Raw genomic sequence first — 50,670 nt, 5'->3', positions numbered from 1 at the left:
TCGGATGAACCAACAAATTGGGATTGTTAAGCAAGCGAGCTAATTTTAAAAAATAATACCGCAATTTTCGGCGGGTATTACCTGGGGCAAATTGCATTATGAAATTGACTCCGCTGTACAACAATTCTCTACCCTATTCCCCACATCTACTGTAAACTGGAAATCCACCCTCTCACTCGAACCGAATCCCTATCTTCATCTTCCGAGCAATGGGTAAGCTCCACTCCCGCCTGACTCGAAACAAAAAAATAAGCCCACCCAACTCTCATAAAGTGTCTGGATTGGCTTATCTGCTTTAATTTTTAGGTTGTTCACGATTAACACGAACGGGTCTCTCGACCCAATTCTCACGATTCATGCGTTGAACCTGATTAATCGGATTCTTAAGATCGATTATTTCAACTGGTTTACCTTCCGCTTGCATGGTGGCCGCGAGCTTTTCCTTATAACCCGTTCCTGGCGCGGGTCCGCCACCCCCGTTGCGCTTACCCTTGTTCCAAACTTTACCTTTACTCATTTCACCACTCCATTTTTGTTTTAAGTGTAAAGGCATAAGAAGAAAAACGCAAATTTTTACTTCCAATCCATTCGACTATCTTTCAAAGCGGAGTACCAACTCCTAGTCCATTCACTTCAAAGGCCCCATGCTTCGTATATTTACCTTAACGGAAATATGAATGTCAGCCTTTGATAGCGCTTCTCCCCAATGATCCTCTACTTTCTTGTATTTTCTATATTCATAAGCCCGTGCGTTGAGACCAAGCCCGAGAGGATCAATTTGCTGCTCCTGTATCTTCTTGATGAGGTTGTCGAATTTCTTTTTCACTTGTTCAGAAATCAATCCCTCTAACTCTTTGCCATTCTTTCGCACATCAAAAGGGAACAAAAGTTCAGTAAGATCAACTGGCATTGTAATATGGATATCGAACCTAAACTTATTCTGTTGGTATGAAGTCTTAACCTTCCTTTTCATGCTTTGAACCATAATACTTACATGGTCTGTTTGGATGGGACCACTCTTTTCACGCCCAGGAATCGTAAGTGTTAAGCTAACAGACTTCTTTGCGTTTTTATTCAATAATTGAAGTAAAATGGTTTCCTCTTTGTCCAGAGAAGCTTTATATTTCCCTTTATGATCCAGCAGCGTTGCGCCAGTTAGCATGATCCGTTTGGCTTTGTCCAACTGAATTTCTGAGATATAGGGTGTCACCCCTTTTTCAAACATTTGCCAATGCAGATTCTGCAGCGTTGTTTGTACCGTCTCCGATCTAGCACTCTTCGTATCAATCATCCCCCGAAGCATTAAGGGTAAAATGGGTTGATCTTTCGGATTTAAGTACATAATGTCGGAAATAGGTCCATTAACAGCGATGATCCTTGGTGTTAATGGATTTTTCATATCGCGAAAGAAGACATCAAGCATCTGGAACCAATCTTCGTGCTCGAGGATGCGCTTTCCGATAAGCATGACCTGAACCTTTCTACCTGTAATTACACCTGGTGCTCGTTCATCCTGTTTTCCCCTTGCCTGTCGAACCGTTTGCGACTTTACTTTGAGTATTAGATTTTCATTCTTAATACCTCTGCCGTACACGGGATTATGCAAATAAAAAAGTAAGTTGTCTTCATTATCTAAATCCACCCCTAAGGCGAGATTATTTGTAGAATTTTCCAAATCCACCCGATCTTTGCATCCAGGGACGAAAGAAACAAGCAAGAAGATGAATATAACATTCAGCATCCGCTTGTTCATAAGTGCTTCCTCCACCTAAATCGATCATGTACACTTACATATAAAAGTAAACAAACAGGGGCTATGTACTCAACACCAAAACCGATCTGACCAAGTAAAGTATTCATCATTTCACTCTGAAAAACAGTAGGCATAAAGAAAAACGTGCCTACGGCAATGAACACCCATAGCAGCCGTAAATGATTACGGTGGTCTTGCTTTCCCATTAGCCAAGTTGTACAAAAAACACTCATGTACATCGTAGGTATCCAAGACAATGAAAAGATAAGAAGATAAAACGCGATAAATATGACTTCGATCCTTGATATAAATGTAAACTCGATCGTTTTCAATACGTTGATCGTAGGTTCGTTGTATTCCATAATTTCATCTGAGCTGAAGTAGCCGAAACAGATAATGGTAATGAATAGATACATAAGCATTGTCAGTGTATACGAGATAACAAGACCGATGGAAGCCATCCGCTTATTTTTGAGAAACGGATACAAGATAAACGTGGTTGAGAATCCGATATGATAATAAAAAGTGCTCGGTACCGCCGCGAATACAGGCTCCCATCCTTCCTTAAGTACAGGAAACAGCCGCAGCCAATGGGCATCCTTAAGCGGAAGTAAATACACAATAGGAATCCATAAAGATAGAAGCATAACCAATTCCACATATCTGCCCAAAATGCGAAGTCCGTTTCGCACAATGACATAAGTAGGAATGAGCAGCAGAAGCATAATGATATAAGCTGGAGTCTGCTGCAAAAGATATTGTTTAATAATCAATACGGTATATACAAGCCCCGTGTATCCGTAGTAACAGAGATAAAGGGCAAATAGGATGGCCACAACTTTGCCTGTCCCTTTACCCAAATACACCGTCACTAAATCTAGCAAAGTCCCGTCAGGATACCTTTTCATCACTTGTACGACGATTAAACTCGCTGCCATGGAAATAACCCAAACGACAATAAGAGAAATCCAGCCAGACGTACCTGCCTTTTCGGCTAATACGCGGGGCAGCGACAAAAAACCGATGCTCAATACCATACCAAAGTTGAGAAAGATATACTGCATGAAAGTGATTTCATTAAAGCCATATTTTTTCACATGCTGTCCCCCTCCGAGTAAGGCGTTTACTTCACTGTCCCCATAGCTCCTATGATTGTCTTCGCGGATACATGAATGTCAGCTTTGGCTAACGTTTCACCCCAATTGTCTTCCACTTGCTTGAAATGGCTATATTTATGCGCCCGAGCGTAAAGCCCAAGCCCAATCGGATCAATTTTATCCGCTTGTATTTTCTGTATGAGGCCTTCCAACTGCTTTTGTACTTGAACAGTAATCTGATTCTCCAATTCTTTTCCTTGACTTCGCACATCGTAAGGAAACAACAGCTCTGTAAGACCAACGCGCATGGTAATATGGATATCGAATTGAAACTTGTCATTTTGATAGGAAGTTTTGACTTTCGTTTTTATTTTTTCAGCATTTAGACTTAATTTATCTGTGTGGAACGGCCCGATCTTCACTTGTCCGGGAATGGGAAGTGTCAAACTAACCGCCCGCTTTGTCCTATTTTGCAAAATTTGCAGTAGAATACTTTCCTGAATGTTCAGAGAATCAGCAAAGTTTCCTTTATTATCCAGTAGCGTTATGCCCGTCATCGCAATTTGTTTATTCAGCAAGCGAACTTCGGAAATGTAGGGAGTTTGACCCTTTTCGCGCATTTGATTGTGCAGCTCCTGCAAAGTCGTCTTTACCGTTTCCGATCGGCTATACTTCGTTTCGACCATATCCCTAAGTAATAAAGGCAGCATGGGTTGGTTTTTCGGATTTAAGTGAATAATTTCAGAAATAGGTCCATCGAAGGCAATAACCCTGGAAGTTAACGGGTTTTTGGGATCGCGAAACCAAATATCCGTTAATTGAAACCAGTTTTTTTGCTGTAGTATTCGTTTGGAGACCAGTATGACTTGAATACTTCTGCCCTGGAAAACGCCCGGCGCATAACTGTCCTGTTTCTCTCTCGACTGACGATTCGTTTGTGGGGTCACCCCAATTTCACGCGTTTTCTTCTCAGCACTTTGACTGAATACTGGTGATGTACTGTAAAGCAACAATTTGTTTTCTTGATCGAGATCAAATCCTATTAATAGGGCGAATGTGGCATCTTCCATATCCAACCGATCACTGCAACCAGCAACAAGAACCGCAAGCACGAAGATGAGTAATATCTGAAACATCCGCTTGTTCATAAGTTCTTCCTCCACTTAAAACGATTATGCATCCATAAATAAACGAGCAAACAGCTAGGAAATACATACTCGATTCCAAAACCAATCTTTCTAAGAAACTCATTCATACGATCACTTTGATTAAAAGTTGGCATGAAAAAAAACGTGCCCACAACAAGAAACAACCAGAGTATTCGAAAATGATTTCGGTGATCCTGCTTTCCGAGTAGCCAGCTAGTACTATAAACTCCTAAGTACATAGCAGGTATCCATGCTAATGAAAAAATGAGTAAAAAAAACGCGATAAACAGTATTTCCATCCGTTCTATGAACTTAAACTCAATGGATTCCAAAATATTGACCATGGGTTCATTATATTTCTGAATTTCATCCGGGCTGTAATAGACAAAGCAGATTAACGTAATGAACAAATACGCGAACATTGTCAATGTATCGGAGATCATAATGATACTGGAAGCCTTCTGTTTGTTCTTCAAATAAGGATACAAAATAAACGTTGTAGCAAATCCAATATAAGAAAAAAACGTTGTAGGTACAGCCGATATTACAGGCTTCCATCCTTCTTTTAATAAGGGAAGCAAATTCAGCCAGTGAGCATCCTTGAGCGGAAGAAGATAAACAAAAGGTATCCAACAAGAGATTATAAAAACGAGCTCCGCATATCTAGCCAAGATACGAAGTCCATTGCGCGTTATTACATAGGTTGGGATGAGCAGCAAAAGCATGACTATAGATGCCGACGTTTGCGGCAGCAGCCATGCCTTCGTAATCAATACAGCCTGGGCAATCCCTGTGTAAGCGTAATAAAAAAGATAGAGGGCAAATAAACTAGCTGCCACCCTAGCTGTCCATTTCCCCAAATATCGTGTAAGCAGATCAAATAATGTGCCATCAGGGTGCTTTTTCATCACCTGAATAACAATTAAGCTTGCTGCAACCGTGATGACCCAGCCTATGATGAGCGCGATCCAGCCATCTGTGCCTGCCTTTTCCGCCAATATTCGCGGCATCGCCAGAAAGAAAACACTCATTTGAATGCCGGAATTAAGGCATATATACTGCATAGTGGTGATTTCATTAAATAGATATCTCTTCATTTCTCATCACCCTTTGGACGATTTTCGCCTTGCCTCCGCAATTGGGTCGCTCTTACGCCTAGTGGTCGCTTGCCCATTTTCCACAATGGTAAACGAATGAACGTATCTTTCCAATCGGAATAACGAACCGGCGCGAAAGGGGTGCCGTACGGCGTTCCAAGTGATTCGAGTGCAATTAAATGTCCAATCATCGTCATCAAACCAATAACGATGCCCACAATGCCGAACATAGCTGCCGCTATCATCATGACGAAACGGATAAGCCGAACGGCTGCCACCATATCATAATTTGGCAAGATAAAGGAGGCAATAGCCGTAAAAGCAACGACGATCACCATGATATTGCTGATGAGTCCTGCTTGCACAATGGCTTGCCCAATGACGATCCCCCCAACAATTCCAACCGTTTGCCCCACCGGAGCGGGTAATCGCACACCTGCCTCCCGCATCATTTCTAAAGTCACCTCCATGAGGATCGCTTCTACAAATGGTGGAAACGGCACCCTTCCTCTGAACTCACCAATCGTGAGCAGTAATTTTACCGGGATGATCTCGAAATTATAGGAGATGACGGCAATGTAGAAGGCCGGTAAGAAAATGGCAACGAAGAAGGCGAAAATCCGCAATAGTCGTATAAAAGTAGCAATCGACCAGCGTGTACTGTAATCATCGACGTTCTGAAAAAACGAAATAAAAGACACCGGTGCGATCAACACACTCGGCGAACGATCGACGACAACAGCAAATCTTCCTTGCAATATTTGTGAAGCCACAGCATCTGGTCTTTCCGTCGTTATAAATTGCGGGAATGGGGAATACGGATTGTCCTCGATCATTTCTGCCAACTCACCTGTGTTAATGATGACATCGACATCAAGCTGTTGAATCCTCTCTTCCAGTTCAGTCAACATCTCTGGATTCGCAACATCTTCTAAATATAAGATCGAAACTAAACTGTTCCCTCTTTGTCCAACGGTCATTTCTCTAATTTTCAATTCACGGTTTTGAATATAGCGACGGATTAAAGCAATATTTTGGCTTCCTGTTTCAACAAAGCCTTGATGTGCTCCTTTTAAAGAAGCCTCAATTTGTGGATCTTCAATTGCTCTCTGCGGCCACCCTTGCGTTCCTAACGCATAGACTTCCGTTCGTCCGCCAACAAAGAGAATACTGCTGCCATGCAAAATGGCAGATTCAATTTGGTGCCAAGATTTCAACGGATCGATTTGACCTACATTTATCGTAAAGCCAAATTCCGAATCGCCGCTTCCTGTTTCAAATTGAAGCGGCCGAAGGACATTATTATTGATTGCATTTTTATCTATGAGTCCAACCAAATAGACTAGCGCAGCTTGGTCACCAGACTCTTTGATCATAAAATGCCGCACAACCAGATCGGGAGTTTGACTGAACTGACTATGTAAATAGGTTATATTTTGCGCCAACGAAGCACTTATCGAGTCGCCAGGCGGCTGATTAATTTGCTCTGGAACCGAACGATACTTCTTCCTTCCGAACCAGTTTGAAAATAGCAACGAACTTCACCACCCTCATCCCTATTCTTTCTTTTAATATCCAAAATTATGTATTGATGACAAAGGATGTACGCTAATGAAAAAGAATGAAGAATACGAGCCAATAGAAAAAAGCAGCCACCGTTAATCGGTGTGCTGCTCTGATTTACAAGATTGAGCCTATTTCCATACGTCCACACTTTACGCTAACATTTACCCTTGCAGCTCAAACGCATTGGCTAATAAACGATAAGAATGAATGCGCGCATCCGCATCATGAATCGGAGAGACGACCATAAACTCGTCAGCTTTATACGCCTCATTCAGCTTGAGAATTTCCGCTTTTACTTTCTGAGGAGTACCCACAATACGCTTGTGTTGGCGACCGCGTATTAGGGCCAAATCAGCTTCTGTATACGGATAATTCATAGCCGTTTCGACGGAAGGGAATGAGGGCAGCAGCGCGCCGCGGCCAAGGGAGAGAAAGAATAAATCCGTACTCGTCGCAAGTACGTTCGCCTCTTCTTCCGTATCTGCGCAGACAACTAAAACCGCTGCAAGCGAATGAGGTTTATCATTCAAAATAGACGGTTTGAATTCCTCGCGGTAAATCTGCAGCGCTTGTTCACAATCGGCATTGCCAAAAAACTGGGCAAAACCAAATGCAGCCCCTTGTTTAGCAGCAATACTGGCACTGTCATAAGAAGAACCAAGCAGCCAAATTTCTGGTGCTGTCGGAATAATTGGAGACGCGTGCAGCGCGGCAAAGCGATGGCTCGCAGGCAGCGAATCATATAAATACCCTGTCAAATCAGCAACTTGCTGCGGGTATTGATCTACGCTCGTGTATTTCCCCTCTTGCAGCGCTCGCGTTGAGATTGGCATGCCGCCTGGCGCACGTCCAAGACCAACGTCAATCCTTCCAGGATGCAGCGCCTCCAACAAACGGAAATTTTCTGCTACTTTGTATGCACTGTAATGCGGCATCATGATACCGCCTGACCCTAAGCGGATCCGATTCGTTTTTGCAGCTAAATGAGCGATAAGTACTTCTGGGCTTGAGTGAGCAAGCGCCTCAGAAGCATGATGCTCCGACACCCAGTAACGCGTATACCCAAGTTTATCTGCCTCTTGCGCCAGCTCAGTCGTTTCAACCAGCGTTTGCGCGGCGTTGCGACCTTCTCCTATTTGTGATTGGTCCAAAATCCCCAATTTTAACATGCTCGATCACCTCCTTTTAACTGTAACATATTTATGCACAGAATAGCAAAGAACAGCCGGAATGACTCCCGACTGTCTTTACGCATCTACTTATTGGGCAAGTTGAACTTGATCGAATAAAGTCTTCTTCAGAAAGACTAATGTATCCGTTTCACCTAGCGGCCTTTCGTGAAAGGCTTGATAACCTTTACGTTCATACATCGGAAGCAGCCAAGGATGATTCTTCGACGTTGCAAGGACAACACCGGATGACAACAAGGTGTCTCTGACGATGACCTCTTCCACATAAGTCAGAAGCCGATTGCCGACACCTTGATATTTGAATTCAGGTAACACAGCAAACCAATACAAAAAAGGCAGATCGGTCAGTTCTGGCAAATTTTTCAAAGAAATGGTTGCTGCAATAGAGCCGTCAATTTCCAATACATAGCTTGTATTTTCTAAAAGGTTCTCACGAATCATGTCGATGTCCGCATTCGCGGCTCTAAATGTAATTCCTAATTCACGAATTGACTCATAGGCGCCATCAATGACTTTGAATTGTTCTTCTGCATCTTCAATTGTCGCCAATCGATAAATCTCACTCATATAGGTCACCTTCCTAGTTGATATGCGCAGCAAGGTCTGCGTTAGCCGAGAACCTGGATAAAGCAAAAGATGAGATCTCTTGCTCGGTTGTGCCTTCCCTTGAAAGATCTGATAAGATCTCTCCAACTACACTTGCGAACTTAAAGCCATGGCCTGAGAAACCGCCCGCCAATAGGACATGAGCATGTTCCGGATGACGATCGATAATAAAATGTTCATCAGGAGTTAATTCATATTTACAAACGGCTCCCCGAAGCACTTGACCCGCAGCTTGTGGCAGAAAGGCTTCCAAGGCTTGCCGCAGATCCTTCTCATCCTCGGCATATTGACCGAACGGTTCGAAGGGCTGCCCTGGCTTCCAAGGCTGACCGGCATCATGCCGACCAATCTTGACACCGGAACCGTCGATGCTAGGGAAGCCATAGAACCCGCCATTTTCCGCACCCAATGTAAACCCTGGAAACCTAGCCGAATCATAGAGAGATTCATCTGATTTGAACCAAGCGACAGCTTTACGAACGGAGCGAATCGGCAGCTGAATAATCGCATTTAACTTACTAAACCATGCGCCGGCAGATAGAATTAACTGATCTGCGTGATAAGCCCCATCTAGTGTTTGTACAGTAACGCCGTTCTTTCCTATTTTGATGCCTGCTACTTGTGTGTTGACCAGTAGTCTTGCACCTGTGGCCAACGCCTGTTGGCGATAGGCGCGTACGCAAGCTTCACTGTACAGAAACCCCGCTTCCTGTTCATACAAACCTATGTAAGATTCTGGCGGATTTAAGCCCGGCCAACGTTTACGAATTTCATCCGCGGAGAGCTGATCAACTTTTAGCCCAAAAGCAGCAGAAGACTTTAATTTGCTCCCCATATGAAGGGACTTGGCATCTCCCATGTTCAGAACTCCGCTGCGCACAAGCAGCCGTTGTCCGCTGGCTTCCTCAAGCTCCTTCCACAGCCTGTCGGCTCTAATTGCCATTGCCGTGTAGGTGGAACTGCCTGCGTATGCATGACGGATAAGGCGAGTCTCCCCATGATGACTGCCTGCCGCATGGGGCGGATCAAATTTATCAATTAATAATACTTTCACCTTATTTTGGGCCAAATGGTATCCAGCGCTCATGCCCATCGAGCCTGCGCCTATAACAATGACATCATATGAGGTTGGCATAAGTCACACTTCCTTTTTCATACAATCGCTGCGCGTAGTCGTTAACCGAATCATAGGACTCCTCCTCGATTATAGACCGTAACTTTTTTCTCCAAAAATGAAGTGAGTCTTTCTGCTAACAAGGTCAACCCCCAGTAAATAAAGGCTGCGGCAATATATGCCTCGAGAAATTTTAAGCTTACTGAAGCAACAACGCTTGCTTTGCCAAGGAGCTCCATCTGAGACACGGTGAAGGCCAAGGATGACGTATGCAGGAATCCAACGAAAATATTGCACAAATTGGGTAAAATAACGCCAATCGCTTGAGGCGCTACGATTCGCCAAATCGCTTGAGGCGTTGTCATGCCAATGGCATGGGCGGCCTCGATTTGACCTCGATCAACCGATAAGATGCCGGATCGAATGATCTCCGACATATAAGCACCGGCTGTTATAGAAAATGCCGTCAACACGATAAGCAGAGAAGGAATCGATGACGATTTGAAACCCCATCCATAATACGCAGACAACCGATCAATGACGAGCGGCAGCCCAAAGTAGATAACAAAAATATGAAGCAGAATCGGCGTCCCGCGTAGAAAGGATACGTAGAAATCTAGGAGACGATGTACATATTTCACTTTGTAGATACGAGCGAAAGCCGTTAATAAACCGATGCCGAAGCCGATAACAAGCGGGATGAAGGTCAGCACCAAGGTTAACGGTAATGCCTTTAATATTTGGAAAAAGGCCGTATAAATAAAAACAATATCGATTTTCATGTCCTCACTCACCCCGCTAATGGACGCTCATGCCTTTGCAGCCTGAACTCCGTCACTTTAAAAACTTTTTCCAAAATAAGTACAGTTACGTAATAAATGATCGTTAAACTGATATAAACTTCCAACGTATGCGCCGTAGCCGCAATTAATGTTTGCCCACGCCCCATCATATCCATGACCCCAATCGAGAAAGCCAGCGACGTATCTTTGAGAAAACCAATCACCGAATTTGCAAAGTTAGGGAAGGCAATAAGTAAAGCTTGGGGCGCAACGATGCGAGAAAAGGATTGTTTACCGGTCATGCCTACCGCATAAGCAGCTTCGGTCTGGCCACGATCGACGGCATTGACAGCCGCCCGGATGTTTTCAGATTTGAAAGCAGCAATACTAAGGCCATAGGTAATAATCACAAAATAGATCGGATCCCATCGAGATATATTGATATCGATAATCTCGAGCAGCATGGGCAAGCCATAGAAAACAAGGAATAATTGGATCAAAATCGGCGTTCCACGAATAAATGATACGTACACGATGGATAGTTGGCTAAGCACCGGAATACGATATAAGCGAGTTAGGGCAATCAGTGTACCCAGCACAAGACCTAATGCAAGTGATGCCACAAGAATGAGAAGGGTTAAAGGCAAGTAGTAGAGCAGCTTCGGCAGAAACTCCGCAACAAGCGTAATATCGAATGATTTCCCCATCTAGCTACCCACGGTATAGTCGGCTCCCAGCCACTGCGTACTTAATTTACCGAGTGTTCCATCTGCTTTGATGGCTTTCACGGCTTCGTCAATCTTCTTTTTCAGCTCTTCTTGATCCTTGCGTAAAATGAAGTAAACTTTGGAGTTGGACAGCGGCTCTCCGACTGTTTTTAGCTGCGCATCTACCGATTTATTAACGAAATCAATCGCAAACTGCGTACTAATCGAGGCATCCGCACGACCTTGCTTAATGAGTGATTTTGCATCCTCGCCTGCACCTGTATAAACGATATTAATACCGGTGTTGTGTTCTTTATTATATTTTTCAGCCAGTACAGCCGCGTTGCTTGTTGCGGTTACCAATAACTTCTTACCTTTAAGATCATCAATGGATTTAACGGTATTGTTGTCTTTGTGAACGATAATTTTGTTCGGGAAAATATTATAGGCTTCATCATTGAATAGGAATTTCTGCTTTCTTTCCTCATTCACTTCCATTTGGTGAGCAATGAAGTCGATTTTATTCGTCTCTAAGCTCAGCAAAAGGTTCTTGAACTCCATCGTTTTGAGCTCAAATTCATACTCGGGAAGCCGCTTATCGATTTCTTTGACAAGCTCTACATCATAACCCGTAAGGTTGCCCTTATCGTCAATAAAGCAAATGTTCGGGAATTGTGTACCTGTTCCCACCACAATTTTTTTAACCGCTTTTGGCGCTGCTGTTGCTTGAGCTGCAGGTGCTGTTGTACCAGCGGCTGTGGCTGCGGCCCCGGTGGATGGTGTCGTGCTGGCCGTTTTAGTTTGAGCTCCACATCCTGCTGCGAATGCAGCCGTAAGAATAAGGGATGAAAGTACCGTTAATTTTTTCATGATTAAATGCCTCCTGAGTGCTATCTATTAGACTTATTTATATATGACTATTCCTACGTTTTAACTATGTTTTTATCCGAAAAGAATACGGGGTATTTATTCCCGTTGAAGTGAAGACATGCCATGACGAATATTCTTTATATATTACAGAGGGTATTACAGAGGATAATGACAGGCCGTCCAATGACCTTCCCGCAATTGGAGCAGCTCCGGCTGCTCCTCCCTGCACCTTGCCTTTGCTGCGGGACACCTGGTGTGGAATCGGCAGCCGGATGGCGGATTCGCAGGGGATGGAATTTCTCCTTCGATCGCAAACCATTCTCTTTTCCTCGTGGGATCAGGTGAAGGTATGGAGGATAGCAGTCCCTTCGTGTAGTGATGGGATGGATGAAGGAACAGCTCTTCACTTGGCGCAATTTCAACCAGCTTTCCTAAATACATCACACCAATACGATCCGATAAATGGCGCACAATATTTAAGCCATGGGCGATAAATAAGTACGTTAACCCCAATTTTCTCTGCAAATCCTGCATTAAATTAACAATTTGTGCCTGTACGGATACGTCAAGCGCAGATACCGCTTCATCGGCAAGAATGAATTTGGGATGAAGTGCTATGGCTCTGGCGATACCAATTCTCTGCCTCTGACCACCCGAGAACTCATGAGGGAATCGATCATACATGGAGCGATTCAAACCAACTAGTTCTAATAGTTCTTCCACCTTAGCGCGCTTTTCTGCATTGCTTAATGATTCATGTACATCGAAAGGTTCGCCGATAATATCGCCAACTTTCCAACGCGGATTCACTGAACCGTACGGATCTTGGAAAATGATTTGCATATCACGACGTGCTCCCTGCAGTCCTTTGGCCGAAAGCTCGGATAAATCCTTCCCTTCGAATAGAACCTTTCCTTCCGTCGCTCTCTCCAGCTGCAGCAGCACTCTGCCTAAAGTAGACTTACCACTGCCGGATTCGCCGACTAAACCGAAGGTCTCACCTTTCTTAATCGAGAATGACACGTCGTCAACAGCGCGAATATAGGCCTTTGAACGGTTAAACGCCCCCTTCCCTATTGGGTAAAATTTACTTAGCCCTTTTACCTCGAAAAGCTTCTCTGTAGCTGTCTCCTGTTCTCCTAACTCAGGAATGGTCAGATCATGCTTACCAGATTTAATAGCCGTATCCGTTGGTGCTACATGCTGCTGCCAATCTTCGAGTTTGACTAAATCCTCTGAATACCAACAAGCGGCTAGCCGTCCATTCACAGATTGAAGAGGCGGACTATCATTCTTACAACGATCCGTCGCAAAAGGACACCGAGGATGAAACCGACATCCTGTAGGGAGATCCGATAAATGAGGTATCGTTCCTTCAATGGAGAATAATCGGGAAGTACGATCACTATCCATCGTAGTAATCGAACGAAGCAACCCTCGTGTATAAGGATGATGGGGTTTCGTGAACAACTGCTGAACGGTTGCCTGTTCCACGATCTGCCCTGCATACATCACGATAATGCGATCAGCCATCTCAGCCGCAATCCCCATATCATGTGTAATCAGGAGAATCGACATGTTAAACTCATCTTTAAGCTCCTGCAGCAGGTGAAGAATTTGCGCTTGAATCGTCACATCAAGCGCCGTTGTGGGTTCATCCGCAATCAGCAGCTGTGGATTACAAGAAAGAGCCATGGCAATCATTGCCCGCTGCAGCATTCCCCCAGACAGCTCGCCGGGGTATTGGTTCATCCGGATTTCAGGCTCAGGAATGCCGACACGCTTCAATAAATGAACGGCACGCTCCCAGGCTTGTTCTCGATTGCCCTGTTTATGCTGAATGATAACCTCCGTGATTTGACTGCCAATTGTAAACACCGGATCAAAAGCAGCCATTGGCTCTTGAAACACCATCGCCATCTTCTTCCCACGTAATGCCCGAAGCTCTTTCTGTGACAAAGTGGCCAAATCATCACCATCCAGCACGATTTGACCGCCGGAAATTACACCATTCTCATAATCAATTAAGCGCATGACGGATTTGGAAGTCACCGATTTGCCACTGCCGGATTCTCCCACTAAACAGACAGTTTCTCCTGTACCAATGTTCAGAGTAACGTCTTGAATTGCTGTGAACGATCCTTTATTCGTTGTAAATTGCACACTTAAATTCTCAATCTCAAGCAGTTGTTTCAATTTGCGCCGCCCCCTTGCTATGCCCTTTTCTGCTTTGGATCCATGGAGTCGCGCAGTCTATCTCCAATTAAATTAACCGATAATACAAATAAGGTGATCGCTAGTCCTGGAAACGTACATATCCACCATGCCACCGTCAGATAGCCTCTTCCCTGTGATAAGAGTGTCCCCCAATCAGGAATCTCTTTGAGCACCCCCAGTCCAAGGAAGCTTAGCCCTGCTCCAACCAAGATCGATGATCCCAGACCAATCGTAGACATAACCAAGAGAGGCGACCAAGCATTCGTCAAGACATGGCGGAAAAATATTCGCACATTAGATGCACCTATCGATCGCGAAGCTGTAATGAAGGAGCGATTCTTGATGCTCAGAATCTGACCGCGCATGACCCTCGCATATTGTGGAATGGACGCTGCTGCAACTGCAAAGATAAGATTGAATAAATGAGGACCAAGAGCGGCAGCTATGGCTAACGCTAATAGGATTCCGGGAATAGTCATCAGAACATCAATGATCCGCATGAAGATCGTATCGATAACACCACCGATATATCCAGCTACCGCACCAATGAGTCCGCCTATTAAACCTCCTGCTAGTACAGAAGCAAATCCAATGAATAAGGAGTCACGACTCCCATACACGACAACACTAAAGACATCTCGGCCAAAATAGTCCGTACCAAACAAATGAGCTTTACTTGGCGCGCTCAGAATTTGATCGGTGAGCATCGCCGTAGGGGCATAAGGAGCAATCCATTGCGGAAAAAGTGCAGAACCTATCATAAACAAAGTCACGATAGCCGCTAAATAAACGAGTATTTCCGTGGCGCTAATTTTACTAGATGCTTTCGGAGATTGTAGATGCCATTTACGTCTCTGCCAAATAGCCCTTGTGGAAACCACTTCTTTCATACCCAATCTCCTCTCCAATATGGTTTCATTTAGACCTTATTGTGTTCGACGCACCCGTGGATCGATGAATACATAAGAAATATCCACAAGCAAATTCACAACGACGTAGATGATGGCTGAGAAAAAGACAACGCCCTGAACAACCGGCAAATCTTTGGACATGATGGCATCCGCGAGAATTCTCCCAATCCCCTGTCTAGAAAATACGGTTTCGATCACAACGGTCCCTGCCATCAGGTCTCCAATATGAATACCGATAATGGTAATAGCAGGTATTAAGGCATTGCGAAGCGCATGCCGATACATCACTAATCGTTCCGATAGTCCTTTCGCACGCAAGGTCACGATGAAATGCTCATTGATGACTTCCAACATCGAGTTCCGTACCATGCGAACGATAAATCCGGCACCAACAAAGCCAAGTGCGAGCGAAGGAAGGACAAGAGTAATCAACCCTTGGGACCCCATTGCCGGGAACCAGCCTAAGGATACGGAAAAGATGAGAATCAACAGGATCCCCGACCAGAAGGTTGGCATTGATATACCGAACAGCCCTACGATACGGGCTAGAACGTCGATCCATCGGTTGCGGTGTATGGCGGAAAGTACGCCGAGTCCTACACCAATAATCGTGGAGATGAGTGTACTAGCTAAAGTTAGTGCCATTGTAGCTGGGAGATGTTTAATAATTTTGGGCAGCACAGGTTCACTGTTCAGTAAAGACTTACCAAAATCTCCGTGAATCATAGCTAGAAAATAGCGGCCAAATTGAACATAAAAGGGCTCATTCAATCCCAGTTGATGCCTTAAGTTGGCAATAGCCTCCGGGGTCATGGATGAAGGATCGATCATCGAGAGTACGGGATCTCCCGGAAGTACATACAATATACAGAAAACAAGGATTAAGGAACCAAGAATGACCAGCAAGGAAATCACAAGCCGCTCCGTTATTATCCTGCTCATATCGATTAGCTCCCTATGTCATTATTTTTGAATAAACGTGTCATTGAAGAGCGGATAACCTAGAGAATCGAATTTCAATCCTTTAACGGTTTTCGATGCTGCTACTGTATATGGGAATACATAGATTGGAATGATGACCGCGTTATCGATAATCGATTTCTGAACTTGTTTATACAGTTCCACACGTTTTTTATCGTCTGGTTCGATAGCACCTTGTTCAAGCCACTTATCTACTTGCGGATCGGCCAGTCCTGGAAGACTTGGACGGGCCTTCGGATCACTCGTATGGTAGAAGGCATAAAGCGCATTAGGATCCGAGTTTACCTGGCTGTTCCCATAGATATCATATTCCCCTTTGGTATATACAACATTGGCTACATCTTTCGTAATCTCAACTTCGACAACGATGCCGACTTGTTTCAGCTGTTGTTGAATAATAACCGCAATATCATTGCGTTTCTCACGGTTCGGCGAACCATCTACATAATGTAAAGTCAGTTTTTTGCCGTCTTTCACACGTATGCCGTCCGCGCCTTTCACCCAACCTAGTTCATCCAGTAATTTGTTCGCTTTAGCGACATCAGGTTTGATTCCGTTTTCCAGCGATGCATCATAACCGACAACGCCAGGTGAAAGTGGTGACCAAGCACGAGGATAAGTCCCTAAATATAGCGTTTTGACAATCGCATCTACGTCAATAGCCGCTTGCAGAGCTTGCCTTGCTTTCACATCGCTCCAAGGTGCTTTCCGCTGATTAATAAACAGGGTATAAGGTAAACCCGTAGTATTCACTTGGTGAACTTGAATGCTTGCATCTGATTTCAAGGAAACGACATTTTGTGGAGGAATGGTTTCGCCTGCGAGTACTTGTTTGCTTTGAACACTGCCAATACGAGTGGCCTCCTCTGGAACAATACGGAATGTGATTTGATCCAAATAGGACTTTCCTTTATTCTCCACAATCTCGGGAGCTGAGTTGTAATCAGGACTGCGCTTGACTTGAATGGAGGCATTCTCTTCCCATTTCACAAAAGAAAAGGGACCGGATCCTACCGGATTTTTACCAAACTGATCCCCATACTTTTTAGCTGCTGTTGGTGATACAATCCCAAGTAATGCTTGGCTCAGGTTGCCTAGGAAAGCTCTGGATGGTGTTTCCAGATTTATTTTTATCGTAAATTCATCAATGACTTCAGAGGATTTATAAGGCTTAATGAGGGCTACAGAGTTAGCCGCTTTCGTTGTTGGATCGAGAATACGATCATAGCTATATTTGACAGCTTCCGCATTAAATGGGGTACCGTCTTGGAATTTCACATCTTTACGCAATTTGAAAATGTAGCTCAGACCATCTGGCGCGACGGTCCACTCCGTGGCTAGCCAAGGTTTGATCGAGCCATCGGGCAGTTGGACAACTAAACTATCGTAGATGGTACGAAGTACCCTAACGGCAACGGCAAGTCCGCTGCGATGCGGATCTAGTGAGTCAGGCGATGTCGCGAGCGCATAGGTGAGTTCTCCGCCTACAACGGCCGTTTGCTTAGCTTCTTGCTTGGCATTCGGTGATTGTGCTGCATCCCCGCTGCTGCTTTTTGCGGAACCGCATCCCGTCAAAGCTAGGACGAATGCTAATGATAATGTACTTAACTTGACCCATTCTTTTGATCTACGCAAGATAAACACTCCCCCATGTATGTTTCAACGAATTAGTTGGCAACCTTTTCTTTCGTGTAGCGATTAGCAGGAATAGGAATTCCCAAATTCCCGCGCAGCGTGTCCGCTTCATACGCTGTGCGGTAAATACCGCGCTCTTGCAAAATTGGAACAACGAGGTCAACGAAATCATCCAATGCTCTAGGCACCGTCGTGCGAATGACAAACCCATCAGCCGCTTCTTCGTTGAACCACTGTTCTACTAAATCAGCAACCGCCTCTGGTGTTCCTATAAAATTGCCTCTAGGCGTGGCAGCTCTTATGGCCGCTTGACGAAGCGTCAGATTGAGCTCTTTCGCTTCCTTTTTTATTTTATCCGTCGTGCCTCGGAAGCTATTTGCCCCGAAATCACCCAAATCTGGAAATGGTTCATCGAGTGGGTATTGCGAAAAATCATGATGCTCGAAATAGCGGCCCAGGTAGTCAAGCGCGCTTTGGATGGTTACGAGATTAGCTACTTCTTGATACTTAAGCTCAGCTTCTTCCTGTGTACGTCCAATAATCGGATTAATTCCAGGGAAAATAAGCACTTCCTCCGGTTCACGGGCATAAGCGGCTGCTCTTTGTTTAATGTCTTGATAAAACAGTTTCGCTTCCTCGATATGTTCATGCCCTGTATAGATGGCTTCGGCCGTTCTAGCCGCCAAATCTCTGCCGGATTCTGAAGCTCCGGCTTGGAAAACAACAGGATGCCCCTGTCTGGAACGGCCAATATTCAGTGGTCCTTGAACCGAGAAAAATTCACCTTTATGATTCAGAGTGTGCAGTTTGCCTGGATCAAAGAAAACACCAGACTCCTTATCTCTTACGAAAGCATCGTCTTCCCATGAATCCCATAGGCCTTTCACAACCTGGACATACTCTTCCGCAATCCGGTAGCGCAGCTCATGGGCCGGATGTTCGCCCTTGCCGAAATTTTTGGCTGAGCCTTCAAGTGGAGACGTCACAACATTCCAGCCTGCGCGACCTCCGCTAATATGATCCAGCGAGGAAAACTGACGGGCGACGGTGAACGGCTCACTGTACGAAGTCGATAGTGTGGCGACGAGTCCAATTTGTGAAGTCACAGCTGCTAATGCGGAAAGAATGGTAAGCGGTTCGAAGCGATTCAGGAAGTGAGGATTTGATTTCTCATTGATATACAAACCATCCGCGATGAATACAAGATCGAACTTTCCAGACTCAGCTTTCAATGCTTGCTGCTTGTAGTAATCGAGACTGACACTTGCGTCCGTCGAAACATCCGGGTGTCTCCATACAGACATGCTGTTGCCGACACCGCTGATATTAACGCCAAGTTTCAATTTTCTTTGTTTTGCCATTCCATATCCCCCCTTTAGTTAACTAACAATGTGCATAAGTTAAGTCGGAATTATCGCGTATTATTGCGTTACTTTTTCTTTCGCATAGCGATTTAATGGAAAAGGAAGTCCAAGATTTCCGCGAAGTGTATCGGCTTCATACTCCGTACGATATATCCCGCGTTCCTGTAAAATCGGTATGACTAAATCCACAAAATCGTTCAAACCATTCGGAACACCTGATCCCACAATGAATCCATCTGCCGCTCCGCTCTCGAACCATTCCTGAATGCGATCTGCTATTTGAATTGGTGTACCTATGAACAGTGGACGCGGTGTGGCCGATTGGAGCGCGACCTGACGAAGGGTCAGACCCTGTTCCTTCGCATTCTGTTTAATGCGATCTGTTGAGCTTTGGAAGCTGTTTTTGCCCAAATCACCTAGTTCAGGGAATGGGGCATCCAAGTCGTACTGCGTAAAATCATGATGCTCGAAAAAACGTCCCAAATAAGCGAGTGCTTCCTGAATGGTCACTAAATTCGCAACTTCCTGATACTTGCGTTCTGCCTCTTCTTCCGTTACGCCGATAATTGGTCCTATGCCGGGCATTACAACAATCTCATCAGGATTTCTTCCAAAACCTGCTGCTCGGCCTTTCACATCGTCATAAAAGCGCCTAGCATCTTCCACGGTTGGATGTCCGGTAAAGATCGCATCTGCTTCTTTGGCAGCCAAGTTTTTGCCATCCTCAGATGAGCCTGCTTGGAAGATAACGGGTCTGCCTTGCTTGGATCTCCCAATATTAAGCGGTCCTTGTACAGAGAAAAATTCGCCCTTGTGGTCCAATCGGTGCAGCTTCTCAGGATCGAAGAACACACCGGTTTGTTTATTCCTTACAAAAGCATCATCTTCCCATGAATCCCATAACCCTTTGGCAACCTGCAAATATTCAGAAGCAATTCGATACCGTTTGGGATGATCAGGATGATCCTCCAGCTTCTTATTGTAGTTAAGAGCGGAGCCCTCCAGCGGGGACGTGACCACATTCCACCCTGCCCGGCCATCGCTGATATGATCCAGTGAGGAGAACTGCCTCGACACTGTGAATGGTTCACTGTAGGACGTAGATAGCGTACCGACTAGACCAATTTTCGAGGTTACTGCTGCCAAGGCTGATAAAATCGTTATCGGTTCGAAGCGATTCAAGAAATGGGGAATCGACTTATCATTGATGAACAATCCGTCAGCGATAAACAACAAATCGAATTTACCAGCTTCCGCTTTTTGTGCTTGCTGTTTGTAATATTTGAAATTCACACTCGCATCTACGATCGCATCCGGATGTTTCCAAGATGACATATTGCCGCCGACTCCATGAATGATAGCTCCGAGCTTTAATTGTTTTTGTTTGGGCATGTTTTTTCCTCCTAAAAGTTTGGCTTTCATAGTTTAATCCTTACAGCACATGCATTCCCCTTTATAACTTATAAACAATAATTCCAATTGGTTTTGTCGGTATTAAGTTCCTTCTTACTGTATCACCGGCTTATTAGGCGGTCAATTTACTATTAAGATGTTCTATTATCAGATAGAATTGTTCTATGGAGGACTTATTTTCAATTTCATCTCTTTCAAAGCTTCTAGGCACACATGCGTGAAATCGTTGGCCGCTTCCTTGAGTGAAATGAGATTAGTCCGAAGCGACAATCCGCCTAGAGCAGGAATATGGATAGGTACAAGTAATCCATCCTTCACTTCTTGACGTACGCAGAGCTCGGGTAAAAAAGAAACCCCCATCCCACTCACGACAAGCTTCTTCGCCGTTTCAAGATTATCGATCTGGTATTCGATTTGGGGCGGACGGTCAAGTGTGGCGAATAAGCGATGTATCTTTATCCAATCGAGAGAGCCACACTCGAAAAACACAAGGGATTCCATGCTTACATCCTCAATCGTAATTTGTTCTTTCTTCACAAAAGGATGACGCTGATGTACAAAGAGTCGAATCGGATCTTCATAAAACCCCGCACAATCAACATGCGGATGCGTCACGTTTCGCACAAAGCCGATGTCTATTTCCTTATTCAACAGCTTCTCCAGAATCGTTTCGGTGGGAGCTGTCGTTAATTTAATCTGCAGGCTTCGGTACTCCTTTTTGATGATGGGAAGAATATCTGGTATGACATAATTGGAGACAGAAACCGTGCACCCTATTCTTAATTCATTAGGAGTCGTGTTTAAATTCTGCAGCTGTTGTTTTCCCTTCTTGTAAGTTTGGAGAATTTGCTGAGCATACGGTAGGAACTGCTTCCCTTTCTCCGTCAGCGTAAAATTCCTCCCTTCTCGATCGAACAGCAATGTATTCAGTTCTCGTTCTAACGATTGAATACGAGCCGTCACCGATGGCTGGGATAAGAACAATGCATCAGCTGCCTTGTTGAAACTATTGAAATGTATGACATAGACGAATGCTTCAATATTTTCAATATTCATAACAATAAACTTCCTCTCTAACTTGAAAGCGACTAGGAACTATGCGAATAGGCCTTTTGTATACTGTGATCCGCGCTTTGTAAGTACACAGATACTTTTTCAAATGCTTCCTGTGCATCAACACCATCTAACTGCAAAACAATAACCGACTGATTGCCTAGTGTTAGGCTTAGGGAAACAATGCCCAGTAAACCCTTTGCATTCAGCATTTTTCCACTTACACCTACATAAATATTGCACGAATACCGATTAGCTATGGTCACAAAATCCAACACAAGATCAATCGTCCAGGGTTTGTTCCTCGCAAAAGTCCATTCAATTTTCATACCTATTCCTCCTAGAAAGTGTTATAAAATAATTTGAATCGTAAGCTATAGATAGCATTTGCTGATTATGAATGAAAAAAGGAGACGCAGTCACCCCTTAGGATGAAGCATCTCCAGTTGTCTGGTTGATTCTTATTATTCCGATAAAATTACTTGTATTTAGATTATAGTGAATCCAACCAGATTCTGTCAACGTTTAAAATTGAAATATCTAACCTACATGCAAATGGCATTTCCGGCTAAGCGGGACCCCACTCTGAGAACAATTTGCACCGTATAGGCAACAGAAAAGAAGTAATTAACCATATTTACATGCAATTAGTCAGGAATAGACAATTTCTATCAATTTACACCTCTACCAAAAATGCTCGTTTGATGATAGTTTAAGATATACATCCAAGCGAGGGAGAGATCAGAATGAGAACCATTTATGAGAATTACCGAGGCTTTAAAATCAGCAAACAAGAAAGCACCTATAATGCGATTTCTTCAGACCAAATTATTTTTAGCCGTTGGCAGCTAAGCCAAGTTCTAGATACGGTCGATAATTATGTGGAAATAACGGATAACAACTCGAGTTCGGATGCGGAATCCGGTATGCCGCAAAACTAATCGTATACATGTTGAATTAACGAAAAGTTCATTAACCTAATCTCTCCGATTTACATGGAGTGGACCCATAGAGGAACGTGGATGCGCTAATTACTGAAAAAACGCCGGTTTCGCGAGTTGGAGGAACTACGATCCTTTATTCCGTCATTTTGGCCCTAAAGAGCATTGATTTCACCCAAATAGCGCATTGACGTTCTGTTCAATCAAATTGTTAACCAACTTTCCCACAAATAGCGGATTAAAGTTCCGTTCGTTCAAATTATTAGCCAATTTTCCCACAATAGTGGATTGACGTTCCGTTCGTTCAAATTACAGGCCAATTTCCCACAAATAACGGATTGAAGTTCTGTGCGTTCAAATTACAGGCCACTTTTCCTGCAAATAACGGATTGAAGTTCCGTTTCCCTTCAATACGGATTTTCGTTCCCCGACGTTGGTTATGTGCACTGTTTCCTTCATCTATGGACCTAATTGTTGTAATTTGTACATTTCATTAACGAATTCGCGTTTTCCCCAGTTAGTGTTGCAGAACATACAACATTTCCTTCCCAAAACAGCTTCATCGCATAAAATAAGTCAAAATTGTTGCACTACATACAACTGCAACAGCTTATAGAGAAGAAGCGAAACGAAATTGTTGTACGTAGTACAACATAACTTGCCTTAAAAAGCCCGCCAATGGCGGGCTTTAACAACTTTAACAGCTTTAACAACTTTATAAAAGGTCATCTTCATCAGCTCTGCGACCTTCTGGAACATGGAAGCATTATGACCAATAGACATCGCGCAGTGATGCGTCGGCGCCTCGGCGAACCAGCGCGTCATGTACGCATCTGGATGATCGCGGAACTTCACCGGCGTCTGCGTGTTGCCGATTCTCATGATCGGCCCGTTCGTGGACTCGCCTTCGCTGGAGATCAGCTTCAGCTGACCACCTCCGGTCTGCGTCACGTTAAGCGTCGTGATCGCTCCCGCTTTCACCTTCGCCTCGACGGATACGCCCTTGCCTTGCTTCCCGTGATAAAGCCCCATGCCGCGCAGAATCGGCTTTCCTTCGGAAATCGCAATATGGAACGGTCCGTCATGGCCCAGCAAGATCGTCTCGTCGATATAATCCACGACAACGATTTCCGAGAAGCTGCCGCCGACGCCAAGGATGTCGCTGATTTTCATCGCGACGGCCGTCTTGAGGTCCCCTTCGCCGGAGCACGAGATACCGCGTGCGGTAAGATAAACCTTGATCTCTGCTCTCAGCATAAAGCTGAAAAATCGTATTAAATGATAGCGGCTGAATACCTGAATGGCTGTATAATTCTCGCTCCGTCGTTTGCTGCAGCAATTCGCTCATCGCCACTGCATTCCGCGCTTCCCTATAATGATACGGATTGCCAAGCAGCTTGCCTTTTCCGTCAACAAAACCGTAGTCCACTCCCCACGTATCAACCGCAATGGAAGCAGGACTGCCAGGAGCATGCTGCTTATAAGCGTGGATTCCTGCTTTCAACTCATGAAAAAGCCGCAAAAAATCCCAGTACAAACTGCCGCCAAGCTCAACAGGATCATTCGAGAAACGATGAATGTCCTCTACGGAAAGGGTAGAACCACTCCATCGCCCCAAAATCGTTTTGCCGCTGCTAGCTCCGAAATCTACGGCTAGCATATTCAAATGGTTAGTCCCCACCAGAGTCACCTCAATTCGTGCAATTGCTACTATTTATATAAGGGCCCGAAGCTGCTGCAAGCTCTGAAATCAGCGCCTTCTGGATCTGATGTGCCGAAATTACTCCAAACGCGCGGACGGAAAATGTGTTCCTTCGCAACGTTATGCATAGACACAGGAATTCTCAGAATAGCAGCAAGTGTGATCAAGTCAGCACCGATATGACCATAGCTGATCGATCCATGATTAGAGCCCCAGTTATTCATAACCGAATAAACATCAGTAAATGAGCCTTCACCTGTCAAAATAGGAGCAAACCAAGTCGTCGGCCACGTTGAATCTGTGCGATCATCCAGCTGTTGATGCACATTTTCAGGCAGATCAACGGAGTAGCCTTCTGCTAACTGAAGCACGGGACCTAAGCCTCTTACTAAGTTGATGCGAGACATCGTAACCGGCATACCGCCTTTTGTAAGGAAATCAGTGGAATAGCCGCCTCCGCGGAAATATTCAACGGATGCAGGACGCCAAGAGGTTGCCTCCAGACACTTAGTCACTTCTTCATCCGTGATTTCCCAGTAAGGCTTCATAACAGGTTTGCCATTTCGGCTTTGTTCGCCTGTACCATCCAGTGCTGCTGGTCCGGAGTTAATCAAGTGAAGAATTCCGTCTTTGGCTGCACCGCTTAAAGTGTGCCCCGTTACGCGTTTCACCGCATCTGGGCTCCAGTACGTTCTTACATCGGCAAAAATTTGCGCTGTATTCGTCAACAGATTACCGAATAACATCGCAACACCATTCAGGCTATCGTTCTCAGTTGCAACCAGATAAGGTGCGCGTTTGCCATTCCAGTCAAAGGAAGTATTTAGAATAGCTTCCATGAAATCTCCGTTCGGGAAGTGATCCGTCCAATGACGCTGTCCTTGGAAACCAGAGAGGATCGCATTGTGGCCAAGCGCTTCTTCCCCGAACTCGATGTCAGCTAGACGCGGGTTGCCTACCATTAAGTCCCTGACAATTAAGGACATTTTCACGACGGTTTCCCAATCTTGATCTTTCTTTGCACGGCTCGTTTGAATCTCAGGAGGATTCTTATCCGGACCTTCAGTACAGTTCTCTTTTACCCAGTTCAGCGCCAATTGGTACTCTTCAGGATCGAGAATCTCTTCATCAATACGACGCACTAATTCGGACATATCGACATATTCGTTGCGCATGCCCAGGTAATTCTGGAACAACTCCTCATTTACGATTGATCCAGCAATCCCCATGGATACAGAACCGATAGAGAGATAAGATTTCCCTTTCATGTAAGCAGCAGCAAGTCCTGCCTTAGCAAAACGAATCAGCTTCTCATGAACGTCTTGCGGAATGTCTGTTGTACCTGCATCTTGTACATCTTTACCGTATATACCAAAGGCAGGAATGCCTTTCTGTGCATGACCCGATAAAACGGCGGCCAAGTATACCGCGCCCGGACGCTCTGTACCGTTAAAGCCCCAAATGGCTTTCGGTGTGGAAGGGTCCATATCCATCGTTTCCGTTCCGTAACACCAACAAGGAGTAACAGTGATGGATACGCCTACACCGGATTTTATGAATTTATCTGCTGCAGCAGCAGCCTCCGCTACGCCTCCGATGCAAGTATCAGCAATCACACACTCTACAGGCTCGCCGTTTGGATATTTAAGAGTTTCAATGAGTAAAGCTGCTACAGCTTTGGCCATATTCATCGTTTGATCTTCAAGAGATTCGCGAACACCTTTTCTTCTGCCGTCAATCGTTGGTCGTATCCCAATCTTCGGGAATTCCTGGTTCCATCTGTAATCACTGTTTGCCATTTTATTTCATCCTCCTCGTAGTGTGTGGGATTAATATACGAATTGAGCCTTCAAACAGGAGTAACTTAGAGTTATCGATAATCCAAACTACTCACTAATGACACCTTTTTTCAAAATAATATTAGCGTATAAAGCTTTCTCACTCGTTGCAACGATCGCATAGGCTTTCTTCGCTCGCTCATAAAAAGCGAATCGCTCCACATGCTCAATTTGTGGCTGCATATGGGTACGAATGATATCTTCATACGTTTTCCAAATTGGTGTTTCCACCTTATCACCTGGAACTTTGGCCATTAGCGCTACAGGTTGTTCACTGTAAGTATCCAGTGGGAATAACGATAAAACCGCTTCCAACAATTGCGGTACACCATGACCATCGCTGCGCAGCAGGCGATTCGTATGACTGGCAGCAGGGAAATTGCCATCCGCTAGAATAATTTCATCCCCATGCCCCATTTCCATCAGCACCTTCAAAAGCTCCGGCGACAGGATAGAAGGAATACCTTTAAGCATATTCAAGACCTCCTCAAAAAATGAGTGTTATCGATAACTCAAAATTATCAATTTTAAGCCTTGCTGTCAATCCTTAATTTCTATACAATAGACGGATAGCATGAGATGAAAAGGTGACTCAACGTGATTACAATTTATGATATCGCTGAAAAAGCCGGAGTATCGGCAATGACCGTTTCACGGGTTATTAATAATACAGGTCGTATCAGCGAAGCAACGCGCAAACGGGTAAGGAAAGTAATGGAAGATCTCCACTATATTCCGAACTCGATGGCACGCAGTCTGGTACTTCAGAAGACGAAAATTCTTTCCCTGCTCATTACAGATATTACAAATCCGTTCTATACTACGCTTGCACGCGGTGCAGAGGATGCAGCCTTGCGTGCGGGATATCGATTGCTTTTTGGAAATAGCGATGAGGATTATGCGAAAGAGAAAGACTACGTTGATATGATTCTATCAACCCGTGTGGATGGCGTTCTATTCGCCCCGACGGGCGATCATTCTGTCGAGAATCTTGGGCAACTGCAGAAGCATAATATCCCCTTCGTTGTTTTGGACCGTGAAATTCCGGGAATTGATGCAGATGTGGTACTCGGGGACAGCAAGGAAGGCGCGAGGAAGCTTGTTGAGCATCTAATTGGTCTGGGGCATCGCCGTATCGCGATGATTAACGGTTCACAGGATGTCTCTACGGCCCGCTTGCGTTATACAGGGTATTGCGAGGCGCATCTGCTTAGCGGGTTATCCGTAGATGACTCGCTCGTCACTCATCTGAACTATCGTGATTTCCACGATGAATCCGCATTAGATGCACTCCTTAATCTTGCAGATCCACCTACAGCTATCTTCGCGGCTAACAACATGCTCGCCGTCGGCGTCATTCAATCATTGAGACATCGCGGCTTGCAGGTGCCAGATGATCTATCGGTCGTCTGTTTTGACGATTTCGGCCCAGCAGGTGCGATTAGCCCTTTTCTAACCTTGGCTTCGCAGCCTGCCTATCAATTCGGCTTATTAGGCATGCAGCTGTTGATTGAACGCATTGAAGGTGAAGCCGTTCATGAGAATCGGAAGATCATTCTGCCTTCTGAGATGATTATCCGAGCTTCTACGCAGGCGTTGAAGTGATGGTTGAAATGACAATTTACAGGAGAGCCTATGGATTATCAGGCCTCGGCTTCGCAAGATCCTCCGAGTTCGAAGAACTGTGGATCTTTGCCGCTAATAGCGAGAGCCTACAGATTAGCAATCTCTAGCTAGCCCTTCGTAAAGTTCCTAGCCATAAGGTTTGAGTGAAATGTTGTAGTTTCTACAACAATCCGTTACACAAATAAGCTGAATGTAATGATTGTTGCATAATGTGCAAGATTATCACCTTAATAAGCTGGATTAGGTCTAAATTCAGGAAAAATGTTGTACATCGTACAACATTCAGTAGCTTTTGAGCTAAAACGAAGGAATTATGTTGTAGGGTGTACAACAATCCACTTGTTGTAGCTGCTGTAGAGTTTTTCCATCCCCCATCAAGTCAATTCAATTAGAAAAGTTGTTTAAGCACCCTATGAACCTTTAGGAGATTATAATGAATCCAAACGTAGAGCAAGCCTTACAAACCACGCTAAAAAACTGGAATGCCATGTCGGCATCACGAGGTGATGATCAGGAAGCTGTCGCCGATCAATTCCAATCTTCTTTTTATTTATTTATCGATGCAGTCCGTGAATGGGTGTATGAGTTAGAACCGCGGCCTCAAACCATTGATGAGTTATTAGACATGGACATGATACAGGAAATCTTCGATGTACTTCCAGCACCGCTTCATTTGAACTTCGAGACGGAACTTGAGCTTATCGTGGATAATGTGGTTAGAATCGACGATGATAAATATGATTAAGTGCTCGCGCAATTACGAATTATCGCTGCTCTAACCGTCTAATCTTTAGCTGGCTCATCACGCCTAAGCAGCAAAAAAAGCCCAATGTTGAATTGGGCTTTTTTCATCGTTTATGAGCTTCATGTCGCGCTATTTGCACTTATGCGTATTCCATGTCATGCAGTCTTCCATCACGCGCATTCTGTACTTAAAACATGCTCCAGATCGTGCAATCCGCAATTAAACCGTTTTATCCACAAACGTAACCTGGTTCTGCTCAGCAAATTTCTTTAATCTAGCCGCCATGGCCGCTACGTCGAATCGATTCAGAGATTTGTTGTACACCCAACGTGGTGACTTCCCATTCAGGTCAATGACCACCTGACCTGGGGAGTATACGATTTCTTTAATTTTATCGGCATTAAGTACAAGCTCTCTCGCAAAACCCCTCTTCGAGATACTCGTCTTACTAACCTTTAAATAAGGACGGCGAATAAAATAAACGAACAGTCCAACCGCCATGTAACTGAGCGTCGTATACCAGTACATCTTGTCCCCTTCTGTTTTGGTCAAAGTAACCAATAAAAGAATAGAAATTAGAACAAAAAATAAAGCTAACATAATGCTTCTACCCTTGAATACTTCCGATCGATCCGGATCTGAAGAAATCGGAGCTATCCCCTGTTTGGAGCGATTCTTGTTTACTGCTTTCGTATTTTTGCTTACCATTCTTTCCCACTTACGAGACATTCATTTCACTCCTTGGTTTATTCGTACTTACACAAATACATCCTTCTTCATTTCAATAATCGATTCAAAACGCCTTCATACCATCTCCATGGCAAAAGACTTCTCGCCCACAGCCCCGACCTTACACTACGTCCCATTGGATAACGGAGTTTTGGCCGCGGGTTGTCTACAATTCGCGCAATTTGGTCGGCTACTTCCTGCGGATCGGGTGCAGTCACAGAGGTTTTCCTTGAGTATTCAAGCATTTTACTAAGCCGTTTCCAATAAGGAGAAGCTTCCGTGGTATGGATCGCTTCGAAACCTTTACGCCAAATCTCTGTCTTATAGGCACCTGGCTCTACAAGCACGACGCGCACACCCAAGGGCATCATCTCCAAACGAAGCGATTCACTAAAGCCCTCAATGGCAAACTTCGAAGTGCTATATGGGGCATAGCCAGGAAATGCCGATAGCCCGCTCACACTGCTTACATTAACAATACAACCAGATTGCTGTGCGCGCATGTGCGGCAGGACGGCCCTCGTTGTTGCAATGACACCGAATACATTCGTTTCCAGCTGAGATCTCCACGCTTCCATCGGTACATCTTCCACATACCCCCCGACAGCAAAGCCAGCATTGTTAAGGAGAACATCGATTCTGCCATACTTGTCCATAATATCAGAAACGACTTGCTCAATCGAGTCATGAATCGTTACGTCCAGAGCCATGGTTTCGATGGCATTTGTTACACCAGCTTGTTCGGCATGCGCGAGCAATGCTCCGCTTTTACCAAGGTCGCGCATAGTTGCGATAACGTGATACCCTTTTTGGGCCAGTGCTATTGACGTTAATAAGCCAAATCCACTAGATGCGCCAGTCACTAATGCTGTCGGCGTTGTGAAACTCATCCTGGCTGCCCCCTATTATCCAACTCACATTCCTTCATAATCCCATACAAAAGGCATAATGTCGATATGTAAAAGAGGATAATTGATTCGAGCAGATGCTAACCTCCTAGTGATTGCCCATTTATGACTGAATTTATCCAAACACATGTAAAAAAACCTGAGGCTTCACCTCAAGTCGATCTTGCCAATTAGTCTTTACACGCAGAGGCGGAATGAATCGTTGGTTTTCTTCCAACCATCCGAAAACCTCGTGAGGAGGAACTTCGATGCTCCATCTTACTAATTATTGCTACTTTGCTAGGCGCGCGCGGAACGTAGATGCTCTATCTTACTAAAATGCGGCTAATTTGCTAGAGTAGCGGAACGACGATGCGTTAATTTCGCTTTGATGAGAGACATATTTGAGCCCAAAATGGCAAATTAACGCCTCTACGTTCACCTCAACGTTCAAAAAGTCAACTTTATCGAGAAATAACGCATCGTAGTTCCTCTTCCTTCTTTCTAAGCCGACAGACGTTGTCTTGTTGAGAGGCTTTCTCCCCTCCCGCCACCAGGTTTTCTCAAGCAATGTTGTAATTTGTACAACAATAGGCTAGTAATTCTCCGTTCTCCACGCGAATGTTGTAGAAAATACAACAATATCACCCAAAAGTAGCTCTCCAGAAAGAAATAAGGCTAATTTGTTGCACAAAATACAACATCTACAGTTTCTTGAGAAGAAACCATCGAAATTGTTGATCACAGTACAACTTTCAGATTTCGCTTCCCGTTAAAACAGGGCAGTGCTTCACCTTCGCCTCACCTCCCCCCAACCCAAAAACACAAAAAAACCTGTATCCAGATGCTCTCTTCCAAAGAGAACAATCACAGATACAGGTTGTCTGAGCATCCTTTATACTTTTGCCTTCTCGAGCAGCTTATCAGCTGGCTCTACATGCTCGGGAACCTCTTTGCCCTCGGAGACAAGTTCCCGCGCAGAGTTTTTGAACTCATGCAGCGTGCGTCCCACCGCGCGACCAAGCTCTGGAAGCTTGGATGGACCAAACAAGACTAACACAACAACTAAGATTAACATGAGACCAGGAAAGCCGATATTTTGCAGCATAGGATCATCAACTCCGTTTCTTTAGTTTTGATTATGATGCTTCGGATATACCGCTACAGCTTCGATCTCTATAAGCCAATCAGAGCTAACGAGTCCTGCCACACCAACCGTGGAGCGAGCTGGTTTAACCGGATTCGCTTCATTTCCAAAAAATTGTGCGTAGGCATCAAACCAACCTTGATAGTCGAATTTGCCTTCTTTGGCCGCATCTGCTGTAAGATATACACGAAGATAAGCGACGTCAGCAAGGGTTAATCCCTTCTCTTTCAATTGCTTCTCAATTTCCTTCAAAATTCCGATGCCTTGCGTTTTGGTATCGCCATAGCGCTCATAAACCGTCTTACCCTCTTTATTAAGAACAGGCGGCACTGTTCCGCTTGTGAATAAGTAGGAAGAGCCTGCAGGTATGGACACTCCGGCAGAGATCGAGGACGCTGGGTTTCCATAGAATTCAACTTCATTAATTGGCTCTGATGGGTATTTACTAGATTTTTCCGTTCCGGCTGCATAGGCGCTGACACATATGAGGCATGAACCTAATGTGACGGCTGCAATGGTTTTCACTTTCTTCGTTATCATCATCGTTCATCGCTCCTCAAAAGTCTACTCTTTCATTACACGCTCATGAATTTCGGTAACCACTTTCCTCGCAGATTCAATCGCCCCTGCTTGCCAAGCGGTAATATAGCTGATATGTTCCCCAGCCAAATAAATGCGACCATCAGGCTTACACAGGGTAGGGTAATACGTTTTGCGATCGTCCGCCGTATAGGAAGCCCATCCGCCAAGATTATATTTAATCTTCTTCCAATCGATGGAGAATGAGGCCTCAAACTCTTTATAATATTGCGGATGAATCTTCGCTCCTTGGCTTAATGCGTGATCCTCCCTTTGGGCAGGTGTCATTTTACCAATCTTGTCAGCGTTACCCCCGAAGGCATAATAGCCTAAGAGGAGTCCCTTTTTGGCAAAATAATCAGTCGGCGGGTAATAAATACTGGAAATGTCCATGTTCGTCAGCGAGCTTCCGCCATAAATGTACTCATCTTCCTCCCAGAACCGACGTTTGAATTGGAGGCCAATTTTACCGGCAGATGCATAGCTAATTTTAGAAATTGCGGTAGACATTTCGGCAGAGAAATCAGCCTTGATATCCTTAAGGACAGGTAATGGAATCGTACATATGCAGTAGTCTCCGGCAGCTTCCTTGCTGGCGCCACTATTCAAGTCCTTATACAGGATACGAACACCATCGGAGGATTGCTTAATTTCCTGAACCTCTGCATGGAATTCGATTCGGTCGCCCACACGCTTCTCAAACGCTTTAGCAATTTGGTCCATCCCGCCTACCGGATGAAACATCATCATTTGTTGATCATAACTGTATTCGCTGCTAAAAAATTGCCCAAAACCGGAATTTATGATCGCTTTTAAACTAAATGGATCTCTGCGTACGCCAGCGTCGAATTTACCGCCTGGTTCCTCGTTATACCCTGCTCTCTCCGAACCTTTATAGAACAGATCTGCGTTCAAATCCCCTTCGGTCTTCAAATAAGTAACAAGCTTAGCTTTTTCTTCTGTTGTAAGAGGGAGATCCAGTGCTTTCTGATTCACCGCTTTAGCCAGCATTTCGGCGACATAGCCCCTAACATCGGCCTTCGCTTGGCGCTTCGGAATTTTCACACCCGACAACTCGCCCACATTTTCGTTATAATAGTAGCCGCTCTCGTTCACATTGTTGAACGGCTCGATCGCGACACCAAATTTACGAGCATAATCCAACGTCACATGAAACTGGGGAATCCGCATCGGTCCCGCGTTGAAATACATCCCATTATCAAAGCGCGCAACCTGCTTGCTGCCTCCTAATTCCGTAACCGTCGTACCTCTGCGAACCGTCCAGGCTCTACCACCGGAACGAGCTCTCGCTTCTAAAATTGTGCACTGATATCCCGCCATTCCCAGCTCGTAGGCCGCCGTCATACCAGCTATCCCTGCGCCTAGAATGATCACCTTTTTCCCGTTACGGTTCGTTGAAGTGAGATCCCTACTTGAAGGTGGCGTGTAATCTGCCGCTTTCATCGTTTCTGGGGATAAGAGCCCCAGAGTCCCCATAACACTAAAGAGTGCGGCTGACCCTCCTATTTTGCCGACTGTGGTCAAAAATTGTCTACGTGTAATTTGATCTTCTTTGATCGGTGTCTTCTCCATGCTCCCATCTCCTCGTTCAAGTTTGGATAAACCGCACCTTAAACGTACCAGTAGGATATGTATTCGTCACTATTATGTGTAAGATTACATTACATAAATATTACTTATACCGGGATAAAAATAGGTTATTTGATCAGATATGGGCATGATGATAGAGTTATCTTGTAAACAATGTCATGTAAACGTTAATTTATCTAACATTATTAGGAGGTTGGATGATGTCGATGACGAAAAAGAAAGTAATTCAAATTGGTGTGGTAAGCGAATTAACCGGGTTATCGGAAAGGCAGATCCGTTATTACGAAGATCGCAAGCTTATTTTCCCAGAAAGAAGTAAAGGAGGCGTTCGTAAATATTCATTTGAGGATATTCAGATCATCATGGAGATTCACACAAAGCTGATGGACGGCTTCCACACCGTTGAACTTAAGCGTATACTAGCGGGATCTTAGGACAATTACAACCATACATAGCTTTGGAGGTGCCTTCCATGCCAATAAAAGAAATGATGTCTCTCGTTGAACATCTGTCCGAATTGCGAACACGCATTATTCGAGTTCTAATCGTTATTGCCCTTACGATGATTGCCGGCTTTCTTGCTGCCCAGAAGCTCCTCCTCTATTTGAAGCAAACACCCCCGGCATCCGAAATGACATGGCATGTATTTTCACCCATGGATAGTATTCGCCTCTATATGATGATTGCGTTCGTGATATCAATTACGGTTTCTTTGCCTTTTATCCTATATCAGATCTGGGGATTCGTTAAACAAGGTCTGACGAAGGAGGAGCAGTCAGCTTCACTTCGTTATATCCCTTATACTGTCCTGTGTTTCATCATCGGTTTAACTTTTGCTTATTTCGTTGTTTTCCCCATGTGTATGACATTCACTACCCAAATTTCCGATAACCTCGGATTAACTCCGACGTACGGCGTCGCCCAATATTTTAGCTTCATGCTGAACATTGTGCTGCCATTGTCGATTGCCTTCGAACTTCCCATCGTCGTCATGTTTCTTACTAGACTAAAGCTGCTGAATCCAAAGCTCCTGAACAAAATTCGCAGATATGCCTACATAGTGCTAGTCATCGTAGCTAGCCTTATTTCGCCGCCAGATCTCATCTCACATCTCATGGTGGCCATCCCCTTATTCGCCTTATATGAAATCAGCGTCGTACTATCACGTTTCGTCTTTAATGGACAAATGAAAGAACTAAGCAAACTAAGCGTTGAGTACGGAGCTTCATAAAATAGGGCTTCCCTATCATTGTCTATAGTCCGCATTTGGGATATATTTACGACATAAATAGCTTCCCAAAAAAAGGAGAACTATGCGGATTGAACAACTTCTCTATATCATTGAAATCAATCAAACTGGTTCGATTTCCCTAGCTGCCGAAAAGCTTCACGTCTCCCAACCGAATATCAGCCAGGCCATTGTGAGTCTGGAAGAAGAGCTTGGGGTTAAGCTTTTTAAGCGTTCGCGCTTTGGAGCCGTTCCTACGGAAGATGGGAAATTAATTATAAGTAAAGCGGAAGAGATTATTAACAAAGTAGAGGAACTCCGAGAGACGGCAGATTTTCAGTCCAATCAGCTCTCCGGGTTCCTCTCTATCGCTTCCGTACCTAGCCTATGCTTGAGTGTTTTACCCTCAACCTTGGCGATTTTCAAAGCAAAACATGCTGGCGTTGAGCTTGAAATGTTGGAACTTGATTATCCGCAAATTAAACAAGAAGTCCAAAGCGGTAAAGTAGACATTGGTCTAATCGCCGTATCCCGGAATTATGAAGAAACGAATAAAAAATTGATCACAGAGACGTTGATGGACAGCAGAGTGATGGCATGTGTGGGGAAAAACTCCCCACTGGCTCATCGAAAAAGCATCTCCTTAGAAGAACTTGTACATCAACCGATCCTCCTGAATTCGGAGTATCTTATTAGTAAATTAAAAAAGTATGGAGAGCCGAATATTTTATTTAAGCTAGGGAATTCAGAGGCTGCCAAACGAGTGATTGCGGAAGGTATTGCCATTGGATTTTATACGGAAATCGGTCTGAAATACGACCCCTATGTCCAAACAGGCAGCATAGTTGCATTAGAAATCACCGGAGAGGATATGGATATTTCCTTCTGCTCCTTACGTCTAAAGAATCGCCATCAGTCCCTGCCCTGCAAAGAGTTTACGAAAGAACTGAAAACAATTATTGCAACAATTTGATATCGCGACTATCGCTTGCAGCTGCGTTAGAAGCATGTTTATTTATTCGGCGTTTGCCGACAATCATCACATAAACAATGGATACTGCAACAAGCACTATGTTACCTACAATTAATGGAGCCGACAATCGGCTGAGCAGTAAATAGACTTGAAAGGCAAGTAAACCAACGGCTATGATGACAATAGTGTAAAGCAGGCTTGGCTTCATAGTAAAAGGCGCTTTGCGATAAAGCTCAGGGTACTTGTGTGGAAGCTGAATGGCAGAAAGTACGGGGAAAATACTGGAAAGAAGTAAGATGCCAACCCCTAATTGGGAAATCGTAGTCAAAGATACTCCTGTCACAATGGGGATGACCCCAAGCAGATAGTAAAACGTGAGCAGCCAATGCGGTGTGCCATACCTTCGATTAACCGCGCCGAACGATGCTGGTAGCCAACGATCGCGACATGCCACCAGCAACCCCCTCGTCACCCAGGAAAACGTCACATTGAGTGTAGAAGCCAGTGCAAACATGGCCCCGCCTATGATAAAAAATAGGAACAATGGATTGGGCAATATCGTTCTCGCCACATCTGAAAGCGACTCTCCTGCAACTTCGGAAATCGGCAGAACTCCGGTTGCCACGATGCCAATGCCTATATAAAGCATGGCAACTATACCACTACTGATAAAAATGGTAAGCGGAATATCCCTTTGCGGCCGCTTCATTTCGCCTCCGAGCTCAACTACAGCATAAGCGCCTCCAGACGCAAAGGATGTGATTCCAACCGCTGTAAGAAAGCTCCCTATTCCCTGAGGAAAAATCTCAGCTGGATGAAACACCGAATAATCGACCTTCGAAATTCCCCATACGATGAAAACAAGAAGTGACAGCAGCTTAATCGCTACGAGCACTTTACCTAATGATGACATGAACTTGATCCCAAATAAATTAATCAGATAGAAAAAAGTCAGCACAATGAAAGCAACAAGCATGATCGGCGTACCAGGCATGATTCCCTGTAAATATTGTGCAAATGATATGGCATACACAGCGATGGTCAAATGACCGAATGTAAATAGGATTAAATAGACAAATCCAGCATTCGGAGAAAGTAAACGACTCGTGTATGTATACATGCCTCCAGTCGTAGGAAGTACTGATCCTAATACGGCAAGAGGAATCGTGATGATGAGCATAAAAACAGAGGAAAGCACGAAAGCAAGCGGTACACCAGACCCCGTTAAAGCAATGGCAATGCCAGTTATTGACATGATACCCGCTCCAATAATTTGTCCGAGGGCGATACCAATCGAATCTCGTAAGCCCAACACCTTCTTCAATTTCCCATCTTCATTCACCATATTCAGCAGCCCCTCCCTCTAAACTCCACTCATAAATATATACACTCATCTTCTGCATAAGCCAAGCATTCCCTGCTTCTTCATGAAAATAGAGGTAATAATTATTTATTCTAAACAGTCATAATCGATTTTTATCCCGCATAGAATATATAGTTGCTTATTACTGAAAGCCGAATGAAAGTTTACTGAAATCCAATTTACACATTTGAAGGGATGCTGATTTCGTATTATTACATTAGAACAAATTCAATTTATCGAGACTCGCTGTATCAATCCGCAAGATGCCATCATCGTTCGTTTACTCACAGAGGGTATTGCCTCTCACGAAATTGTTTATTTGAAAAAGAACTCATTAGATGCCAAAAATCAAATACTTACAGTCACTGACTCCATGGGAGCAAAGAGGCAAGTACAAATTACGCGAAAATGTGCTGAACTGTATCATAGTGCTCTGGGACAAACGAAATACATAGTCAACTACGGAGACCTACCCAATAAACAACTGATAACCGATCTACGAGATAGCGATTATCTCATCAAGGTGAGCATGCGTGATTTTATTGCAAATCGCAGCATGATCACAGAGATGGATTCCGTTATTTTGCGAACGATATATATGAGACTTCGGCGATTAGCTGAATTTTTCTCAACACCGGAACTCACGTATTTAACGACAGGAAAACTTGAATTCAAACAATTAGCACATGCATAATGGATGGATGCGGAGGCTCTTAGAGACTCTTATTATGGAAACTAACGTTGAAATGAATAGAGGCTGTCCCTCCGGTAATCATCCTACCGTTGGTGACAGCCTCTTTTTATGTATTACTCCAACAACTCGTCAAAGATCCCCCTGAACTGATCCGCTACTGAGGAAGAACCTTCTTCCAGCTCTTCTAGATTGAAAAAGTAGCGATGATGAGACTCATCCGTATCCAACATATCCGATAGAAATCCTTTGAAACCACGCGTTTTACGATCGAATTCTAGGATAATCTCTACACCGTCCTCATTCGGATAGAAGATGAGTTCAAGTTCATCCACCGAACTGCGGTATTCGCCATTTTGATAGGGGACAAATTCAAACTTTTGAATAAACGGTAAATGATAATCTCGTTGTAAATAATACTCATTCTCCGCTTGATGCAAATGAAATCCGAGTTCTTCCAGAGCTTCAAAAACAACCGCTGTATGTGGATGTGCCTGAACCTCAATATCATCACGATCCGAAGGATCAACCGCATTATCAATGTCTAAACCTGTGCGCACCCAGATCGGGCTGACACCGATTGAGATTGGCGTTTCATGCGGCAATACGAATTGAAAAGGAATCTCAATCGTTTCATCCGCTGCAATCACAAGACTTTCACCAAGCAGCATGTTGGCAATAACGATGGTTTCATTCTCCATACGAGTTTCAGTTCGCCCATCGCGATTAGCATCTGTCTCCACAGGCTTCTTATATTCCGTCATGATTTGAAAGTAGATTTTATCCACCTTCTGTTCCACTTTTCCGCCTTTGGCAATAACGACGCCTTCAACCAGCTCCCCCGGAATAAAATCCTCCGTATGAAACTGCGTGTCGATATCGATATTCCCAATCCCAACGCGTGCTAACATTTTCTTGAAAAATGCCATTTCTGATTCCCCCAGTTGCTTAATTGTTAGTGTCTTCCTCAAACAAAGCTCGAAAATAGCGCTCTCTGTGATTTAAAAAGTCTCTCGTCAGAGTAAAATGATCTGTATCTTCATACGCGATTGGTTCAATCGTCGTTTCAGAAAATTGTAGAATCTTCGCGTTTGGGTACGCCATCAAAATCGGAGAATGAGTAGCGATGATAAACTGCGCTTGGCCCAACTGCTCCAATTCCCATATCATTCGCAAGAATGCTAATTGGTTTTGCGGGGATAAGGCCGACTCTGGCTCGTCTAAGAGATATAATCCCTTACCGCCTAATCTATTTTTCAAAAAAGTTAAAAAGGCTTGTCCGTGCGACTGCTGATTCAACGATTTCCCTCCATAGGGTGCATACGCTGATTGCCCTACGTAGGGGTCTTTCGCGAGTTCATCAATATAACCGGCAAACGTATCAAATGTCTCGGCACGGAAAAAGAACCCCTCCTTAACCCTAGGAAGCCAAGACAGCCGCATAATACTCGCTAAAGATACATCGTCTTTTTCCTTCGAAATCGTTAGATCCTTGCCGCCTACAACGCTGAATCCGCATGATATGCCAATTGCCTCAAGTAAAGTAGACTTCCCTGACCCATTATTGCCAATAAAAAATGTGACGTTAGATTCAAAATTGTATTCATTGAAGGATTGAATGGTTGGTATTTGGTATGGAAATTGTTCTCTATCCTCTGGTTTCAACTGGGACCAATCCAGGGAAATTCGTTTTAAGAATGGCATTTGAGCTTTCCTTTCTTTACACGATCAGAAACGAGATTCTCGGCATGTTAATTCCTGTTGATATCACCTATTAATCTTTCAACATCTACAGACTCCAGCTCCGGTGCCTCCAGAGATGCCTATGCCAAGAGGTTTTTTCATGTTTGTTGTCCTTCACGATTTTTCTTGATTGAAAGTATACACCCCAACATTCCTGAAAGGGCTATCCCAAAAAAAAAGCTATTTACATTAAAAAAAATGGTGTTTGTATACTGATTGAACCATCTCCACCTATAAATAATTGAATTCGAACTGTTAGGTCCTCCATTCAGTGTATCAAGATGCCATTTGACTTCATTGATCTCTCCTAAAACACAAAAAACTAGGAGTAAGCTTATAAAAAAGATGATCAAGCCTTTTTTTATCCTAGTTACACGCTTAATGTTATAAAAAAACATCGAAGTCATAACTAGCAACACTGCATATATGGGAATTGCAACAAGCATGATGATGATCGCAGGATTACCATTCCCTGAAATTGCGCCACTTGGCCTTGCTCTAAATGTCATTAGGCCTATCAAATAAAAACATGAAGCACTAATGAACAAAAAAGTGAGTAACCAAAAATAAAAGACACGATCGGATTTCCCGCTGCCACAAGCTCCAAGAATTCGAATTTTGATTAAATCCACTCCCTTGAGCCTTTACATAATATGGGTTATCTCCATTAACTTTACACGATAATTGATCCTTTCTCTACGAGTTTATGCAATTTTAATGTTTGCATACAAACAAAAGCCACCCCGCGTAGATCAATCTACATCGGGATAGCTTATCTCTTAGACTAAAGATCGAATCAAAATATCTCTGACTGTTTCCCTCGTCATCATTTTGTATTGCCCCACTTTGTCCTTCATGAATGATTTATGGACTAGTTCCTCTACCCTAGAATCATCGATTCCATAATCCCCTAACCGACTTGGCGCACCAAGGGAATTCCAGAAACTTCGCAGTGCTTCAATCCCTTCAAGCGCGATTTCATGATCCGTTTTGTCCGATGGATCGATACGGAAGACTGCAATCGCCAGTTTCTTCATGCGCGAAGGATCTTCCTCAGCACAATGCTTCATCCAGTTCGGGAATACAATCCCAAGCCCACCGCCATGCGGAATATCATAAACAGCGGATAGGCCATGTTCGATCTGATGCGATGCCCAATCTCCACCATCTGTGCCGCTGGACAGCAGCCCGTTAAAAGCAGTCGTCCCCGCATACATGACCGTTGCTCTATGCTCATAGCTGGTAAGATCGGCAAGCAGCTTCGGCGCAGCTTCTATGACTGTCAAGAGGACTGACTCCATGAAACGATCAATCATAGTTGTATTTTCCGTCCGGTGGAAGTACTGCTCCAGCACATGAGACATCATATCCACGATGCCATAAACGGTTTGATCCAGAGGTACAGAATAAGTATACGTCGGATCTAAAATAGAGAAAGCCGGATAAGCGAAAGGACTGCTCCAACCCCGCTTTTCATTTTTCTCCCAATGTGTGATGACGGAAATATTATTCATCTCAGAACCTGTTGCCGCAAGTGTTAAAACCGTTCCGAAAGGAAGCGCTTTGTGAGGCGCAGCTTTCCGAGTAATGATGTCCCAAACATCCCCATCATAATAAACGCCCACGGAAATCGCTTTGACACAATCAATCACGCTCCCCCCGCCAACGGCCAGAATGAGCTCAATTTGCTTATCGCGGCAAATATCAATGCCCTTACGAACAGTGGTAAGCCGTGGATTAGGCTCCACTCCGGACATTTCAAACACTTCTGCTTGCATATGTATAAGCTGTTCCACTACAGCATCGTATACGCCATTTTTCTTAATGCTTCCACCGCCGTACACAAGCAATACTCGCTTGCCCGTCGTACCAAGTTCCTGCTGCAGCTGTTCAATTTGACCTTGGCCAAACCATAATTTTGTTGGATTAAACTGTAGAAATGATTGCATGACTGTTTCTCCTTCGGTGACTGATATCTACAGCAGTATATCACATGTAAGTTTCAATATCGAAATCGTTCTACTTTACATAGAATAGATTGAGGTGACAATCCTATGCCCAATTACCGAATTATTGTTGATCTTTCTGACTTTCAATTATATCTGTTGGATGCAAATCGCGTTGTACGTGGATTCCCAGTTGGTATTGGTAAAATGGTAACCAATACACCCACGGGTGAATTTTTCATTATCAATAAGCAGCCACGTCCCGGCGGCCCTTTCGGCGTCTTCTGGATGGGTTTAAGCAAACCTCATTATGGTATCCACGGCACGAATGATCCTTCTTCCGTAGGAAAGAGAACATCTCACGGCTGTATCCGCATGTACAACGAAGATGTGCTTGAATTAGCCGCACTTGTGCCCATTCACACCAGAGTTACCATTCGACCTTAACCCAAAAAACCGTATACCGCACACGGAATCATGTGATGTATACGGTTCTCGGGGCTTAAATTCGATGCACTGGTAACGAGAATGAGATGCTGCATCCTTTTCCAAGGCGGCTTTCCGCCCAAATCTGGCCACCGTGATACTGTACAATCTCCTTAGCAATCGCAAGTCCTAGACCACTGCCGCCAGACGTGCTGCGTGATTTAGAGACTTTGTAGAACCGCTCAAAAATATGCGGAAGATCCTCTTCGCTAATCCCCACACCAGTATCGGTAACCCGAATCACTAACTCGCTCGGCTCATCCTTGATTGCCACGTGAACATCAATGAATCCGCCTCTAGTGGAAAATTTAATTGCATTGTACAAAATATTTGCATACACCTGTTCAATACGATCTGTATCTACCGTTAAAAGCAGTTCTTCGCCTTCCGAATGTACCATGTCCAACGTATAGGTAATTCCAGCATTCGCTGCATCCAGCTCATACTTTGCAAAAAGCTGACGCACCATCGTACCGCATGAGGTTGGAGCTAGCTGAAAATGGAACTGCTTCGTCTCAAGGCGACTTAACTGATACAGATCCGTAATGAGCCGCTGAATGCCGACAATCCGCATATGAACGACCGAAAGGTACTTTCTCTGTTCCTCAGGCTCTTGAATAACCCCATCCAGAATAGCCTCTACATAACCCTGAATGGACGTGAGCGGCGTGCCCAAATCATGGGAAATATTGGACAGCAAGTCTCGGCGCGACGTCTCCATCAAGATCAATTCGTTCGTCCGTTCTTTGACCTTGGACTCTAAATCATTATAGAGTCTTGCATTCTCGATAGATATTGCAGCCTGAGCAGACAATAGCTTGATAATATCAAGACGGTCAGATGTAAAGGCATTGCGAATCAAATTATTTTCAAGATAGAAGACGCCGACTAGATTGCCCTGATGCAGGATCGGCTCGCAGAATATCGATTTACTCTCCGTTGCCCGAATATACGGATCATGTGTAAAGAATCCCTTATTTTCGGCATCATCGAGAACTACGCCTTCCTTGGTTCTTGCAACGAATTGAATCACAGCCGTTGGGAGATCTTCTCTTGTTTCTAGTAGAACAGAGCTTACGGTACAAGAATCCTTACCGTCGATGGCTAGCATCTCAGCCTCCACGAATAAGCTGTCACGTTCCTTCAAGACAAGGATGCTTCTCTCCGCGCCAGACGAATAAGTTACAATTTCCATTAACCGTTTGATCAATTGCTCCAAGTTAACTTCACTCGACAACGACCTAGACGTATTCATAATCGTCATAAAATCAAGCGCCTGAAGGGAATAGTCACTTATTTTGGTTGTGCCCCAATCCTTCGACTCCTTAAGTGATGTTAAATAGCCCGGATAACGCAGCATTAACTCCTCGGCCTTTGCCTTGGCACCCCAGCTTAGATAACCGTAATACGCATCGACGAAAAAGGTTTTGGCAATCTTTTCACGTCCCGCTTCCTTGTACATCTTCCCCGCCAGCTCACAGGCTATCGCCTCATGCTGGATGAATCCCTGCTCTCTTGCTTGCCGGATTGACGTTTCGTATTCTTGCTCCGCTTTCTGGAAATGGCCCGTTATACGGTTCCACTCTGCATGCATTAATAGACTAATATGCATAAAGTTTTCCGGACAATGGGCAGCCCATTTATCCATCTTGCGAAGCATCTTTCTCATCTGTTTGGCGAGCATCTTCTGCTCTAAGATCGCAGCCTCTTTATATTTTGCAGCTATAGATAAAGCAAAGTAGAAATAGTTCTCAGGAATATGAAACAGACCGAAAGAAACAGACTGCATAGGTTCCGCATCTTTACCAAACTTTAAAGCTTCGTCATATTGACCAAACAAATAATTCAGCATCATTTTCTTTACCGTATACTCATGAATAATAACTTGGTTCGGGTGGACCTCCAGTTTACGGACAAATTGATTTTCCTCTTCCTCATCCTTGCCGATAATCAGGGGATTCTCAGACTTCCCTTCCAAATTATGAATGACCATACGGAGCATTTCTAACATGAGCAGGGTGTCATGATGATTGGTCTGTTCCAATATCCGATAGTTTTTAGCTAGATCTTCTTGCACTTCCGAAAGGACAACACCTTGAAAATCCTTTACCAAAACCTGATATGTTAGGGCATAACCTGCGAAAACCAAGTCACCGTCCTCGATCCCGCTTCGGAACGATTCCTTCAAATGCTCTAAACACACCTGCAAAGGCTTTACCCAAGGCGTCACGAACAACCCAAATGAGAAATGGCTTTTGCTGCGGAATTGATGAGATTGAAATCTGGCATTCATGCGGTCGCCAAGCTGCCCATATTGGTAGCCCAGCTGAAAATCCCCGAAGCCCGAGCCCAGAATCAAGCCATAGGATCCATATACATAGGCCATCATGGGGGTATTGCCATACTTCAAGGCATGCTTCGTCATGATGAACATGAACAAAACGAACAAATTCGTATTCACGAAATAGGCGGAGATGGCAATACTCATCATTAAGTTCATTAATTTGGTTGTATATTCATCTTCCATAATCGGTAAATCGTACAGCTGAAGTGTATTCTTCCGCCCAATCATTGCTTTCAGCTTCATATATTCGAAAAAAATGTTCACGCCCGTAGGTTCTTTATATACACGGATGCCTTGTTCGGCTAATGCTTTCAATCCGACTTCCACACTTTTATGCTGCTTACCGACGTTCGTGTATAGAATCACTTGTAAGTTATAAACTTCCAACTTAAGTTCGTTCGTACGGGCATCTACAAGCAGCTCTTCATAGGATATCTCGGCTTCATCCGCCTGACCATTCAGATAAAGTACTTCTGACTTCTCCAGTCGAATGGAAAAGCTAAGGTCATTTAACTCCACACTCTCTACCAACTTCAGCAAAGCTAGTGCTTTATTGTAGTACTGCAGTGCCGAACGATAAGCATTCGAGGATTTAGCCTTGCGGCCTGCACTGAGATTAAATTCTAGAAGCTGGATAAGTTCCTTCCGCTCCGTTAATAAGTTAGAGCCGATATTCATATGGTTGACGATATCGAATAACCGGGGCTCGGCCTGCTCTTCAGTTAAATGCTCCAGCAGCTGATGCGCGATGTTCAAATGCATTTCTGGCAGCATGGATTCTTCAATGGATCCATAGACAGCTTCTTGAATGGAATCATGCACAAACATAAAACGTATGTCCCGTGCAGTTGAGTTCCCTTGGATCTCGATAAAAAACTTATAATCTGTTCCAACTGGTATCATCAATCCGTTTTGGATAGCAATTTCCAACTCATGCAGTATATCTGTAAAGGACATCTTAGCAATAATACCAAGTGCTTCCAGGTCAAAGGAGACACCCAAACAAGCAGCAAGCCGCAATAAGTATTGCGTTCTAGGTGGCATACGCTGCAGCTTTTCAGCTAGGAGGAACATAAGATTATCGGTAATTCTAAGCTTCTGAATTTCACCAATATCCCATATCCAACGATTAATTTCATAATTAAAGGTGAGTAAATTTTGCTCGTGTAAAGCAGTTAAAAATTGTTTGACGAAAAAAGGATTCCCTCCGGTTTTTTGCAGAACGAGCTGTGCCAGCTCAACTACCTGCTGCTGCTCGGTTTTCAACGACTCCGCAATCAACTGCTTTACATCCGCAATTTCCAGTGGCTGCAAAATAATTCGTTCCGTAACAAGGCGCTCTGGGAGCTTGTCCAGCAATTGCACACGGGTTGATGATAACCAATTAGTGTCGTACTCGCTTCGATAGGAACCTATGAAAAGGAAATACTTCATTTGTGAATCGTTCAAAAGCAGATCAAGAAACTGTAAGGAGGCCGCATCAGCCCACTGCAAATCATCTAGAAACAACACGATGGGCCGGTCTTTCACACAGAAGATTAGCAGAAATTGCTGCAATAAGAAATGCAATCGATTCTGTGCTTCTTGCGGAGGAAGCTGCTTCGCAACGGGCTGCTTACCGATTAGGAGCTCAAGGTCCGGAACGAGATCCGTCAGTACTTTCCCACTTGTTCCCAGTACCTTCAGCAATCGTCCGCGATACTCTTCGATTTGATGATCTTTCTCCGTTAGAAGCTGACGGACTAACTGACGCAGTGCCTTAGACAACGCATGATACGAGACATGCTGTTTGTTCGGCTCGAATCTGCCGGATAAGAACCAGCCATTGTCCTTCATGATCGTCTTCATCGTCTCGGCGATGAGAAACGATTTGCCATAACCAGATTCCCCGGTTACCCAAACGGCCTCCAGCGATCCATGCACCGCACGTCCGTAAACATGCAGCAGATTTTCGATTTCCTGAGCTCGTCCGTACAACCCTTGAGGTATCTGGAACATGTCCGTCATGTCATAGAGCCCAACCGCAAATTCCGTCATTTCTTCTCCGGAATTGCTCAGCATCAAGATGTGCTCGAGATCCTGAATAATGCCGTAGGCGCTCTGATATCGATCTTCCGCATTTTTAGCAAGAAGCTTCATGACAATATCGGATAGCGGCTTCGGTATGCCCATCCGCAAGCTTTCGGGAGGAGTCGGCGTCACGGCAAAATGGCAATGAATCAGCTCCACCGGATCTTCCGTTTGAAACGGAAGACGTCCGGTGAGCATTTCATAGAACGTGACCCCTAAGGAGTAGTAGTCCGTTCGGTAATCGATAATACGATTCATACGACCAGTCTGCTCAGGTGACATATAGCTTAGTGTTCCTTCTAGCATCAACGGATCTAGCATTTCTTGACGCTCTCTCGTAAAAGAGGAAATGCTGAAATCAGCCAGCTTCATGATCTGCTTATCGGGATTAATAATAATATTGCTAGGCTTAATATCCTTATGTATAACGTAACGCTGATGAATATCCCCGACTATTTTAACCAATTGAATAGCTGCTTTGAGAAAGGCTTGTATGGACTGACGAAACATAGGGAAATACGCCGATAAGGTCTCACCGTCAAAGTCTTCCAAGATGAGAGCTAGGCTGTTTTGATGCTTTGGCAGCGCCAATGGCTTAACAATACCGGTAAAGTCCAGCATTCTGCCAATCTCGTACTCACGTTTCAATCTAGCGATATCTGCTGAAACAGGAAAGTCAGAACGTAAGGTTTTGATAATTACTTTTTCCATAGACGGCTTATGAACAGCACGATAGAGTACAGTCCGTTCACCTTGATAGATTTGTCTGATCAACTCGTATTCCGGCAAAATTAGCATAAAATCCTCCTAGTAAAACTAGCTGCTAGGTATTCCTAAAAAAGCTTTCCATCCCAAGGAAGCCCCTTCTCAAACCGTCGCTTGTCATGATGATGATAAGGTTTCAATAAATCGATATGCATAAACTCAAATGTGTACATTTCCCATATTTCACAAGGCTCTTCCGTCGAACCATCTTGTTTCAGTATGGCATTAACTGCGCGTCGTGCCGCTTCATTAGCGCCTTCCATCGTCGCAAGGTTTGTATTCGTACGTACGTAATCAGCAGCAAGGAACAGATTCGGAATTGCGGTATACGCTTCTGGACGGTCATCCCAAGTACCCACACGATTAATAAGTAGGGGTTCCATATTCGTGCATGCATGTTCGGGATTCTCAAATTGAATATCCGTATCCAAGAACCAAGAATGCAGAACATCGTCTTCTAGGATAACGGCACCATCCACGTTCAAGCTTAATTTCATCTGTGCCCATACTTCGGCTTTAATCTCTTCAGCCGTGCAAAGTGTTGCCGATTTACCGAATAATACGCCAGGTGTGTCCCAATCCGAAATATCGACGGATAAAACACCCTTCACTGTACCATCACCATACTGGCTAAGGTCGACATCCGGCCAAAATTGCTTCTGGGATACTGAGGTCAGCGACCAAGGTGCATCTAAGTATATAACATGTCCATGAGTGATTGGCAGTTCTTCCTTCAAATAATACTGAATGCCATTCATCCATGCGACGGAATCAACAAGCTTTTGCACACCAACAAGTGTTGGGTCGGCTTGTACCATAGCGTCCGTAATGAATTTACCCATCACTTCAACCGGGAATGCAGCTATGAAATAATCAGCTTCTACATCGAAGGTCTTACCGTTCTCCGTCACCTTCGCACTGCGAATAACGCCATCCACGCAGTCGATGCTTTCAACTTTTGCCGCTAAATGGTAATCAACTCCCTGATCTCGTAAAAAAGTTAGCCAAGGGTTCACCCATTTGTCATTCGTTGGACCGTTCAAGAGACGAACGAAGCTCGTGCCTGGTGTGGTGATATCTAGTGTCATTTGAACAGCTACAGGGCCGACAGTTTGTGTGTTTGCAATTTTGGATTGACAAGCAACGAGGGTTTTGGTGAATCCAGCGAATATTTTTTGAAATGCAGGGGATTGTTGATCTGCCTCAATGAAATTCCACCAATCGATGAGGTTATATTCCTCGCGAATGCGTTCATCACAGCTCGTCATGACTTGCCATAGCTTACGTCCGTATTGCTCCAGATCATCCATACTTAGACCTAAGCCATTATCGAATAAATCTCTGATGACCACCATAAAATTGTCTAAACTAAATTCAATCTTGGCCAGCAGCGGCAATAGCGGTGCTGTGTAGGTGGCAATATCTAACCGCGTCACTTCTGTTAAGTTATCATATACGGTTCCATTCTCATAGGGAATTCGTTTCAATGTATCAATGACATGTCTGTAAAAGCGAGGAAATAACCGAAAACCATGCTCGCCTGGAAGATCTTTTCTCCCGTCAGTTCCACTGCCTACAAAAGGCATACTTCTCGCTTTCCCGCCTGGAATACTTTTAAACTCGTAGACAGACACCTCATAGCCTCTGACGATCAATTCATGCGCGGCACTCATCCCGGCAACACCGCCGCCCAAAATAACGACTTTTTTCAACACAGTTCCCCCTCATATTGGATCAAATTGTAAAAAAATCTGTAAAACTATCATATCATCTAGGTCATTTGAATCATAGACTTTTAGTTCTGCGAAGTTAGAAAAAAAGCCCAAATCAGCTGAGTCTTGTCAGCTAGAAAAGGCTTCATAGAAAATTCGGGTTCTTTATGCAGCAACTTCTATACCTTTCAACTCATTTTTCTCAAGCTTATTCCAAAACTGAGAAAAAAAGTGTACAGTAAAATAAATGAAATAACTGCTATCTGCCTCTGGATCCAGACTCAACTTTGTTATTCCCTCGACTTCTTCAATAAGCTTTACAACAACCATTCACCCAGACCTTGCTGATTCCACCTCGATTGCGTTAATACCTAAATTCCTATATCCCGCCGAATCATATATAATAAAGGCAACTCCCAATGATGCCATCAAGAGAGAGGATGGATATTCCATGCATAAAAAAATGGGTACGCGCTATGTGCCAGATTCACAGATCGTCGCTTTACCTCATGGTACTTTGCAATATGGTGATGATTTATTTCTAACTCGAAAAGTTCTCCTTTATCAAATAGAGCTTCAACCTGGGCAGGTCGGTGAAGATTACATTCGAACCCTTCATCATAAAGCAGCTTTCATACATGACGGGTTTCAACATATCCTGGATACAGCTGTAGAGGAAGATTCGGTTACGATCATTCTGCAAGCCAAGCCAGGCTCACTATTCTCCAACCATGTTAACAAGAAAGAAATGTCTTTCCATACTATCATTGCAATGATTGCTGATCTAGGGGTTTCCTTGCTTGACGCAATGGAAGAACGTATTACAGGATTTACAGTAGGCGCTGAAAACCTATGGTTAGATGATCACGGCAAACTTTCCGTCATTAATTATTGGGACAAAGGCGATCCTCAGGCACAAGGGGCCATCGGTCTTTGTCGGTTAATGATTCAGCTATTTACTGGCGCGGAGACGATTAGCGGTGCTTTTGAAGTGATGCATACGCATCTGGAGCGTACGCCGATCCCATCTGCGACATATGAGCAAAAATTGGCTTTAATTAAGCTGATTAAGCTCGTCTGCCAAGGTCACGCATCACTTTCTTCGTTGATTTTTGGATTGCGGAGTTTACCATCTTCAGGTCAAAAGCAGGACGCTGGGCCTATCCACACGCAAAATCATTATCAAAACCCGAGTAAAATTCAAAAGCACGTAGTGGATGAGGATGAAGTTGATGAGGTGGACGAGGTTGCACCCGCTGCTGATAAGCGATCACAATCATTGAGCGCTCTAAGTAAGGCAGGGATAGGAGCAATTGCAATTTTGGCCGTCGTCTTGGTCACAGTTTGGGCGCTTTGGCCATCTCCCAAAACAGAGTCTGTTGTCGTGGTACCTATCCCCACCGCCACACCTACGACGACGACAAATACACCTGTCCCATCTACAACGAAGCCCCTCGGAGATTCGAACAAACAAGCCGAGGAAGTAGCCATACCTAACCTGGTAGGTCTATCTCAAGCTGATGCCGAAGCGCAAGCCTTGGCTGCCGGTCTGCATTACAATTTTTTGATTGAAGCAAACGATCAGCCAAAGGGAACCGTCATTAAACAAGACCCGAAGTCAGGCACGAAAGGTTTGCAGGGCGACAATGTTACGTTTTGGGTTAGTAAGGGAAGCCAGTAATGCTTAGGAAGCGTTGACAGCTAGAACAGTGACTCCTATGAGCGTAACTCCTAAAGAGCGTAATACCTACTAGCAGTGAACCTAAAAAACAGAACACCTAATAAGCAGAATCACATAGAGGAAAGTTGTACTTTGTACAACTTTTGTCGAGCAAACCAACCATTTCCCATCGATTGTTGCAAAACATACAACAATTTCGCTTGAAAATGCCCTAAAAGGAATAATAACGTCCAAATTGTTGTACGGAAGAGTCAATTTCATAATGCAATTTGCCCCAGGTAATACTCGCCGAAAATACGGTATTATTTTTTAAAATTAGCTCGCTTGCTTAACAATCCCAATTTGTTGGTTCATCCGAT

45 protein-coding genes and 1 pseudogene are annotated in these 50,670 nt (G+C 44.2%); 9 read left to right on the top strand and 37 right to left on the bottom strand.

The window, feature by feature from the left end; genetic code table 11:
• Positions 1 to 295 precede the first annotated feature (295 nt).
• From AC58U0_RS34515 to AC58U0_RS34420, 20 genes are all read right to left on the bottom strand, one after another.
• Positions 296 to 517, bottom strand: a complete 222-nt coding sequence (locus AC58U0_RS34515) for a hypothetical protein (RefSeq protein WP_497383229.1) — start codon at positions 515 to 517, stop codon at positions 296 to 298.
• Positions 518 to 628: 111 nt separating this feature from the next.
• Entirely contained in the window at positions 629 to 1,753 is a 1,125-nt protein-coding gene (locus AC58U0_RS34510; RefSeq protein ID WP_497383228.1) for a Ger(x)C family spore germination protein, read from the bottom strand.
• Entirely contained in the window at positions 1,750 to 2,850 is a 1,101-nt protein-coding gene (locus AC58U0_RS34505) for a GerAB/ArcD/ProY family transporter (protein ID WP_497383227.1), read from the bottom strand. The genes AC58U0_RS34510 and AC58U0_RS34505 overlap by 4 nt, the downstream gene beginning before the upstream one ends.
• A gap of 26 nt (positions 2,851 to 2,876) precedes the next feature.
• On the bottom strand, positions 2,877 to 3,998 hold the full coding sequence (locus AC58U0_RS34500; protein ID WP_497383226.1) for a Ger(x)C family spore germination protein: 1,122 nt from the start codon (positions 3,996 to 3,998) through the stop codon (positions 2,877 to 2,879).
• The gene (locus AC58U0_RS34495; RefSeq protein ID WP_497383225.1) at positions 3,995 to 5,095 is read right to left on the bottom strand and encodes a GerAB/ArcD/ProY family transporter; all 1,101 of its coding nucleotides are present in this window, start codon (positions 5,093 to 5,095) and stop codon (positions 3,995 to 3,997) included. Before AC58U0_RS34495 ends, AC58U0_RS34500 begins: the two co-directional genes overlap by 4 nt.
• The gene (locus AC58U0_RS34490; protein ID WP_497383224.1) at positions 5,092 to 6,630 is read right to left on the bottom strand and encodes a spore germination protein; all 1,539 of its coding nucleotides are present in this window, start codon (positions 6,628 to 6,630) and stop codon (positions 5,092 to 5,094) included. The genes AC58U0_RS34495 and AC58U0_RS34490 overlap by 4 nt, the downstream gene beginning before the upstream one ends.
• A gap of 192 nt (positions 6,631 to 6,822) precedes the next feature.
• On the bottom strand, positions 6,823 to 7,830 hold the full coding sequence (locus AC58U0_RS34485; RefSeq protein WP_497383222.1) for an LLM class flavin-dependent oxidoreductase: 1,008 nt from the start codon (positions 7,828 to 7,830) through the stop codon (positions 6,823 to 6,825).
• 90 nt (positions 7,831 to 7,920) lie between these two features.
• Positions 7,921 to 8,418, bottom strand: a complete 498-nt coding sequence (locus tag AC58U0_RS34480; protein WP_497383221.1) for a GNAT family N-acetyltransferase — start codon at positions 8,416 to 8,418, stop codon at positions 7,921 to 7,923.
• A 13-nt stretch (positions 8,419 to 8,431) separates the two neighbouring features.
• Positions 8,432 to 9,592, bottom strand: a complete 1,161-nt coding sequence (gene solA, locus AC58U0_RS34475; protein ID WP_497383220.1) for an N-methyl-L-tryptophan oxidase — start codon at positions 9,590 to 9,592, stop codon at positions 8,432 to 8,434.
• A 50-nt stretch (positions 9,593 to 9,642) separates the two neighbouring features.
• Positions 9,643 to 10,353, bottom strand: coding sequence for an amino acid ABC transporter permease (locus tag AC58U0_RS34470; protein WP_497383219.1), 711 nt, complete (start codon positions 10,351 to 10,353; stop codon positions 9,643 to 9,645).
• Between the two features lie 8 nt (positions 10,354 to 10,361).
• Positions 10,362 to 11,060: an amino acid ABC transporter permease gene (locus tag AC58U0_RS34465; RefSeq protein WP_497383218.1), complete on the bottom strand. Its 699-nt coding sequence runs from the start codon at positions 11,058 to 11,060 to the stop codon at positions 10,362 to 10,364.
• The gene (locus AC58U0_RS34460; protein ID WP_497383217.1) at positions 11,061 to 11,930 is read right to left on the bottom strand and encodes a transporter substrate-binding domain-containing protein; all 870 of its coding nucleotides are present in this window, start codon (positions 11,928 to 11,930) and stop codon (positions 11,061 to 11,063) included.
• A gap of 156 nt (positions 11,931 to 12,086) precedes the next feature.
• Positions 12,087 to 14,126, bottom strand: a complete 2,040-nt coding sequence (locus tag AC58U0_RS34455; protein WP_497383216.1) for an ABC transporter ATP-binding protein — start codon at positions 14,124 to 14,126, stop codon at positions 12,087 to 12,089.
• Between the two features lie 17 nt (positions 14,127 to 14,143).
• Complete coding sequence (locus AC58U0_RS34450; RefSeq protein ID WP_497383214.1) at positions 14,144 to 15,037, bottom strand: ABC transporter permease; 894 nt, start codon at positions 15,035 to 15,037, stop codon at positions 14,144 to 14,146.
• 36 nt (positions 15,038 to 15,073) lie between these two features.
• On the bottom strand, positions 15,074 to 16,000 hold the full coding sequence (locus AC58U0_RS34445) for an ABC transporter permease (protein WP_497383213.1): 927 nt from the start codon (positions 15,998 to 16,000) through the stop codon (positions 15,074 to 15,076).
• 21 nt (positions 16,001 to 16,021) lie between these two features.
• Entirely contained in the window at positions 16,022 to 17,677 is a 1,656-nt protein-coding gene (locus AC58U0_RS34440) for an ABC transporter substrate-binding protein (protein WP_497383232.1), read from the bottom strand.
• Positions 17,678 to 17,706: 29 nt separating this feature from the next.
• Positions 17,707 to 19,035 (bottom strand): LLM class flavin-dependent oxidoreductase, encoded by a 1,329-nt coding sequence (locus AC58U0_RS34435; RefSeq protein ID WP_497383212.1) that lies wholly within the window; start codon positions 19,033 to 19,035, stop codon positions 17,707 to 17,709.
• A 60-nt stretch (positions 19,036 to 19,095) separates the two neighbouring features.
• Complete coding sequence (locus AC58U0_RS34430; RefSeq protein WP_497383211.1) at positions 19,096 to 20,430, bottom strand: LLM class flavin-dependent oxidoreductase; 1,335 nt, start codon at positions 20,428 to 20,430, stop codon at positions 19,096 to 19,098.
• A gap of 183 nt (positions 20,431 to 20,613) precedes the next feature.
• Positions 20,614 to 21,507: a LysR family transcriptional regulator gene (locus AC58U0_RS34425; protein ID WP_497383210.1), complete on the bottom strand. Its 894-nt coding sequence runs from the start codon at positions 21,505 to 21,507 to the stop codon at positions 20,614 to 20,616.
• Between the two features lie 32 nt (positions 21,508 to 21,539).
• The gene (locus tag AC58U0_RS34420; RefSeq protein ID WP_497383208.1) at positions 21,540 to 21,833 is read right to left on the bottom strand and encodes an HPr family phosphocarrier protein; all 294 of its coding nucleotides are present in this window, start codon (positions 21,831 to 21,833) and stop codon (positions 21,540 to 21,542) included.
• A gap of 417 nt (positions 21,834 to 22,250) precedes the next feature.
• Between AC58U0_RS34420 and AC58U0_RS34415 the strand changes: the two genes are divergently transcribed.
• Positions 22,251 to 22,445, top strand: coding sequence for a hypothetical protein (locus AC58U0_RS34415; RefSeq protein ID WP_497383207.1), 195 nt, complete (start codon positions 22,251 to 22,253; stop codon positions 22,443 to 22,445).
• 663 nt (positions 22,446 to 23,108) lie between these two features.
• On the opposite strand, the gene AC58U0_RS34410 is transcribed toward AC58U0_RS34415, so the two are convergent.
• From AC58U0_RS34410 to fucU, 4 genes are all read right to left on the bottom strand, one after another.
• Entirely contained in the window at positions 23,109 to 23,564 is a 456-nt protein-coding gene (locus AC58U0_RS34410) for a hypothetical protein (RefSeq protein WP_497383206.1), read from the bottom strand.
• Positions 23,527 to 24,126 (bottom strand): hypothetical protein, encoded by a 600-nt coding sequence (locus tag AC58U0_RS34405; protein WP_497383205.1) that lies wholly within the window; start codon positions 24,124 to 24,126, stop codon positions 23,527 to 23,529. Before AC58U0_RS34405 ends, AC58U0_RS34410 begins: the two co-directional genes overlap by 38 nt.
• A gap of 29 nt (positions 24,127 to 24,155) precedes the next feature.
• Positions 24,156 to 25,946, bottom strand: coding sequence for an L-fucose isomerase (locus tag AC58U0_RS34400; RefSeq protein WP_497383204.1), 1,791 nt, complete (start codon positions 25,944 to 25,946; stop codon positions 24,156 to 24,158).
• A gap of 87 nt (positions 25,947 to 26,033) precedes the next feature.
• Complete coding sequence (gene fucU, locus AC58U0_RS34395) at positions 26,034 to 26,459, bottom strand: L-fucose mutarotase (RefSeq protein WP_497383203.1); 426 nt, start codon at positions 26,457 to 26,459, stop codon at positions 26,034 to 26,036.
• 123 nt (positions 26,460 to 26,582) lie between these two features.
• Here fucU and AC58U0_RS34390 point away from each other — a divergent pair, with 123 nt between their 5' ends.
• Entirely contained in the window at positions 26,583 to 27,590 is a 1,008-nt protein-coding gene (locus tag AC58U0_RS34390; RefSeq protein WP_497383202.1) for a LacI family DNA-binding transcriptional regulator, read from the top strand.
• A 454-nt stretch (positions 27,591 to 28,044) separates the two neighbouring features.
• Entirely contained in the window at positions 28,045 to 28,356 is a 312-nt protein-coding gene (locus AC58U0_RS34385; RefSeq protein ID WP_497383200.1) for a hypothetical protein, read from the top strand.
• Positions 28,357 to 28,575: 219 nt separating this feature from the next.
• On the opposite strand, the gene AC58U0_RS34380 is transcribed toward AC58U0_RS34385, so the two are convergent.
• The 5 genes from AC58U0_RS34380 to AC58U0_RS34360 form a co-directional block, all read right to left on the bottom strand.
• A complete protein-coding gene (locus AC58U0_RS34380) occupies positions 28,576 to 29,085 on the bottom strand; it encodes a hypothetical protein (RefSeq protein ID WP_497383199.1) in 510 nt (169 codons plus the stop codon).
• 47 nt (positions 29,086 to 29,132) lie between these two features.
• Positions 29,133 to 29,975, bottom strand: coding sequence for an SDR family oxidoreductase (locus AC58U0_RS34375; RefSeq protein WP_497383198.1), 843 nt, complete (start codon positions 29,973 to 29,975; stop codon positions 29,133 to 29,135).
• Positions 29,976 to 30,867: 892 nt separating this feature from the next.
• Positions 30,868 to 31,080, bottom strand: coding sequence for a twin-arginine translocase TatA/TatE family subunit (gene tatA, locus AC58U0_RS34370; protein ID WP_029193639.1), 213 nt, complete (start codon positions 31,078 to 31,080; stop codon positions 30,868 to 30,870).
• Between the two features lie 21 nt (positions 31,081 to 31,101).
• A complete protein-coding gene (locus tag AC58U0_RS34365) occupies positions 31,102 to 31,662 on the bottom strand; it encodes a RidA family protein (protein WP_497383197.1) in 561 nt (186 codons plus the stop codon).
• A 21-nt stretch (positions 31,663 to 31,683) separates the two neighbouring features.
• Entirely contained in the window at positions 31,684 to 33,291 is a 1,608-nt protein-coding gene (locus AC58U0_RS34360; protein WP_497383196.1) for a flavin monoamine oxidase family protein, read from the bottom strand.
• 218 nt (positions 33,292 to 33,509) lie between these two features.
• Between AC58U0_RS34360 and AC58U0_RS34355 the strand changes: the two genes are divergently transcribed.
• The 3 genes from AC58U0_RS34355 (at position 33,510) to AC58U0_RS34345 (ending at position 35,510) form a co-directional block, all read left to right on the top strand.
• Positions 33,510 to 33,743: a MerR family transcriptional regulator gene (locus AC58U0_RS34355; RefSeq protein ID WP_497383195.1), complete on the top strand. Its 234-nt coding sequence runs from the start codon at positions 33,510 to 33,512 to the stop codon at positions 33,741 to 33,743.
• 38 nt (positions 33,744 to 33,781) lie between these two features.
• Positions 33,782 to 34,540, top strand: coding sequence for a twin-arginine translocase subunit TatC (tatC, locus tag AC58U0_RS34350; RefSeq protein WP_497383194.1), 759 nt, complete (start codon positions 33,782 to 33,784; stop codon positions 34,538 to 34,540).
• Between the two features lie 82 nt (positions 34,541 to 34,622).
• The gene (locus tag AC58U0_RS34345) at positions 34,623 to 35,510 is read left to right on the top strand and encodes a LysR family transcriptional regulator (RefSeq protein WP_497383193.1); all 888 of its coding nucleotides are present in this window, start codon (positions 34,623 to 34,625) and stop codon (positions 35,508 to 35,510) included.
• Here AC58U0_RS34345 and AC58U0_RS34340 read toward each other — a convergent pair.
• On the bottom strand, positions 35,494 to 36,855 hold the full coding sequence (locus AC58U0_RS34340) for an APC family permease (protein WP_497383192.1): 1,362 nt from the start codon (positions 36,853 to 36,855) through the stop codon (positions 35,494 to 35,496). The genes AC58U0_RS34345 and AC58U0_RS34340 overlap by 17 nt on opposite strands.
• A 226-nt stretch (positions 36,856 to 37,081) precedes the next feature.
• Between AC58U0_RS34340 and AC58U0_RS34335 the strand changes: the two genes are divergently transcribed.
• Positions 37,082 to 37,567 carry a phage lytic cycle repressor MrpR family protein gene (locus AC58U0_RS34335; protein WP_497383231.1) on the top strand — a complete coding sequence of 162 codons (486 nt, stop codon included), beginning with the start codon at positions 37,082 to 37,084 and terminating at the stop codon, positions 37,565 to 37,567.
• 113 nt (positions 37,568 to 37,680) lie between these two features.
• On the opposite strand, the gene AC58U0_RS34330 is transcribed toward AC58U0_RS34335, so the two are convergent.
• From AC58U0_RS34330 to AC58U0_RS34315, 4 genes are all read right to left on the bottom strand, one after another.
• A complete protein-coding gene (locus AC58U0_RS34330) occupies positions 37,681 to 38,493 on the bottom strand; it encodes a sporulation protein (protein ID WP_497383191.1) in 813 nt (270 codons plus the stop codon).
• A gap of 19 nt (positions 38,494 to 38,512) precedes the next feature.
• Positions 38,513 to 39,268, bottom strand: a complete 756-nt coding sequence (locus AC58U0_RS34325; protein WP_497383190.1) for an AAA family ATPase — start codon at positions 39,266 to 39,268, stop codon at positions 38,513 to 38,515.
• A gap of 137 nt (positions 39,269 to 39,405) precedes the next feature.
• Entirely contained in the window at positions 39,406 to 39,939 is a 534-nt protein-coding gene (locus AC58U0_RS34320; protein ID WP_497383189.1) for a hypothetical protein, read from the bottom strand.
• Positions 39,940 to 40,086: 147 nt separating this feature from the next.
• On the bottom strand, positions 40,087 to 41,256 hold the full coding sequence (locus AC58U0_RS34315; RefSeq protein WP_497383188.1) for an iron-containing alcohol dehydrogenase: 1,170 nt from the start codon (positions 41,254 to 41,256) through the stop codon (positions 40,087 to 40,089).
• Positions 41,257 to 41,361: 105 nt separating this feature from the next.
• On the opposite strand from AC58U0_RS34315, the gene AC58U0_RS34310 reads away from it, so the two are divergent.
• On the top strand, positions 41,362 to 41,700 hold the full coding sequence (locus AC58U0_RS34310) for a L,D-transpeptidase (RefSeq protein ID WP_497383187.1): 339 nt from the start codon (positions 41,362 to 41,364) through the stop codon (positions 41,698 to 41,700).
• Positions 41,701 to 41,755: 55 nt separating this feature from the next.
• On the opposite strand, the gene AC58U0_RS34305 is transcribed toward AC58U0_RS34310, so the two are convergent.
• From AC58U0_RS34305 to AC58U0_RS34295, 3 genes and pseudogenes are all read right to left on the bottom strand, one after another.
• Positions 41,756 to 42,277 (bottom strand): sensor histidine kinase, encoded by a 522-nt coding sequence (locus AC58U0_RS34305; protein ID WP_497383230.1) that lies wholly within the window; start codon positions 42,275 to 42,277, stop codon positions 41,756 to 41,758.
• Positions 42,263 to 46,951: pseudogene (locus AC58U0_RS34300) on the bottom strand (AAA family ATPase); the annotation flags it as partial. The gene AC58U0_RS34305 and the pseudogene AC58U0_RS34300, both read right to left, overlap by 15 nt.
• 35 nt (positions 46,952 to 46,986) lie before the next feature.
• Positions 46,987 to 48,633 (bottom strand): hydroxysqualene dehydroxylase, encoded by a 1,647-nt coding sequence (locus tag AC58U0_RS34295; RefSeq protein ID WP_497383186.1) that lies wholly within the window; start codon positions 48,631 to 48,633, stop codon positions 46,987 to 46,989.
• A gap of 448 nt (positions 48,634 to 49,081) precedes the next feature.
• Here AC58U0_RS34295 and AC58U0_RS34290 point away from each other — a divergent pair, with 448 nt between their 5' ends.
• Positions 49,082 to 50,311: a PASTA domain-containing protein gene (locus tag AC58U0_RS34290; protein WP_497383185.1), complete on the top strand. Its 1,230-nt coding sequence runs from the start codon at positions 49,082 to 49,084 to the stop codon at positions 50,309 to 50,311.
• Positions 50,312 to 50,670 lie beyond the last annotated feature (359 nt).

The organism is Paenibacillus sp. J31P190 (assembly GCF_059692075.1).
Note: the sequence above shows the minus strand (reverse complement) of the source record. Positions and strands in the feature narration are given on the sequence as shown.

Coding starts and splice junctions, on each gene's coding strand:
- AC58U0_RS34495 (WP_497383225.1), bottom strand. CDS start 5,095: ATGAAGAGATATCTATTTAATGAAATCACCACTATGCAGTATATATGC.
- AC58U0_RS34375 (WP_497383198.1), bottom strand. CDS start 29,975: ATGAGTTTCACAACGCCGACAGCATTAGTGACTGGCGCATCTAGTGGA.
- AC58U0_RS34415 (WP_497383207.1), top strand. CDS start 22,251: ATGAGAACCATTTATGAGAATTACCGAGGCTTTAAAATCAGCAAACAA.
- tatA (WP_029193639.1), bottom strand. CDS start 31,080: ATGCTGCAAAATATCGGCTTTCCTGGTCTCATGTTAATCTTAGTTGTT.
- tatC (WP_497383194.1), top strand. CDS start 33,782: ATGCCAATAAAAGAAATGATGTCTCTCGTTGAACATCTGTCCGAATTG.
- solA (WP_497383220.1), bottom strand. CDS start 9,592: ATGCCAACCTCATATGATGTCATTGTTATAGGCGCAGGCTCGATGGGC.
- AC58U0_RS34470 (WP_497383219.1), bottom strand. CDS start 10,353: ATGAAAATCGATATTGTTTTTATTTATACGGCCTTTTTCCAAATATTA.
- AC58U0_RS34310 (WP_497383187.1), top strand. CDS start 41,362: ATGCCCAATTACCGAATTATTGTTGATCTTTCTGACTTTCAATTATAT.
- AC58U0_RS34420 (WP_497383208.1), bottom strand. CDS start 21,833: ATGAAAATTGAATGGACTTTTGCGAGGAACAAACCCTGGACGATTGAT.
- AC58U0_RS34445 (WP_497383213.1), bottom strand. CDS start 16,000: ATGAGCAGGATAATAACGGAGCGGCTTGTGATTTCCTTGCTGGTCATT.
- AC58U0_RS34365 (WP_497383197.1), bottom strand. CDS start 31,662: ATGATGATAACGAAGAAAGTGAAAACCATTGCAGCCGTCACATTAGGT.
- AC58U0_RS34290 (WP_497383185.1), top strand. CDS start 49,082: ATGCATAAAAAAATGGGTACGCGCTATGTGCCAGATTCACAGATCGTC.
- AC58U0_RS34355 (WP_497383195.1), top strand. CDS start 33,510: ATGTCGATGACGAAAAAGAAAGTAATTCAAATTGGTGTGGTAAGCGAA.
- fucU (WP_497383203.1), bottom strand. CDS start 26,459: ATGCTTAAAGGTATTCCTTCTATCCTGTCGCCGGAGCTTTTGAAGGTG.
- AC58U0_RS34435 (WP_497383212.1), bottom strand. CDS start 19,035: ATGGCAAAACAAAGAAAATTGAAACTTGGCGTTAATATCAGCGGTGTC.
- AC58U0_RS34400 (WP_497383204.1), bottom strand. CDS start 25,946: ATGGCAAACAGTGATTACAGATGGAACCAGGAATTCCCGAAGATTGGG.
- AC58U0_RS34465 (WP_497383218.1), bottom strand. CDS start 11,060: ATGGGGAAATCATTCGATATTACGCTTGTTGCGGAGTTTCTGCCGAAG.
- AC58U0_RS34325 (WP_497383190.1), bottom strand. CDS start 39,268: ATGCCATTCTTAAAACGAATTTCCCTGGATTGGTCCCAGTTGAAACCA.
- AC58U0_RS34360 (WP_497383196.1), bottom strand. CDS start 33,291: ATGGAGAAGACACCGATCAAAGAAGATCAAATTACACGTAGACAATTT.
- AC58U0_RS34315 (WP_497383188.1), bottom strand. CDS start 41,256: ATGCAATCATTTCTACAGTTTAATCCAACAAAATTATGGTTTGGCCAA.
- AC58U0_RS34485 (WP_497383222.1), bottom strand. CDS start 7,830: ATGTTAAAATTGGGGATTTTGGACCAATCACAAATAGGAGAAGGTCGC.
- AC58U0_RS34430 (WP_497383211.1), bottom strand. CDS start 20,430: ATGCCCAAACAAAAACAATTAAAGCTCGGAGCTATCATTCATGGAGTC.
- AC58U0_RS34510 (WP_497383228.1), bottom strand. CDS start 1,753: ATGAACAAGCGGATGCTGAATGTTATATTCATCTTCTTGCTTGTTTCT.
- AC58U0_RS34385 (WP_497383200.1), top strand. CDS start 28,045: ATGAATCCAAACGTAGAGCAAGCCTTACAAACCACGCTAAAAAACTGG.
- AC58U0_RS34515 (WP_497383229.1), bottom strand. CDS start 517: ATGAGTAAAGGTAAAGTTTGGAACAAGGGTAAGCGCAACGGGGGTGGC.
- AC58U0_RS34330 (WP_497383191.1), bottom strand. CDS start 38,493: ATGGCATTTTTCAAGAAAATGTTAGCACGCGTTGGGATTGGGAATATC.
- AC58U0_RS34425 (WP_497383210.1), bottom strand. CDS start 21,507: ATGAATATTGAAAATATTGAAGCATTCGTCTATGTCATACATTTCAAT.
- AC58U0_RS34450 (WP_497383214.1), bottom strand. CDS start 15,037: ATGAAAGAAGTGGTTTCCACAAGGGCTATTTGGCAGAGACGTAAATGG.
- AC58U0_RS34380 (WP_497383199.1), bottom strand. CDS start 29,085: ATGTCTCGTAAGTGGGAAAGAATGGTAAGCAAAAATACGAAAGCAGTA.
- AC58U0_RS34460 (WP_497383217.1), bottom strand. CDS start 11,930: ATGAAAAAATTAACGGTACTTTCATCCCTTATTCTTACGGCTGCATTC.
- AC58U0_RS34340 (WP_497383192.1), bottom strand. CDS start 36,855: ATGGTGAATGAAGATGGGAAATTGAAGAAGGTGTTGGGCTTACGAGAT.
- AC58U0_RS34480 (WP_497383221.1), bottom strand. CDS start 8,418: ATGAGTGAGATTTATCGATTGGCGACAATTGAAGATGCAGAAGAACAA.
- AC58U0_RS34500 (WP_497383226.1), bottom strand. CDS start 3,998: ATGAACAAGCGGATGTTTCAGATATTACTCATCTTCGTGCTTGCGGTT.
- AC58U0_RS34345 (WP_497383193.1), top strand. CDS start 34,623: ATGCGGATTGAACAACTTCTCTATATCATTGAAATCAATCAAACTGGT.